General features: G+C 69.9%; 39 protein-coding genes and 2 pseudogenes. 22 read left to right on the plus strand and 19 right to left on the minus strand.

Translation table 11 applies throughout. The features are described from left to right. From treZ to glgX, 3 genes are all read right to left on the minus strand, one after another. Window positions 1-1,698: malto-oligosyltrehalose trehalohydrolase (treZ, locus tag ITP53_RS19795; protein ID WP_195896900.1), on the minus strand; the 1,698-nt coding region annotated here is incomplete at its 3' end. After that, entirely contained in the window at window positions 1,688-3,838 is a 2,151-nt protein-coding gene (gene treY / locus ITP53_RS19800) for a malto-oligosyltrehalose synthase (protein WP_195896901.1), read from the minus strand. The genes treY and treZ, both read right to left, overlap by 11 nt. Then, entirely contained in the window at window positions 3,831-5,924 is a 2,094-nt protein-coding gene (glgX, locus tag ITP53_RS19805; RefSeq protein WP_195896902.1) for a glycogen debranching protein GlgX, read from the minus strand. The genes treY and glgX overlap by 8 nt, the downstream gene beginning before the upstream one ends. 528 nt (window positions 5,925-6,452) lie before the next feature. On the opposite strand from glgX, the gene ITP53_RS19810 reads away from it, so the two are divergent. Beyond that, complete coding sequence (locus ITP53_RS19810) at window positions 6,453-7,031, plus strand: hypothetical protein (RefSeq protein ID WP_236050998.1); 579 nt, start codon at window positions 6,453-6,455, stop codon at window positions 7,029-7,031. Here the strand turns inward: ITP53_RS19810 and ITP53_RS19815 are convergent. After that, entirely contained in the window at window positions 7,020-7,589 is a 570-nt protein-coding gene (locus ITP53_RS19815) for a phosphatase PAP2 family protein (protein ID WP_195896903.1), read from the minus strand. The two genes, ITP53_RS19810 and ITP53_RS19815, sit on opposite strands and share 12 nt — an antisense overlap. A gap of 103 nt (window positions 7,590-7,692) precedes the next feature. Then, window positions 7,693-7,995, minus strand: coding sequence for a hypothetical protein (locus tag ITP53_RS19820; protein WP_195896904.1), 303 nt, complete (start codon window positions 7,993-7,995; stop codon window positions 7,693-7,695). A gap of 79 nt (window positions 7,996-8,074) precedes the next feature. Between ITP53_RS19820 and ITP53_RS19825 the strand changes: the two genes are divergently transcribed. Next, the gene (locus ITP53_RS19825; RefSeq protein ID WP_328815114.1) at window positions 8,075-8,869 is read left to right on the plus strand and encodes a universal stress protein; all 795 of its coding nucleotides are present in this window, start codon (window positions 8,075-8,077) and stop codon (window positions 8,867-8,869) included. On the opposite strand, the gene ITP53_RS19830 is transcribed toward ITP53_RS19825, so the two are convergent. After that, a complete protein-coding gene (locus ITP53_RS19830; RefSeq protein ID WP_195896905.1) occupies window positions 8,866-10,755 on the minus strand; it encodes an alpha/beta fold hydrolase in 1,890 nt (629 codons plus the stop codon). The genes ITP53_RS19825 and ITP53_RS19830 overlap by 4 nt on opposite strands. A 212-nt stretch (window positions 10,756-10,967) precedes the next feature. Next, entirely contained in the window at window positions 10,968-12,107 is a 1,140-nt protein-coding gene (locus ITP53_RS19835) for a glycosyltransferase (RefSeq protein ID WP_195896906.1), read from the minus strand. 113 nt (window positions 12,108-12,220) lie between these two features. Here ITP53_RS19835 and ITP53_RS19840 point away from each other — a divergent pair. Beyond that, window positions 12,221-13,012: pseudogene (locus ITP53_RS19840) on the plus strand (RNA-guided endonuclease InsQ/TnpB family protein); the annotation flags it as partial. Between the two features lie 35 nt (window positions 13,013-13,047). Here ITP53_RS19840 and ITP53_RS19845 read toward each other — a convergent pair. Next, entirely contained in the window at window positions 13,048-14,022 is a 975-nt protein-coding gene (locus ITP53_RS19845) for a glucosyl-3-phosphoglycerate synthase (RefSeq protein ID WP_195896907.1), read from the minus strand. A 109-nt stretch (window positions 14,023-14,131) separates the two neighbouring features. Between ITP53_RS19845 and ITP53_RS19850 the strand changes: the two genes are divergently transcribed. After that, a complete protein-coding gene (locus ITP53_RS19850; protein ID WP_195896908.1) occupies window positions 14,132-15,070 on the plus strand; it encodes a Gfo/Idh/MocA family protein in 939 nt (312 codons plus the stop codon). Next, window positions 15,067-16,170: a zinc-binding dehydrogenase gene (locus tag ITP53_RS19855; RefSeq protein ID WP_195896909.1), complete on the plus strand. Its 1,104-nt coding sequence runs from the start codon at window positions 15,067-15,069 to the stop codon at window positions 16,168-16,170. Before ITP53_RS19850 ends, ITP53_RS19855 begins: the two co-directional genes overlap by 4 nt. 9 nt (window positions 16,171-16,179) lie before the next feature. Here ITP53_RS19855 and ITP53_RS61125 read toward each other — a convergent pair. From ITP53_RS61125 to ITP53_RS19870, 3 genes and pseudogenes are all read right to left on the minus strand, one after another. Beyond that, window positions 16,180-17,358: pseudogene (locus tag ITP53_RS61125) on the minus strand (MGH1-like glycoside hydrolase domain-containing protein); the annotation flags it as partial. Further along, window positions 17,355-18,140 carry a sugar phosphate isomerase/epimerase family protein gene (locus ITP53_RS19865; RefSeq protein ID WP_195896910.1) on the minus strand — a complete coding sequence of 262 codons (786 nt, stop codon included), beginning with the start codon at window positions 18,138-18,140 and terminating at the stop codon, window positions 17,355-17,357. The pseudogene ITP53_RS61125 and the gene ITP53_RS19865, both read right to left, overlap by 4 nt. Before the next feature lie 2 nt (window positions 18,141-18,142). Continuing rightward, window positions 18,143-19,126, minus strand: coding sequence for a zinc-dependent alcohol dehydrogenase (locus ITP53_RS19870; protein WP_328815118.1), 984 nt, complete (start codon window positions 19,124-19,126; stop codon window positions 18,143-18,145). Window positions 19,127-19,572: 446 nt separating this feature from the next. Here ITP53_RS19870 and ITP53_RS19875 point away from each other — a divergent pair, with 446 nt between their 5' ends. The 4 genes from ITP53_RS19875 (at window position 19,573) to ITP53_RS19890 (ending at window position 23,957) form a co-directional block, all read left to right on the plus strand. Beyond that, window positions 19,573-20,943 (plus strand): ABC transporter substrate-binding protein, encoded by a 1,371-nt coding sequence (locus tag ITP53_RS19875; protein ID WP_195896912.1) that lies wholly within the window; start codon window positions 19,573-19,575, stop codon window positions 20,941-20,943. Between the two features lie 118 nt (window positions 20,944-21,061). Beyond that, the gene (locus ITP53_RS19880) at window positions 21,062-21,973 is read left to right on the plus strand and encodes a carbohydrate ABC transporter permease (RefSeq protein ID WP_195896913.1); all 912 of its coding nucleotides are present in this window, start codon (window positions 21,062-21,064) and stop codon (window positions 21,971-21,973) included. Then, a complete protein-coding gene (locus ITP53_RS19885; protein ID WP_328815121.1) occupies window positions 21,960-22,805 on the plus strand; it encodes a carbohydrate ABC transporter permease in 846 nt (281 codons plus the stop codon). Before ITP53_RS19880 ends, ITP53_RS19885 begins: the two co-directional genes overlap by 14 nt. A gap of 3 nt (window positions 22,806-22,808) precedes the next feature. Continuing rightward, complete coding sequence (locus tag ITP53_RS19890; protein ID WP_195896914.1) at window positions 22,809-23,957, plus strand: ROK family transcriptional regulator; 1,149 nt, start codon at window positions 22,809-22,811, stop codon at window positions 23,955-23,957. A 112-nt stretch (window positions 23,958-24,069) separates the two neighbouring features. Here the strand turns inward: ITP53_RS19890 and ITP53_RS19895 are convergent, their stop codons facing one another. Further along, on the minus strand, window positions 24,070-24,816 hold the full coding sequence (locus tag ITP53_RS19895; RefSeq protein ID WP_195896915.1) for a helical backbone metal receptor: 747 nt from the start codon (window positions 24,814-24,816) through the stop codon (window positions 24,070-24,072). A gap of 98 nt (window positions 24,817-24,914) precedes the next feature. On the opposite strand from ITP53_RS19895, the gene ITP53_RS19900 reads away from it, so the two are divergent. After that, the gene (locus ITP53_RS19900; protein ID WP_195896916.1) at window positions 24,915-25,718 is read left to right on the plus strand and encodes an SAM-dependent methyltransferase; all 804 of its coding nucleotides are present in this window, start codon (window positions 24,915-24,917) and stop codon (window positions 25,716-25,718) included. 3 nt (window positions 25,719-25,721) lie between these two features. Beyond that, window positions 25,722-26,618: a TIGR03619 family F420-dependent LLM class oxidoreductase gene (locus tag ITP53_RS19905; protein WP_195896917.1), complete on the plus strand. Its 897-nt coding sequence runs from the start codon at window positions 25,722-25,724 to the stop codon at window positions 26,616-26,618. A gap of 6 nt (window positions 26,619-26,624) precedes the next feature. Here ITP53_RS19905 and tpx read toward each other — a convergent pair whose 3' ends face one another. The 4 genes from tpx to icmF all read right to left on the minus strand — a co-directional run bounded on the left by tpx (window position 26,625) and on the right by icmF (window position 34,709). Beyond that, window positions 26,625-27,413, minus strand: a complete 789-nt coding sequence (gene tpx, locus ITP53_RS60340; protein ID WP_328815125.1) for a thiol peroxidase — start codon at window positions 27,411-27,413, stop codon at window positions 26,625-26,627. Then, the gene (locus ITP53_RS19915) at window positions 27,317-27,766 is read right to left on the minus strand and encodes a helix-turn-helix domain-containing protein (RefSeq protein ID WP_195896918.1); all 450 of its coding nucleotides are present in this window, start codon (window positions 27,764-27,766) and stop codon (window positions 27,317-27,319) included. Before ITP53_RS19915 ends, tpx begins: the two co-directional genes overlap by 97 nt. Before the next feature lie 64 nt (window positions 27,767-27,830). Next, window positions 27,831-31,400 (minus strand): S8 family peptidase, encoded by a 3,570-nt coding sequence (locus tag ITP53_RS19920; RefSeq protein WP_195896919.1) that lies wholly within the window; start codon window positions 31,398-31,400, stop codon window positions 27,831-27,833. 93 nt (window positions 31,401-31,493) lie between these two features. Further along, window positions 31,494-34,709, minus strand: coding sequence for a fused isobutyryl-CoA mutase/GTPase IcmF (gene icmF, locus ITP53_RS19925; RefSeq protein WP_195896920.1), 3,216 nt, complete (start codon window positions 34,707-34,709; stop codon window positions 31,494-31,496). 105 nt (window positions 34,710-34,814) lie between these two features. Between icmF and ITP53_RS19930 the strand changes: the two genes are divergently transcribed. Further along, the gene (locus ITP53_RS19930; RefSeq protein ID WP_195896921.1) at window positions 34,815-35,864 is read left to right on the plus strand and encodes a glucose 1-dehydrogenase; all 1,050 of its coding nucleotides are present in this window, start codon (window positions 34,815-34,817) and stop codon (window positions 35,862-35,864) included. A 32-nt stretch (window positions 35,865-35,896) separates the two neighbouring features. On the opposite strand, the gene ITP53_RS19935 is transcribed toward ITP53_RS19930, so the two are convergent. Continuing rightward, window positions 35,897-36,808: a CHAP domain-containing protein gene (locus ITP53_RS19935; protein ID WP_195896922.1), complete on the minus strand. Its 912-nt coding sequence runs from the start codon at window positions 36,806-36,808 to the stop codon at window positions 35,897-35,899. A 181-nt stretch (window positions 36,809-36,989) separates the two neighbouring features. Beyond that, window positions 36,990-37,760, minus strand: coding sequence for a PP2C family protein-serine/threonine phosphatase (locus ITP53_RS19940; RefSeq protein ID WP_195896923.1), 771 nt, complete (start codon window positions 37,758-37,760; stop codon window positions 36,990-36,992). 76 nt (window positions 37,761-37,836) lie between these two features. Between ITP53_RS19940 and ITP53_RS19950 the strand changes: the two genes are divergently transcribed. The 10 genes from ITP53_RS19950 to ITP53_RS19995 all read left to right on the plus strand — a co-directional run bounded on the left by ITP53_RS19950 (window position 37,837) and on the right by ITP53_RS19995 (window position 49,738). Next, a complete protein-coding gene (locus tag ITP53_RS19950) occupies window positions 37,837-39,954 on the plus strand; it encodes an N-6 DNA methylase (RefSeq protein WP_236051000.1) in 2,118 nt (705 codons plus the stop codon). Between the two features lie 57 nt (window positions 39,955-40,011). After that, on the plus strand, window positions 40,012-40,899 hold the full coding sequence (locus tag ITP53_RS19955) for a serine/threonine-protein kinase (protein ID WP_195896924.1): 888 nt from the start codon (window positions 40,012-40,014) through the stop codon (window positions 40,897-40,899). A 127-nt stretch (window positions 40,900-41,026) separates the two neighbouring features. Further along, on the plus strand, window positions 41,027-41,947 hold the full coding sequence (locus ITP53_RS19960) for a phosphotransferase (protein WP_195896925.1): 921 nt from the start codon (window positions 41,027-41,029) through the stop codon (window positions 41,945-41,947). A gap of 137 nt (window positions 41,948-42,084) precedes the next feature. Continuing rightward, window positions 42,085-43,380, plus strand: coding sequence for an ABC transporter substrate-binding protein (locus ITP53_RS19965; RefSeq protein WP_195896926.1), 1,296 nt, complete (start codon window positions 42,085-42,087; stop codon window positions 43,378-43,380). Continuing rightward, window positions 43,377-44,342 carry a carbohydrate ABC transporter permease gene (locus ITP53_RS19970; RefSeq protein ID WP_195896927.1) on the plus strand — a complete coding sequence of 322 codons (966 nt, stop codon included), beginning with the start codon at window positions 43,377-43,379 and terminating at the stop codon, window positions 44,340-44,342. The genes ITP53_RS19965 and ITP53_RS19970 overlap by 4 nt, the downstream gene beginning before the upstream one ends. Then, window positions 44,339-45,142 carry a carbohydrate ABC transporter permease gene (locus ITP53_RS19975; RefSeq protein ID WP_195896928.1) on the plus strand — a complete coding sequence of 268 codons (804 nt, stop codon included), beginning with the start codon at window positions 44,339-44,341 and terminating at the stop codon, window positions 45,140-45,142. Before ITP53_RS19970 ends, ITP53_RS19975 begins: the two co-directional genes overlap by 4 nt. Then, window positions 45,139-46,509: a GH1 family beta-glucosidase gene (locus ITP53_RS19980; protein WP_195896929.1), complete on the plus strand. Its 1,371-nt coding sequence runs from the start codon at window positions 45,139-45,141 to the stop codon at window positions 46,507-46,509. The genes ITP53_RS19975 and ITP53_RS19980 overlap by 4 nt, the downstream gene beginning before the upstream one ends. Window positions 46,510-46,541: 32 nt before the next feature. Continuing rightward, window positions 46,542-47,537 carry a LacI family DNA-binding transcriptional regulator gene (locus tag ITP53_RS19985; RefSeq protein WP_195896930.1) on the plus strand — a complete coding sequence of 332 codons (996 nt, stop codon included), beginning with the start codon at window positions 46,542-46,544 and terminating at the stop codon, window positions 47,535-47,537. Window positions 47,538-47,617: 80 nt separating this feature from the next. Continuing rightward, window positions 47,618-48,868, plus strand: coding sequence for a phospholipase D-like domain-containing protein (locus tag ITP53_RS19990; RefSeq protein WP_195896931.1), 1,251 nt, complete (start codon window positions 47,618-47,620; stop codon window positions 48,866-48,868). Window positions 48,869-48,877: 9 nt separating this feature from the next. Further along, window positions 48,878-49,738 (plus strand): phosphotransferase, encoded by an 861-nt coding sequence (locus ITP53_RS19995; RefSeq protein ID WP_195896932.1) that lies wholly within the window; start codon window positions 48,878-48,880, stop codon window positions 49,736-49,738. Window positions 49,739-49,790: 52 nt separating this feature from the next. On the opposite strand, the gene ITP53_RS20000 is transcribed toward ITP53_RS19995, so the two are convergent. Further along, window positions 49,791-50,315 (minus strand): carboxymuconolactone decarboxylase family protein, encoded by a 525-nt coding sequence (locus tag ITP53_RS20000; protein WP_195896933.1) that lies wholly within the window; start codon window positions 50,313-50,315, stop codon window positions 49,791-49,793. Window positions 50,316-50,505: the final 190 nt, after the last annotated feature.

Consider the following 50,505-nt stretch of genomic DNA (forward strand, 5'->3'; position numbering starts at 1 on the left):
GTGGATGGCTATGGCTTGGCCGGGGAGGTGGAGGCCCTGGTCGTCCGTCGTGACCGGCTCGTCGGAGGCGAGCAGCACCGTCCCGGCGGGAAGCGGCAACGTGACCGACTCCGCGGCGAAGTTCACCGCCACGGCCAGCGCCCCACGCCACATCACCAGCCACTTCCCGTCCGGATCCGACTCCACCCGCACCCGCTCCAGCCGCGGATCCGACAGCTCGGGCAACGCCTTGCGCAGCGCGATCAGGTCGCGATACCAGCACAGCAGCGACCAGTGCGCCTCCTCCTTCACCTCGCTCCAGTCCAGCTTCGACCGCAGGAACGTCTCCTCCTCCGACGGATCGGGCGCCTCCCACACGTACCCGAACCCGTTGAACTCGCGCTCCCTGCGCGCCGCCTCCGTGTCCCGCAGCGAGGGTTCCACGTGATCGGAGAAGAACAGGAACGGCGAACGCGACCCCCACTCCTCCCCCATGAACAGCATCGGCGTGAACGGCGAGGTCAGCAGCAGCCCGGCCCCCAGCTTGAGCGCCGGGACGGGGAGCCGGTCGCCGGCGGGGCGGTTGCCGATCTGGTCGTGGTTCTGCAGGCAGGCGACCAGCCGGTGCCCCGGCACCCCCGCGAACGAGCGCCCGTGCCGGCGGGCGCGGAAGCTCGAATAGGACCCGTCGTGCAGCACGCCGCCGGTCAGCACCTTGGTCAGGGCGGCGAGGGAGGCGAAGTCCTGGTAGTAGCCGTGGCTCTCGCCGCTCACCGCGCAGTGCAGGGCATGGTGTACGTCGTCGTCCCACTGCGCCGTCATGCCCAGCCCGCCGGCGTCGAGGGAACGCACCATCCGCGGATCGTTCAGATCGGACTCGGCGATCAGCGACAGCGGCCGGCCGACCGAGCACGCCAGCGCGTCCGCCTCCTCGGCCAGCTCCTCCAGCAGGTGCTCGGCGCGCCGGTCGTGCAGCGCGTGCACGGCGTCCAGCCGCAGCCCGTCGATGTGGTAGTCGCGCAGCCACTGCGCCGCGTTCCCGAGGAAGTAGCGCCGCACCTCGTCCGAGTACGGCCCATCCAGATTGACCGCTTCGCCCCAATAACTGCCCTCGAATCCGGAGAAGTAGGGGCCGAAGGGCCGCAGGAAGTTCCCCGACGGCCCGAGATGGTTGTAGACGACGTCCAGGATGACCCCGATCCCCGCCCGGTGACACGCGTCCACGAACGACTTGAGCCCGTCGGGCCCGCCGTACGTCTCGTTGACCGCGTACAGGTCGACGCCGTCGTAACCCCAGTTCCGCCCGCCGGGCACGGGAGCGACCGGCATGACCTCCACGAAGTCCACGGACAGCTCCGCGAGATGCGGCAGCCTCTCGATCGCCGCCGCGAACGTCCCCTCCGCCGTGAACGTCCCGATGTGCAGCTCGTAGATCACCGCGCCCCGCAGGTCACGCCCCCTCCAGTCGTGGTCGGACCAGGTGAAGCGGGCGTGCTCGTAGACGGCGCTCGGCCCGAAGACCCCGTCCGGCTGCCGCCGCGAGCGTGGATCGGGGTACGGCCCGTCACCGTCGACCACGAAGGCGTACCTGGTGCCGTGCTCCGCGCCGGCCACCTCGGCCGACCACCAGCCCCCCTCCCCGGGGGACATCGCGCGGCGGCCGCCCAGGATGAGCACCTCGACAGCCGTGGCCTTCGGCGCCCAGACCTCAAAGATCATGTCTCTCCAGGAGTGAGACCGGATACTGACCGAGCAAGTGCGCCAGCGGGATCCTGCCGGTGTGGAGGCCACCGGTGAGCAGATCGCGCCAGCTCCCCGGGGGCAGCGTCAGCGTCGTGGCGCCCCATCCCGACGCGGCGAGGCGTACCGGCAGCCGGGTGGCGACGGCGACGGCCCGCGGCCGGTCCCGGGGGTCCGCGGCGGCCCCCCGGGCGAAGGCGATCACGTGCTCCGCCGCCTCCCCCTCCGCCCACAGCGGCGCGTACGTCGCCACGCCCCCGAGCCGCCGCCGCAGCCGCAACGCCTGCGTCGTCACCAGCAGCTTGGCCGCGTCCCACGAGGTCTCCGGCTTGGCGGGGTATGACACAGGGCGTCTGTTGTCCGGATCGACCAGGGAGAAGTCGGTCGTCTCGTTCCCCTGGTACACATCCGGCACCCCCGGCATCATGAGCTGGACGAGCTTGGCCCCGAGCGAGTTCGACATCGCGAAGGGCTCGATGCGCTCGGTGAACTCCCCGACCGGCAGGCGGACAGCCGCCTCGGCGAAGTCCCGCAAGGCCCACTCATAGGCCGGATCCGGATTTATCCAGGAAATGGCGGTCTTGGCCTCCCGCGCTGCCTTGAGCAGGTAGTCCGCGAACCGCTCGGCCGAGATCGGCCAGGCGGCCATGAGGTTCTGCCAGGCCAGGTAGTCGAGGCAGGGATCGAACCGCACCGCCGACGACCACTCCCCCACGGCCGCCGCCCACTCCTCCGGCATCTCCGACAACACCGACAACCGCGCCCGTACGTCCTCCGACCGCTTCGTGTCATGAGTGGACAACGTGGTCATCGAGTACGGCCGCATCTCCGCGCAGAAGTCGTGGAACTCCTCCACCGAGACCCCGAACGCGTCCGGCTCCCCGCCCACCTCGTTCAGGCAGGCCAGCGGATACCACCGGTACAGCGCCGTGTCCTCCACGCCCTTGGCCATGACCGGGCCGCACGCCTGCTGGAACCGGACGATCGACTCTGCGGAGCCGTACAGCACCTCGCGGACGAGTGGCCGCACGGCGGGCGAGCAGGCGTCGGCGGCCAGCTCGACGATCTCGGCGGACTCGGGCGGCGGCGGCTCGCCCGGCACCACGTAGGCGCGGTAGACCGGCATCGCGGCGAGCAGCTCGCGCACCACCTCGGGGTCGCTGGAGGCGGCCCGCGCCAGCCGGTCGACCTCGGCACCGAAGAACAGCTCCAGCACCTCCCGCTTGGCCCGCGCCATCACCGGGCGGTACTCCCCCGGCTGTCCGGTCAGCTCGGTGAAGAGCCGGACCAGCGGCTCCTTGCCCGACGGGTCGACGAAGAGGCCGTTGACCCGGTTGAGCACCTCGTAGCCGGTGGTGCCGTCACACGGCCAGTCGTCCGGCAGGCGTTCCGGGCCGATGAGGATCTTCTCGACCACCGTCCAGGCCGAACCGGCCCGGTCACGCAGCCGTTCGAGATAGCCGCGCGGGTCGGCGAGCCCGTCCGGGTGATCGACGCGCAGCCCGTCCACCAGCCCCTCGTCGAGCAGCCAGAAGATCACCTCGTGCGTGGCGAACAACACGGCCGGGTCCTCGACCCGCAGCCCGATTAAGGTGGACACGTCGAAGAAGCGCCGGTATCCGGGCCCCTCGCGCCACCCGGTCAGCCGGTAGTGCCCGGGATGCGGGAAGACGTGCTCGTGGTAGCGCAGCACGTCGCCGTCGACGACGGGCTCCACGCCGTCGTCGCCCAGCACGGGCAGCGCCACCTTCCCGTCCACCCAGTCGATGTCGAACCAGCTCGCGTACGGCGACCCGGGCCCGTCCTTCAGCACCGACCAGAACTGCGCGTTGACCGTGTTCATGTGGTTCGGCACGATGTCGACCACGAGCCCCAGGTCGTGGGCGGCGAGCTGCTGAGCCATCTCCCTGAACCCCGTGGCCCCGCCGAACTCCTCCCTGATCCTGGAGTGGTCGACGACGTCGTAGCCGTGCCGCGACTCGGGCATGGACTGCAGGATCGGCGACAGGTAGACGTGGCTCACGCCGAGGTCGCGCAGGTAGCCCGCGATCTCGGCGAGCTGGGCGAAGCCGAAGTCCGGGGTCAGCTGCACCCGGTAGGTCGAGGTCGGCCTAGACACGGCGCAGCACTCGCACGCTGCGGCCCGGCACCGCGATGGCCTCGCCGCCGCGGCACATCCGCGCGTCGAGCCTGATCGGCATGGCCGTGTCGATCTCGGTGTGCCACATCTCGCCGTAGTCCTTGGGGATGGTGAACCTGATCGTGTCGTAGTGGGCGTTGAACAGCAACAGGAACGAGTCATCCCGGATCGGGCGGCCGCGCCGGTCCGGCTCGGGGATGGCGTCGCCGTTGAGGAACACGGCCAGCGACTTGGCGTATCCGACGGTCCAGTCGCCGTCGGTCATCTCCTCCCCTGAGGGGGTGAGCCAGGCGATGTCGCTCAGCCCGCGTACCGGCTTGCCGTAGAAGAACCTCCTGCGCCTGAACACCGGATGTCGCTTGCGCAGGGCGCTGAGGCTCTGGGTGAACTCGAGCAGCAGCCAGTTCTCCCTGACGTCCGACCAGTCCACCCAGGTCAGCTCGTTGTCCTGGCAGTAGCCGTTGTTGTTGCCCTGCTGGGTGCGGCCCAGCTCGTCTCCGTGGGAGAGCATCGGCACGCCCTGGGAGAGGAAGAGCGTGGTGAGGAAGTTGCGTTTCTGCTGCTCGCGCAGCGTCTCGACGGCGATGCCCGCCGGGCCCTCCTCGCCGCAGTTCCACGACCGGTTGTCGTCGGTGCCGTCGCGGTTGCCCTCCTTGTTCGCCTCGTTGTGCTTGGTGTTGTACGACACCAGGTCCTGCAGCGTGAACCCGTCGTGGCAGGTGACGAAGTTGATCGAGGCGGCGGGACGGCGGCTGTCGTCCTGGTAGAGGTCGCTCGACCCGGTGAACCTGGACCCGAACTCGGGCAGCGTGGCCGCCTGCCCCCGCCACAGGTCGCGGATCGTGTCGCGGTAACGCCCGTTCCACTCCGTCCAGCGGGACGGGAAGTTGCCCACCTGGTATCCCCCTGGTCCGACGTCCCACGGCTCGGCGATCAGCTTGACCTGCGACAACACCGGGTCCTGCTGCACCAGGTCGAAGAACGAGCTCAGCCGGTCCACCTCGTGCAGCTCCCTGGCCAGCGTCGAGGCGAGGTCGAAGCGGAACCCGTCCACGTGCATCTCGATGACCCAGTACCGCAGCGAGTCCATGATCATCTGAAGGACGTGCGGGGAGCGCATGAGCAGGCTGTTGCCGGTGCCCGTGGTGTCCACGTAGTAACGCTTGTCGTTCTCGACCAGCCGGTAGTAGTCGGGGTTGTCGATGCCCCTGAACCCCAGCGTCGGCCCCAGGTGGTTGCCCTCGGCGGTGTGGTTGTAGACGACGTCGAGGATCACCTCGATCCCCGCCTCGTGCAGGCCCCGGACCATGGCCTTGAACTCCAGCACCTGGCCGCCGCGCTGGCCCTGGCTGGAGTAGCGGTTGTGCGGCGCGAAGAACCCGATCGAGTTGTAGCCCCAGTAGTTGGACAGGCCGCGCTGCTCCAGGATGTGGTCGGTCACGAACTGGTGCACCGGCATCAACTCCAGCGCCGTCACGCCCAGCTTGGTCAGGTGGTCGAGGATCTCCGGGTGGCCGAGGGCGGCGTACGTGCCCCGCAGGTGCCTGGGGATCTTGGGGTGGCTGATCGTCAGCCCCCGCACGTGCGCCTCGTAGATCACGGTGTCGTGGTACGGCGTCGCGGGCGGCCGGTCGTGCCCCCAGCCGAAGAACGGGTTGATCACGACGGACCTCGGCACGTACGGGGCCGAGTCGAGGTCGTTACGCGTGTCGGGCTGGCCGAACCGGTATCCGTAGACCGCCTCGTGCCAGCGCACGCCGCCTTCGATGGCCATCGCGTACGGGTCGAGCAGCAGCTTCGCCGGATTGCAGCGCAGCCCCCTGTTCGGGTCGTACGGGCCGTGGACGCGGTAGCCGTACCGCTGGCCTGGACCGATCCCCGGCAGGTAGCCATGCCAGATGAACCCGTCCACCTCCGTGAGCGGCACCCGGGACTCGACGTTGTCCTCGTCGAACAGGCACAGCTCCACCGCCTGGGCCACCTCGGTGTAGAGCGAGAAGTTGGTGCCCGCGCCGTCGTACGTCGCCCCGAGCGGATAGGGGTCCCCCGGCCAGATCTCGATCATCGAGGCTCCTCTGCGGTCTCTCCCCATGTTGCGTTCCCCCGCTCCACCGGACAAGCCCGGACCTATTGACCACCCTGTTCCTTTCCACGCTGGGCTGGTCCTTATTCCGCCCGTGGTATTCGCCGAGGCATTTGCCCGAGGCATTCCGGCCGAGGTCAACAGGGGTGAGCCGCCCCCGACGGCGCGGTATCGGGGGCGGCCCACGCTGGGAGCCTCGCCGTCGCGGTCGTCGCGGCGGAGGTGGGCGCGAACGCCGGGCCGCGGCGGCCCGTACGAGCGGCGCGGGACGGCGAACCCGCGGCGGCCTCGTTCCGCTGTGCGCCCACACCGAGTGGCGTGCGCTTCGTGTGCCACGTCCAATGGCACAGTAACACCGCGCTTCCCCGGCGAGCGGTCACCTGACCGCCCGCCCCCTCGGCTCCGCGCGTGCGTTTAGGTAGTGATATGTCCGGCCATGTTCCGCGTGGGTTTTTCGGTACTTCGCGTCAGTGGCGCGCGGGCGCCGTCGCGGTTCGGCAAGATGAACCGATGAGCGTTGAGTTGATGGTCTGGGACGAGCCGGTGCCGATCAGCCGTGACCAGGCGCGGGCGACCTATCTGGCGGTCAAGCGCACCGGCCCGGTGAACGGCGACGAGCCCGACATCGCCAAGGAGTTGCCCGGGGAGGTCACGATCTACCCGGGGCACGTACTGATCACGATGGACCTCGACACGATGGACGAGCTGTCCGCGCAGGTGTTCACGATCGCGCGGGCGCACGGCCTGGTCTGCTACGACCCCCAACGCGACCTGGTGCACAACGTGGCGCCACTGGGGGTCTACGAGGGCATGCAGCTCCACACCGGCGACGGCATGATCGTCCACGATCCGGACCTCGGCCTGGTGCACGACGTGCTGGCCACGCTGTCGCCGCAGAACCCGTTCGTCGCCCTGGTCAACTTCGGCCACCACTTCCTGCAGGTCTCCCCCGGCCACGAGCTGGAGTACAAAGAGGGCACGCTCGTCCGCGCCATGGTGCCGGAGCTGGAGGAGGTGCGGCGCGCGTTCAACGAGTACGCCACCGGCGAGCGCGCCTTCCTGACCCGCCACGAATGGTCACCAGCCTGAGCGGCTCAGCGAGCGCGCCCCGGTGAGGCGTTGCCTGGCGAGACGTACGGCGGGGGTGACCGCCCCCACCGCCAGCAGCGCGAAGAGCGGCGCGAGGACCACCCCGAGCAGGAAGCCCGCGGCCACGTCGTGCGGGTAGTGGACGCCCACGAACACCCGCGAGAAGGCTGTGAGCGCCGCCAGCGGGAACACCACCCAGGCGAGGGAGCGCCAGACGAGCACGAGGGTGGCCGCCGCGCCGGCCGCGATCAGCGAGTGGTTGCTGGGAAAGGACCAGTCGTCCACGGGCGGGCACTGGGCGATCGTCGCGATCCCCCGGCACGGACGGTCCTCCCGGATGAGGATCTTGACGACCTCGCTGACGACGTACGCGAACACCACCCCGGCCGGCCCGGCGATCACGAGCGCCAGGTCGCGGGCGGGCGCCCGCCACGCGCGCAGGGCCGCCACCACGAACAACGCCGCGAACACGAACAACCCGGCGTCCGTGCCGACCTCGGCGAGCTGGTGCAGCCACTCCGGCGTGGTCAGGGCGAAGTCGACGATGTCGCGGTACACACGTGTCCAATCCGTGAACGGGCAATGGACACGACCTTACGGAAAAAGATCTTCAGTCGCCTCGACCATACGGCTGAATGTCCGGAAAATCCCTCGAAAGGGTTCAGGCCAGGAACCGCTTCACCAGAGCGGCCTGCCGCGTCTCCAGCTCACCCTTGGTGATCAGGCCCCGGTCGAACGCCTCGGTCGTGGCGTCGCGCTCGGCGATGTAGCACGCGGCCATGATCTCGCTGCGGAGCGGCGTGAACCCGCGCTCCACGCAGTCGGTGAAGACGGTGACCTTCCGCTCCAGGGCCTCGGCGGCCACCGTGCACGTCAGGTCGTGCTCCTTCAGCTGCTGAACCGCTTCACGAAGCGTAATCTGCCCCAGGGACCCGTTGAAGCGGGTGTCAAGAGTGATCTTCACTGTTTTTGCGCCTCCGGATGTTTGCAACGTTCCGATCAAGACCGCGTATTCCCTGCTCAGAGGGGGTAAGAGGGCATTCGTGATCGGAGAGCACGTGATCGTCGGTTACACCAGCGACCCGGGCGGGCGTGACGCTCTGGCCCTCGGTGCCGCGATCACGCGCGTCACCGGCGGCGAGCTCACCGTCGCGACCATCTACCCGCCGGGAAGCCCGGGGCTGGCGGTCGAGGCGCAGGCCAACCTGGCGCACGCGGCGCAGGAGCTGGACACGACGCCGGCCGAGTACATGGCGTTCGAGAGCCGGGGATCGGGGCGCGGGTTGTCGGTGCTGGCCAGCAGGATCAGGGCCGACCTGATCGTGGCCGGCTCGGCGGGCGGCGGACAGCACGGCCGCATCGCCATCGGCGCCACCTCCGACCACCTGCTCCACCTGTCGTCGGAGGCCGTCATGCTGGCCCCGGCCGGCCACGTCCCGCCCGGCGAACTCGACCGCCTCACGCTGGCCTACGTGCACCGGCCCCAGTGCGACGAGGCGGTCGAGCGGATGGCGCAGGCGGCCCTGCGGCTCGGGGTGCCGCTCCGGTTGATCACGTTCGACCTGCGTACCGAGGACCAGGGCAAGCTGAGGGACGATCTCGCCCTGGCCGTGCGCCTGGCCTGGGAGAGCACCGGCATCGAGGCCGAGTCCGAGGTGGCCGAGGGCCACGACGTCGCCGCCGCGATGGAGGACGTGACGTGGCTGCCTGGCGAGCTGCTGGTCTGCGCGGCCAGCGAGGACGCCCAGCCGCACCGGGTGTTCCTCGGAGAGCTGGCCATGAAGGTGCTGCGGGCCTCCTCCTGCCCCGTCGCCGTGCTCCCCAGGGGGTTCTCCTAGCCGATGGACGTTCGAGCGGTGAAGGACCGCCCGTCGACGGCACCGGTGAGGGAGATCGTCTCCGCCGCGCCGTACGCCTTCCAGCTCAGCCGGACCTGATGCCGCCGGCCGTCGCCGCCTGTCACCGTGACGGTGGCTCGCGCGAGGTCCGCGAAGGACGCGCGGCCGTCCACCGCCGTGTCGCTCACGTAGCGGACGCCGTCGAAGGTGATCTGCTCGGCCTGGTCGTCGAAGTGAACTGTGCCACCACGCAGACCCTGCTGACGTGGCTCGCGGAACGTGATGCGGTTCGTCGGGTCCCGCCGTGCGATCGCGTCGGCCGTGGTCGCGTAGGCGACGCCGATGATCCGGCGCTGCGCCGGGGTCAGCCCTTCCGCGTGCACCCGGTCACCGGCGGCGTCGGCGGTGCGCGGGAAACCGCCCAGAGCACGGTGGCTCTCCCCGTCGCACCGTGGGTGCCGCACGGGGTGGCGCGGGCGCTCGACGAACGTGCGCATGGCCTCGACCACGCAGTCGCTGTAGGGACCCAGGCCGCCCCATCCGTGTCCGTGGACTCCGTGGGGCACTGTCACGAACGTGGCGCGGGGGAATCGGCGAGCGGTCTCGGCCGCGCCGTGCGGTGGTGTGGTCGCGTCGTTGGCGCCGTTGACCACCAGCACCGGCACATCCGGGTACTGCGCGCCGGGCGGCACCGGCGGGCTCTCCCGCGGTGTCGGCCAGTCCGGGCACACCTCGTCCCCGTTGGCGCCGGTCAGCACCTCCTCCGGCCGGAACGGCTCGACGAGATGCCGTGCGTTGTAGGCACGGTACTGACGGCGTTTCTCCGCGACCGACGCGTGCCTGGCGAACGGGTACACGGCGTCGTTGCAGATGTAGGTCAGCCTGCCCGGATAGGCCGGGTCCTTCGCGTACTGCTCGACCTGGTCTTCGACCTTCGCGTACTGGGTGGCGAGCCGTCGCAACGGCGCCTTGTCTCCGGCCAGATGACCGGCGACCGCCGCGGACAGCTCTCGCCCTGTCACCGAGTCACCGGAGGCCGTCACGAGCTGCGACAACTGGGCCCACGACACCTGCGGATCGGGGTGGGCGCGGAGCGACCGGGTCAGGCGGCTCAGCTGTTCGCGCGCGTCACCCGGCAGCGCGCGGCAGGCCGAGGACGCGGCGCAGATCGAGTCCAGGACACGCAGGCTCTCGTCGTGCAGCGCCGACGTCAGCGATCCGGCGGCGTACCCGTCCCCGCGGAGACCTTTGGTGCCGTTCAGATAGAGCGCCGTCACACTCTCCGGGAACCTGGTGGCGTACGCGGTGGCGAAGACCGTGCCGTAGGAGTGCCCCCACCAGGTCACCTTGGGCACGCCGACCGCCCGCCGTACCGCGTCGAAGTCGGTGACCGCCTGATCGGCGGCGAAGTACCGCAACCCGTCACCCAGCCGCGCGGTACAGTCACGGACCTTCGCCGGCACCCGCGCGTCGAACCCCTCACACCGCAACGGCGACGACCTCCCCAGGCCGCGTGGATCGATCAGCAACAGGTTCTGGCGCCGCAGCACCGGCCCGAACACCAGACGCAACGACGGAAGCTGGCCGACGACCGGTCCTGGACCGCCCGGGTTGGCCATGACCGTGCCCGTGGCCGGCCGCGACCGGTCCTCGCGGGGCACGAACGTGAACCCGACCTCGATCTTCTCGCCAGAAGGATCGTCCCAGTCCAGCGGGACCCGCAGCGTGCCCTCACACGCGGTCGTCGCGTGAGCGCACTCGTGCCACCCATACCGCTGGTCACGATCGGTCCGATCGGCCGCGGCCACCATCGGCGCCGAGACCGCCCCAGCGACGAGACCAACGAGGACACCGGGCCAGCAACGAGTCACGCGTGTGTTCAGCATGCGTCGCAACGTAACCACGTCGGAAAGCGCCCGGCATCCGGGACATCACTGATCAATACCCTGAGGATCCCTGAGGGCCGGGCCTCCTCTGCCCCGTCGCCGACCAAGCTGCTGGCAGCTTGAGAGGGTTGGGCGTGCTTCTGGCGCTGTGCGCTGTCCTGGTCGCCGCGGTCACGGGCACCGCCATCGCCCTGGTGACTCTGTCGGCGCCCTCACCACCCACCCGGCGGACGCCGTCTCATCCGCGTGACCGTCTCGTACAGGGACAGGTAGCGGTCGGCCATGACGGAGGGGGCGAAGCGGCGGCGGGCTTCGCGGCGGCACTCGTCGCGGTCCAGTTCGTCCACTCGCAGCACCCACTCCGCCAGCTCCTCCTCGGTGTCGGCCAGGAAGCCGGTGCGGCCGTGGTCGATGATCTCGGGGAGGCAGCCGCGGCGCAGGCCCACGGGCGGGACGCCGAGTGCGAGGGCCTCGACGACGGCCGTGCCGCCTGGCTCGTCCCACTGGATGGGGAAGAGCGCTGCACGGGAGGAGGCGTAGAGGTGGTCCCTGGCCTGGCCCCCGACCGCGCCGACCCACCGGACCAGATCGCCGTCGAGGTAGGGGGACACCTGGTCGAGGTGGTAGCGGACGTCCGGGTGGCCGTACAGCGGGTGGTACGGGTTCTGGGCCACGACGTCCAGCTCGGCCGGGGTGTTCCGGCCGCTGACGGGGCCGGCCAGCACCAGGGGGAGGCCGAGCTTCTGGCAGATCCGGGCCGCCACGTGCTGGCCCTTGAGCCCGCAGATGCGGCCCATGACCACCAGGTGCTCGCCCCGCTCGGCGGGAAGGTCGCGGTCGGTGAGGGGGGTGGCCAGGTGGACGGCGCCGAGCGAGGCCAGGCGCAGGGCTTCTGGGGCGCGGGCGAGCTGCGACTCCGAGACGCCGTTGACCGCGATCGACGGCGGGAACGCCTCGTAGAAGGCCGCGTGCTTGCGCAGGTCCCAGTGGAGGGTGTGCAGGACGGGCGGCCCGCCGAGCGCGGAGAGCACCGCGGGCCCGACCACCTCCAGATGGTCGTGGACGAGGTCGATGTCGTCACGGGCGCGCAACTCGGCCGCCACCCGCGCCTGGTGCGCGTGCGCGATGCCCATGACCTGGTTGTACGGCTTCTGCAACTCGGTGAACTGGCCGTCCTCGTAGGTGCTGATCAGTTCGTCCACCTCGAGGGTGCTCGACGCGACCGAGGCCAGGACCACCCGCACGCCGCGGGCACGCAGCGACGGCACAAGGGTGGCGACGACGTTCTCGATCCCGCCGTAGCCGGGGGGCGGAACCGTGAGCCACGGCCCCGCGTTCACGAGGACTTTCATCGAATCTCCTTGAGCGTGGAGACCCCCGCCTTCAGGCGTGGGCAGGAAACGCGACACGCCGCAGCATGGGAACATGCATGCGATTCCTTGGTCGGACACGTAGAGTGCTCGACGTGGCACAGATCGTGAAGCGGGCGTACAAGTACCGCTTCTACCCCACCCCCGAGCAGGCGGCAGAACTGTCGCGCACGTTCGGCTGTGTCCGCCTCGTCTACAACCAAGCGCTGGAGGAACGCACCCGCGCCTACCGGACGGAAGGCCGCGGCGTCTCTTATGCGGAGTCGTCGGCGTGGCTGACGGCGTTGAAACGCAGCAGCGAGTACGCCTTCCTGACCGAGGTGTCGTGCGTGCCGTTGCAGCAGGCGCTGCGACACCTGCAGGCCGGGTTCGCTCACTTCTTCGCCAAACGGGCCCGGTATCCGGTCCTCAAGTCGCGCAAGAAGGCGCGGGCGTCGGCCGAGTACACCCGCTCCGGGTTCCGCTGGCGTGACGGCGCGCTGACGTTGGCCAAGATGGACACACCGCTGGCGATCGTGTGGTCGCGGCCCCTGCCGGACGGCGCGCAGCCGTCCACGGTCACGGTGTCGCAGGACGCGGCCGGGCGGTGGTTCGTCTCCCTCCTGGTGCAGGAGAAGATCCGCCCCCTCGACCCTGCCGAGAACACCGTCGGCGTCGACGCGGGCGTCACCGCCCTGGCGACCCTGTCCACCGGCGAGAAGGTCGCCAACCCCCGGCACGAGCGGCGCGACCGGCGCAAGCTGGCCCGGGCGCAGCGGGCACTGGCCCGCAAGCAGCCAGGGTCGGACAACCGGGCCAGGGCTCGGTTGAAGGTCGCGAAGGTGTATGCGCGCATCGTTGATCGCCGCCGGCGGCTGGCGGCGAAGCAGGAAACCCAACCCGCGAGGGCTGGAATCCCCTGGTCTCAGCCATGGGGAAGAAGTCAAGCCACATCCTCCTCCAGGACGAGGGAGGCGAGCGGTGGTCGCTCCGCCACGGCCACGTCCACCAGATCGGCCCGGCCCTCCAGCCCGAACTGCAGGAGCGTGCGCGCCGGTGACTGCGGCGCGACCACGCGGCCCTGGCGTTCCAGGCGGGCCCAGGCGGTCAGCATGATCTGCCCGGCCATCCGGCCGAGCGAGGCCATCGACTGGTGCGTGTGCGTACGGTGCCCCAGGTCGACCTGGGCCATCGCGTCCAGTCCCACGAGTTCGAGCAGGTCGACGAGTAGACCGAACTCCACGCCGTACTCGGTGACGAAGGGGACCTGTTCGAGCACCTTTCTGCGGGCGGCGTACTCGCCGCCGAGCGGCTGGGCGAATCCGGCCAGTTCCGGCCAGAACAGATTGATCAGCGGCCTGGCCACCAGCTCGGTCACGCGGCCGCCGGCGCCCCGCCGTACGACCCCGTCCTCACCCGTGTACGGCCGCTCATACGTCGCCTTGACGAAGTCGATGCCGTCGTCCATCAGCAGCGGCCCCAGCAGCCCCGACACGTAGTGCGCGCCGAAGCTGCGCAGGTCCGCGTCCACGAACACGACGAGGTCGCCGGCGGAGGCGGCCAGCCCCTTCCACAGGGCCTCCCCCTTGCCGGTCAGCGGCGGGAGGTGTGAGAGCACCTCGTCCTGAGCCACCACGCGGGCTCCGGCCGCGCGGGCCAGTTCGGCGGTCGCGTCGGTGGAGTTGGAATCGACGACGACGATCTCGTCGACGAGCGGGGTTCGCTCGACGAGGTCCCGGCGGATCACGGTGACGATGTCGCCCACGGTGCGTTCCTCGTCGCGGGCCGGGAGTACGACACTCACCGTGGTGGCGCCCTTGGCCGGCACTAATGCTTCGACCGGCCATTCCGCTGCCGTGCTCGAGTGCGGACCGTACCATTTCTGGACTTTGGCCAAGGCTCGCAGGTCTGTCTCCATGCAGTCAGCCCCGATCTCCATGAGGTCACGACTTCTGCCCGATCTATGCGACTCCGAACATGTTTGTTTGGCCGCGGCTAGATGTGGCATATGCCGGATTGTGTCCCCAATGACCCGTGTCGGCATCGTAGGTGCCGGAAATGTCGCCGCTCGCCACGCAGACGTCCTGTCCGGATTCCCCGATGTCACGATCGCCGGTGTCGCCGACACGGATCCCTGCAGAGCCGAGGCTTTGGCCTCGAAGCATGGCACCCTCGCCTATGGCGGCCACGCGGACCTGCTCGATGCCGGCGGTCTCGATGCCGTCTACGTCTGTGTCCCTCCTTTCGCGCACGGTAACCCGGAGCGCGATGTTCTGTCGTGCAATCTGCCTATATTTGTAGAAAAACCTCTTTCGCTAGACTTCCAAACGGCAGAATTGATCGCGGCCGAAATTGAGCGGAGATCTCTGCCGTCCGCCGTCGGCCATCATTGGCGTTACCTGGACATCGTTCAGCAGGCCAGGGACCTGCTGGACGACCGGCCTGTACACCTCGCGCTCGGCCACTGGCTGGACAAGGTGCCGCCGGTGGCCTGGTGGCTGAATCCGGAAATGTCGGGCGGTCAGATCGTCGAGCAGGCCGTCCACGTCCTCGACCTGGCGCGGCTGCTGGTGGGTGAGGTGGCGATGGTGCATGCCGTGGCCGCCGGGAACACAGTGGACGGAGAGGTGGACCGGGCCACGGCGGCGGTGATGCGGTTCGCCGGCGGCGCGACCGGGCTGCTGGCCACCTCCTGCCTGCTCACGAACAAGCACCGGGTGGGGCTGGAGGTGTGCGCCGAGGGCATCGCGCTGGAGCTGAGCGAGATGCGGCTGCTGGTCGACGGCGACCGGACGATCGAGGACGACGGCCTGGCCAAGACCCGGGTGGACCGCGAGTTCGTCAACGCCGTCCAGGGCAAGGACGCGGACGTACGCGTACCGTACCGCGAGGCCCTCCACACCCACCGCCTGGCGCTCGCCCTCGCCCGCTCCGCCGCCGAGCAGAGGCCGGTGATGCTGCCATGAGCAACCTTCTGAGCATCGAGGGGCCTGGGGAGGTTCGCCTGGTCGAGGAGAAGCTGCCGGAGGTGCCCAAGGGCGGGTTCATGGTGGCGACCACGCACAGCGGCGTCTCGGCCGGCACCGAGCTGACCTACGTCAAGGGCACCAACCCCTATCTGAGCGCGGCCTGGGACCCGGCGCTTGGGCTGTTCATGGAGGGCACGCCGTCGGTGACCTATCCGGTACGCGGCATCGGCTACATGCAGGCCGGCCTGGTCGTGGAGAGCCGTACGCCGGCCGTACGGGAAGGCGCGCGGGTCGCGATGTGCTACGGGCACCGCACGGCGTACGTGGCGGATCCGATGACCGACAGGTTCGTCGAGTTGCCCGGCGACCTCGACCCGCTGCTCGGCGTCTACGTGGCCCACATGGGCCCCATCTGCGCCAACGGCCTGCTGCACGCGGCACACGACCTGCACGGCCCGGCCGTGCGCCACCTCGGCGACGGCGTACGCGGCCGGCGCGTCGTGGTCGTGGGCGCGGGCGTGGTCGGGCTGCTGACGGCCTGCTTCGCCATGTCCGGCGACGCGGCCGAGGTCGTGGTCGTGGACGAGACCCCGGCCAGGCTCGCGGTCGCCGCAGCCCTGGGCGCGAACGTGCTGGCGGCGGACGACGACCCGGCGGTGACGCTGAAGCGCCGCTGGCGCCACGGCGTCCAGGACCGCGGCGCCGACGTGGTCTTCCAGTGCCGCGGCCAGCCGAGGGCGCTGGCGCTCGGGCTGCGGCTGCTACGCCCCCAGGGCACGCTGGTCGACCTGGCCTTCTACACGCGGGGCGCGGACGAGGTGCGGCTCGGCGAGGAGTTCCACCACAACGGGCTGACGGTGCGCTGCGCCCAGATCGGCCGGGTGCCGCGCGGCCTGGCGCACGCCTGGGACAGGGAGCGTCTGTCGTACGAGACCATCGCCCTGCTCAGGGAGCACGGCGGGCGGCTACGCCGGCACGTGATCACTGACGTCGTCGGGTTTTCCGAGGCTCCCGAACTTCTGACCGCCCTCGCGGCCGGACGCCGGCAGGCCGTCCAGGCCGTGCTCCGCGACGACGTCGAGGACGAGGGCCGCTGACCAGCTGAAGTCCCTGGCGCCGTGGCCGCGAAGCGTCATCGGGTCGAAGTACTCGCGGAACCCGGACTCCGCCGCCGCGTTGATCATCCCGTCGGCGAGCAGTCCAGCCAGGTCGGGGCGGCGGTCCTTGAGCCCCTGCCAGACGAGCCAGTCGAGGTTGATCCAGCTCGGCCCGCGCCAGTAGCGCGCCGGGTCGAACTCGGGGGCGATCGGCGAGAAGCCGGGCACCAGTCCGTCCTTCAGCGCGAACCTGTCCAGCGCGGTCCCGATCAGCTCGTCGGCGATGTCGTCAGGCAGGCCGGGCAGCAGCAGCGGCGTCAGCCCGGCGGCGCTGGCGGAGCTGAGGCGGTCGCCGGTGAGCACGTCGCGGGGCTGGAAGAGGGAGCCGTCGTAGAGGTGCTCCACCATGGCGGCGGTGACGGCGGCCGCCTCGCGCTCGTGGGGCCCTGGGTCGAGGCCGAGCACCTCGGCGATCTTGGCGAGCACCGACTCCGCCACCGCGTACGCGGTGTTGAACAGCGGATCCTCGACCTGGAACGCGCCCGCCTCGCGGTAGCCCGAGTCGCGGTAGGCGCCCGCGATCGACACGTAGCGCTCGTAGTCGCGGTCGGTGGGCCGCTCGTCGGCGCTGACGGTGGCCAGATCCTTGCGGATGAAAGCGGCATCGGCCGGTGGCACGGCCTTGAGCGGCACGTCCCAGGCCGGGCTGTTGTCCATGCCCGACTCCCACGGGTGCACGATCGAGATCAGGCCCTCGGGGGACCGCCGGGCCGCGCGCAGGAACTCTTGCTGCGCCACGAGCCGGGGGTAGATCCTGCGCAGGAACGCGGGGTCGGGCTCGGCGAGGTGCGTCTTCCACGCGGCCAGCGCGTGGACCGGCGGCTGGACGATGCCGGAGGTGGCGGACCCGGACGGGGCCCGCGCCGCCCAGAACTCGGGGCCGGGGAAGTAGGCGCCGTCGGACACCGCGGGATTGAACACGATGTGCGGCACCCTGCCGTCCCGCCACTGCGCGCCGAACAGGCTGAGCAGCTCGGACCTGGCCCTTCGCGGCGACCAGCGGGCGTTGCCGATCGCGATGAAGGCGGAGTCCCAGCTCCATTGATGCGGGTAGAGACGACGGGAGGGGACCGTGTAGCTGCCATCCCAGTTGGTGACCAGGACGCGCACGGCGTCGCGCAAAATCATAGATACTTCCTGATGAATGCTGCTGTTTGGGGGAGAACGAGCTCAGGCTCGCCACGGAGACGGCATTCGAGTGCGAGATAGCCGTCGAAGCCGACAGCGTCGAGCGTGGCCAGCTGGGCGCTCCAGTCGAGGTGACCGGTGCCGGGCTGGTTCCTGTTGGACTCGCTGATCTGCATGTGCGCGAGGTAGGGGGCGGCCTCGATCAGGGAGCGGCAGGGATCGTCCTCCTCGATGTTCATGTGGTACGTGTCGCCGACCACCCTGATGGAGTCCATGGCGCAGTAGGAAACGGCGTCGGCCAGGGTGTTGACCATGTGGTTCTCGTAGCGGTTGAGGGGCTCCAGCATGATCAGCACGCCGTTGCGCTGCGCGTGCTCGCCGAGGATGCCCAGCGCCTCCGCCAGCACCTCGCGGTCCTCCTCGGGGGTGCGCGGCGGCTCGAACGGCGGCAGCCTCCGGGAGAACTGCCCCCACGAGGCGGGAGTCATGACACCGATGCCGCCCAGCTCGGCGATCACCGAGAGCTGCGAGCGGAGCTGCTGGATCGCGTCCTTGCGCTTCGCCGGGTCGAAGTCGCCGATGAAGTGCGGCATGTCCACGCACACCGTCGGCATCACGACACCGTCGGCCAGGGCACGCTTGAGCTCGGTCAGGCGGCCCGCGAAGTGGAAGTCCCCCTTGCCGCGCAACTCGATGGCGTCGAATCCGGCGTCGACCGCGAACGCGAACTTCTCCTGCAGCGTGCGGCCAGGCAGAAGCTGCTCCTGTACGGCGAGCTTCACTGTTACTCCTCGAATTGGAAGACGAGCTGGAGAACCTCGGATGGGTGCTTGTCGAGCAGGTCGAAGGCCTCGGCGGCCCTCTCGATCGGTACGACGTGCGTGATGAGGTCGCCGACCTCGACCTCGCCGCGGTGCACGAGCTCCATGAACGTGCGCTGCAGCCGTTCGACGTCCCAGCGGTGCGCCAGCCAGGAGGCGACGCCACCGATCTGGGAGGAGACGAGCTGGACCTGGTTGTGGTGGAACTCCTCGCCGAGCCGCAGCCCGACGCCGTCGCCCTGGTAGAACCCGGCGGCGACGACCCGGCCGCCCTTGCGCACGGTCCTGATCGCCTCGTGCAGGCCCTGATGGGTGCCGCTGAGCTCGATGACCGTGTCGGCACCCTCGACGCGCTTGCGCATGAACTCGGCCACCGAGTCCGAGCGCACATCGAACGTCTCCGCCGCGCCGAACCTCCTGGCCAGCTCCAGCCGGTCGGGAATGGCGTCGGCGGCGACCACCTTGGCCCCGCTCAGCACGGCCAGGCGGGTGGCGAGCAACCCGATGACGCCCTGGCCGAAAATCGCGATCTGGTCGCCGAGATGCACGTCGGCGGCGTGGACCGCGTTGAGCGCGATGGCGCCCACCCGGGCGAAGACGCCCGCCAGCGGGTCGGCGCCTGTGGGGAGCACGTGACCGACCAGCTTGTCCGCCGGCACCACGGCCTCGGCGCGGTGACCCCAGATGCCCCACACGAGGCCGCCGACGGGGGGGTCCGCGACATCCGCTGCCGCCTCCACCACCTCGCCGACCTCCTGGTAGCCCCAGCCCGAGAGCGGGTACGCGTGCGTCTGACCGTCGACGAAGAGCCGGCGCTCGGTGTCCCATTTGCGGTTGAGATATGGATTGGTGCCGCGATAGGCGGTGAGCTCGGTGCCGGCGGAGACCCCGGAGTAGATCGTACGGACGCGTACGGAACCCGGGAGCAGATCGGCAGGCGACTCCACGCTTACGTGGACTTTGCCTGGCTCTTCAAAGGTGATGACGCGCATGCCCCACACTTACGCTTATTGATCATACAAAAGACAAAGCTTTAGTACTTGTTTGCATACGATAGTTGCGCTCGTAACAGTTGTAAGTCTACGTCTTCCACCAGGGGCTGCTGGTGATATTGGGGTTTCCGCCAGCGTGTCTTCAGGAAAGCGAACTTATCGCCAATGCATATCCGCCCGCACACCAGGGGTTTCCGGCCCGTGAGACCGACCCGGACATGACCGAAATCACAGGTAGATCTTCTTGGCCTGGGGGTTGCCGAAGGGGCGGATCGATGCTTCTGGAGAGGCGTTGGGACAGGCACGGAGAGGGTACAGGCCGGTCTCGGTATCGCCACCTGTACGTTCCGTGGACGATCGCCGGGGTAAGTGCGGCATATCCCCGATAAGAGGAGCGTGCCATGCCGAAGAAGGTAACCGCCGTCCTCTCCGTCGCACTGCTGGCGGCCGCCTCACTGGTGGCGTGCGGCGACGGCGGCGGCGAACAGCCGGCCGCGAACCAGATCACCGTCTGGACCGAGGAGAACCTCGAGGACCGGATGGCCGTCCAGAACCAGATCATCACCGAGTTCACGCGCAGGACCGGCGTCCAGGTGAAGCTCGTCGGCGTGGCCGAGGACCAGTTCAGCCAGACCCTCACGGCCGCCGCGGCGGCGGACGACCTGCCCGACGTGATCGGCGCGCTGCCGCTGTCGTCCGTACGCGAGATGGAGGCCAACGAGCTGATCGACACCGAGACGCCGGGCAAGGTGGCCGACCAGCTCGGCCGGGACACGTTCTCGCCGCGCGCCCTGGAGCTCAGCACCTCGGGAGGGCAGCTGCTCGCCGTGCCCAGCGACGGATGGGCGCAACTGCTCCTCTACCGCAAGGACCTGTTCGAGAAGGCCGGGCTGCGGCCGCCCGACACGTACGAGGCCATGGAGGCGGCGGCCGCGAAGCTCAACACGGGCGGGGTCGCGGGCATCACGCTGGCGATCGCGCCGAAGGACTCGTTCACCGCGCAGAGCTTCGAGCACGTCGCGCAGGCGAACGGGTGCCAGCTCGTCGACAACGCCGGGAATGTCACGCTTGATTCGCCGCAGTGCGTCCGGGCGTTCGGCTTCTACTCGAACCTGGCGAAGAACTACTCCGTCAAGGGCAAGCAGGACGTCGACTCGACCAGGGCCACGTACTTCTCGGGGAAGGCGGCCATGACGATCTGGTCGTCGTTCATCCTCGACGAGATGGCGGGGCTGCGTAAGGACGCGGTGCCGAGTTGCCAGGAGTGCCGCGCGGATCCGGCGTGGCTGGCCGAGAACACCGGGGTGGTCACGGCGCTGAAGGGGCCCGACGGGAGCGCCCCCGCGCAGTACGGCGAGATCGTCTCGTGGGTGGTCACCCGCGACGCGGCCAAGGACTCGGCGGCCAAGTTCGTCTCGTACATGATGAACGAGGGCTACGAGCGCTGGATCGGGATGGCTCCGGAGGGCAAGTTCCCGACCCGAAGGGGCCTCGGGGAGAAGTGGGACCAGTTGCCCGCCGGGGTCGACACCAAGAAGCCGCTGGCCGACGTCTACCCGCCCGACGTGCTCGACGCGCTGCGCAAGAGTCCCGACACGTTCGCCCGCTGGGGCATCCCGCAGGGCCAGGGCAAGCTGGTCGGCGCCACCATGGGCGAACTGCCCGTCCCCAAGGCGCTCAGCGCGATCGTCGACGGCTCCCTGACCCCCCAAGCCGCCGCCACCCAGGCCAAAACGGACGTGGAAACCATCAAACGCGGAATCCGCCAATGACCCCTCCACCCCACACGCGAGGGAGTGCCGTCGCCTGGAGGAGCGGCGGGAGCGTAGCGACCAGAGCGGGGGAAGGCGGCGGCGTGAGGCGACCGAGCCCGCCTCACGGAGTGAGGCCATGAGCACGAGAACGCTGAGGGAGCAGGAAGGGCGGGCGGGGCTGGCGCTCATCTCGCCGACGCTGGTCATCACGCTGGTCGTGGTGGTGGTGCCGTTGCTGTGGGCGGTCATGCTGGCGTTCCAGGACGTGCGGCTGATCAACATCCGCCGGGTGGGCGTACTCGGGCACTACACGCTGGAGAACTTCGCGTACGTCGTCTCCGAGCCGGGGTTCTGGACGTCGCTGGTCAACACGCTCGTCTACACGGTCGCGGGGACGGCGTTGTCGATCGCGATCGGGCTGGTGGCCGCGCTGGCGCTGCGGGACAGGTTCATGGGGCGGACGCTGGTCAGGGCCTCGATCCTGATCCCGTACGTGGCGCCGGTCGTGGCGGTGGCGTTCCTGTGGGAGACGATGCTCAACCCCCAGTACGGCATCGTGAACACCTGGCTCAGCGAGCCGATCGCGTTCCTCACCCAGGCCAGTGGCGAGTTCCTGGGCCTGCGGGTGCCGGTCGCGCTGCTGACGGTGATCGCGTTCGAGGCGTGGCGGTATTTCCCGTTCGCGTTCCTGTTCATCATGGCCAGGCTGCAGGCGCTGCCCGCGGACCTGGAGGAGGCCGCGGTCGTGGACGGGGCCACGCCGACCCAGCGGTTCCGATACGTGATCATGCCGCAGCTCTGGCGGATCGTCGCGTTGCTGTCGGTGCTGCGGTTCGTGTTCACGTTCACCAAGTTCGACGACGTCTACCTGCTGACCGGCGGCGGAGCCGGCACCGAGGTGGTCAGCGTACGGGTCTACAACTTCCTGACCGCACGCGACGACATCGGCGCCTCTGCCGCGCAGGCCATCGTCCTGGCCGTCTTCCTGGTCGTCTTCCTGGCCATCTACCTGCGCTTCTTCGCCGGAGGTGAACGTGAGCAGGGATAGGTTCGAACGCGGGCTCCTCCGGGTGCTGAGGCCGCTGGTGATCCTGGTGCTCTTCCTGGTCACCGCGTTCCCGTTCGTCTACATGGTGATGTTGTCCGTACGCGACATCCAGGAGCTCATACTCAACCCAGGCTCCTTGTGGCCGAGCGCCTTCACCCTGGACACCTACGTGAACGTCCTGACCAGACAGGGCTTCCTGACGTTCATCAAGAACAGCGCGATCATCGCGGTCGCCTCGGTGGCGGCCACCCTGCTGATCTCCATCCCTGGCGCGTACGCGGTCGCGCGGCTGCGCTTCTTCGGCCGGCGGCAGGTGCACTTCCTGTTCCTCGCGGTGTACCTGTTCCCGGCGATCGTGCTGGCCATCCCGCTGTTCGTGCTCTTCACCATGATCGGCCTGCGCGGATCTCTGGTCGGCTTGATTCTCGTCTATATCGCGCAGACAGTGCCGGTCACGGTATACATGCTGCGCAACTACTTCGAGACCGTGCCGCAGAGCGTTGAGGAGGCGGCCGCGATCGACGGGTGTACGAGGCTGTCGACCATCTGGCGGGTGGTGCTGCCGCTCTCCAAGCCCGCGCTGATGGCGACCGGCCTCTACGCGTTCATGATCGCGTGGAACGAGTTCCTCTTCGCCCTGCTCTTCCTCGTGGAACGGCGGGAGAGCTGGACGGTCTCCCTGGGGCTCTCACAGTTGGCGGGCAGCATCGAGATCCCCACAACCGTCCTGATGGCAGGGTCGGTGGTGTTGACGCTGCCCATTGTGATCGTGTTCTTCGCCAGCGAGCGCCTGCTGACGGAGGGCCTCACGGCCGGAGCCGAGAAGGGATAGACCATGCTGACGGCAGGGCAGATCCTCCAGCTGATTCGCCATGGCACCTGCCGAACGCGTAAGCAACTCATCGAGTACACCGGCCTGTCGCGGTCCACGATCACCGACCGGGTCGACCGGCTGATCGACGCCCGCTACATCCACGAGTCCGGCGTCGCCACGTCCGGGGGCGGGCGACCGCCCTCGGTGCTCGACATCGACGCGACCAAGCGCCTGATGCTGGTCGCCGACCTGGGCGCGGCCCACGCCAGGGTGGCGCTGACCGACCTGGCGGCCCGGCCGATGGCCGAGGAACGTGCCGAGATGCGCATCGACCGTGGGCCCGAGGCGGTCCTGTCGTGGGTTCGGGACGCGTTCCAGCGGCTGCTCGACCGGTGCGGACGGCCCCAGAGCGACGTGTGCGGGATCGGCCTGGACCTGCCCGGCTCGGTGGACCACACCGCCGGCCGGGTGATCAGGTCCTTCCTGATGCCGGGCTGGGACGACCATCCGGTACGGGCGGCGATCGGGGAGACGTACGACGTGCCCATCCTGATCGAGAACGACGCCAACGCGATGGCCCTGGGAGAGTGGTGGTCGTCATGGCGGGCGACGGACTCGCTGGTCCTCATCAAGGTGTCGACCGGGATCGGCACCGGCATCATCCTCGACGGGCAGATCTACCGCGGGGTCGAGGAGGCGGCGGGGAACATCGGGCACGTGCGGATTCGTGAGACCGACGACCGCGTGTGCACGTGCGGGTCGCGCGGCTGCGTGGCCTCGCTGGCCAGCGGCCTCTCCCTGGCCACCGACCTGGGCAAGGAGTCCAGCCGCGACGTGGTCAGGCTCGTCCAGGCGGGCGATCCGGAGGCCATCGCCCGCACCCAGGAGGCCGGGCGGACGCTGGGCGTCGTGCTCGCCACGGCGGTCAGCCTGCTCAACCCGGGCGTCCTGGTGCTGGCCGGGGACATGGCGGACACCGGGGAGCACTACCTGACGGGGATCAGGGAGACGGTCTACCGGCGCAGCCTGCCGTACACGACCCGGAATCTGGAGATCGTCACCACCTCGCTGGGCGATCGGGCGGGGGTCGTGGGGATGGCGGTGATCGTCATGGAACACGTGCTCTCCCCGGCCTCCGTGGACGCCGCCCTGGGCACCGCCGTGAGCTGAGCCACCGCCGTGAGCTGAGCCACCGCCGTGAGCTGAGCCACCGCCGTGAGCTGAGCCACCGCCGTGAGCTGAGCCGCCGCCGTGAGCCGAGCCGCCGCCGTGAGCCGGCCGGTCAGCCGAGTGCGCGGCGCAGGAGGGTGGGGGCGGCGACGAGTGAGGGGCCGTACCACGTGAGAAGGCGCCCGCTGACCAGGGCGCAGGCGAGTCCGGGGAAGCACTCGGGGCCGTCCGTCGCGGAGAAGGCGTAGGGCTCGTCGGGCAGCACCACGAGGTCCGGCCGCCGCTCGACCAGCTCGGCCAGCGGGATCCTGGGGTAACGCTCCAGGTGGCCCGCGTAGAGGTTGTCGACGCCGAGGTGCCTGAGCACGTCCCCGGTGAAGGTGTCCCGCCCGGCGACCATCCACGGGCGGCGCCAGATCGGGACGATCGCCGACCTCCTCGGGCCCGCGGCGGGCGCGCGCCACGCCTCCTCCGCCGCGTCCAGCCACCCCGGCCGGCCGGTACGGCATGCGCCGGCGAACATCCGCCCCAGCGAGGCGAACGCCTCCTCCAGCGTCTCGATCCTCGTCACCCAGACCGCGATGCCCGCCTGGCGCATGGCCTCGATGTCGGGCGCGCGGTTCTCCTCGGCGTTGGCCAGGACGACGTCGGGCTTGAGCCTCCTGACGGCCTCCAGGTCGGGGTTCTTGGTGCCGCCGACCCTGGCCACGTCCAGGTCTGCCGGGTGGGAGCACCAGTCGGTCGCGCCGACCAGCGCGTCAGGCACGGTCGCCGCCACGGACTCGGTCAGCGACGGCACCAGGGACACGATCCGCCGCACGGTGTCCGGGATCATCACGGGCGCACCGATGTCGTCCATACTGACAGCCTAAAACCGGGATAACCGTAACCGGATGTCGGTATAGATCCCTAGAATCACCTCAAAGATCGTTAACTCGTGAATCGGGGGATTGACGGTTGGAGCGTAAGTCACCGGGTTTCGATCCGAACACGCCGAGTGTGGCGCGGCTCTACGACTACTACCTGGGCGGCAAGGACAACTTCCCGGCCGACCGGGCGGCGGCGGAGAAGATCCTGAAGGTGGCTCCCGAGTTGCGCGCCGCGGCGCGGGCGAACCGGGCGTTCCTGGGCCGGGCGGTGCGGTTCCTGGCTGACGCCGGCATCAGGCAGTTCCTCGACATCGGCACCGGGTTGCCGACCCAGGGAAACGTACACGAGGTCGCCGCGACGGCCGCCCCCGGCTCCCAGGTCGTCTACGTCGATCGGGACCCCGTGGTGCTGGTGCACGCGCGGGCGCTGCTGGCGGGACAGGGCGGCACGACGGTGATCGAGGGCGATCTCCGCAAGCCCCGCGAGATCCTGAAAAATCCGGATGTGACGCAGGCGATCGACTTCAGCCGCCCTGTCGGCGTGCTGCTCGTGGCGGTCATGCACTTCATCAGGGAGTCCGACCGCCCCGACGAGATCATGGCGACCCTGCGGGACGCCCTGGTCCCGGGTAGTTACCTGGTCATGTCCCACGGCACCAGCGACGCCCGCGCCGCCGCCGTCCACAAGGGCACCGAGGTCTACAGGAGCGCCACCGCCCCGCTCACGCTGCGCGGCCGGGAGCGGATCACGGAGCTCTTCGAGGGACTCGAAATGGTGGACCCCGGGCTGGTCTGGCTGCCGGAGTGGCGGCCCGAGCAGGCCGACACGATCGACTTCGCCGACAATCCCGAGTCGTCGCTCATCCTGTGCGGCGTGGGCAGGAAGAGCTGAGACATGGACATCGGGCTGGCCGTACCGCAATATGGCAGGTTCGCCGCGCTGTCCAGCGTGCTGCGCGTGGCGCGGGCGGCCGAGGAGGCGGGGTTCGCGAGTCTGTGGGCCGGTGACCGGCTGCTGACGCCCCTGCGGCCCAAGGACCGCTATCCGGGCGGCGACGGCGCCATCCCGCAGGCGCACCGGGTGTTCCTGGACCCGTTCTCGGTGTTGTCGGTCGCCGCCTCGGTGACGTCCACCGTACGGCTGGGCACCAGCGCGCTGAACGCCTGCTGGTATCCCCCACCGGTCCTCGCCCGCTCGCTCACCACGATCGACCACCTCAGCGGCGGCCGGCTCTGCGCCGGTCTCGGCCTCGGCTGGTCCTCCGACGAGTACGCCGCCGCAGGCGTGCCGTGGAAGGACCGCGCGAAACGGTACGACGCCACCCTGGACGCGCTGGACGCGATCTGGGGCCCGGACCCGGTGGCCGTGGAGCACGAGCTGTGGACGATCGCGCCCAGCCACATCGAGCCCAAGCCGGCCCGCCGCCCGCCGCTCTACCTGGCCGGTTTCGCCGAGCCCGCGCTGCGCCGCATCGGCCGCAGAGGCGACGGCTGGCTGACCGCCACGCTGCCGATCCCCATGCTGACCTCGATGTGGCGGACCGTCCGCGAGAGCGCGGAGAAGGCCGGGCGCGACCCCGGCGCGCTCCGCATGATCCTGCGGGCCAACCCGATCGTGACCGACCACGGCGAACCGCCGCGGAGCGGCACGGTCGCCGAGCTGTCGGCGTATCTGGTCACCGCGGCGGAGGCCGGGGTCCACGAGCTGATCCTGGACCTCCAGCACACCGCCACGGACGACCAGCACCTCCTGGAGCTGGCCGGAGCCTTCAAGGCCCGGCTGACCTCGTAGGGGGCGTTACTTCAGCGCGTTGAGGGCGCCGTCGTAGTCGGGCTCCTGGGAGATCTCCGGCACCAGCTCGGAGTAGACCACCTTGTTGTCGCCGTCGAGCACGATCACCGCCCGCGCTGCCAGCCCGGCCAGCGGCCCGCTCTGCTGGTCGACGCCGTAGTCGCCGAGGAACTCGCGACCCCGCATGAGCGACAGCATGGTCACGTTGTCCAGCCCCTCCGCGCCGCAGAACCGCTTCTGCGCGAACGGCAGGTCGGCGGAGACGCAGAGCACCTGGACCTCGGGGTGCTCGGTGGCCAGCTGGTTGAACCTGCGCACCGAGGCCGCGCAGGTGCCGGTGTCGACGCTCGGGAAGATGTTGAGCACCTTGACGGCCTGGCCGAAGTCGCCGAGCGAGCGCTCGGCCAGGTCGGTGCCCACCAGGTGGAACCCGGGCGCGCTGTCGCCGGGCTTCGGGAACGACCCACCCACGGTGATGGGGTTGCCCATGAAGGTGACGTCGGACATGAAAACCTCCTGATAGCGATGTTGGCCCCGCGTCGAGATCCTATCGGCGGCGGTCCAGGCCCAGCCGTTGCGGGCGGCGTGCCAGCCGAGCTGGACGCGGGTGCGTACGCCCGCCAGGTCCATCAGCGCCCGCAGCCGCCGCTGGAGCGTACGCAGGGACAGGTCGAGCTGGCCGGCCGCGGCCTCGTCGGTCAGCCCCGCCATCTCCAGTTCGGTGATGGCGCCCTCCGGCTCCTCCAGAGTGCCGGCCACGTCCACCCGCAGCGGGTAGGACCGCTGCCACACCACGTGTTGTCATCGGGCGGCACCGCCAACGGCACCCTGAGCTCCTCCCTGCGCGCGGTGAGCAGGCTGCCGAGGGCGACCGCGGGCGGGGCGGCGGCGTAGCGTACGGGTGGGCCAGGCAGGCGCGAGACCAGACCGCGGGCCTGCAGCGCGGCCAGGTCGTCGGCGATCGGGGCCACGGGCCTGCCGAGGGCTTCCGTGAGGGCTTCGGCGGTGCGGGGGGCGTCGACCAGGACGCGGTAGACGTCCTCCTCACGGTCGGTGAGGCCCAGCGCCTCCAGCACGGTGCCCGGTCCCTTCTGCTCGGCGGAAACGCCGACCAGCATGGGGAGCGAACTCGGGGCCGAAGACGCCATAGCCGCCTTCGGCCCCGAATCGTGACTGCACGGTTATTCAGCTAACAATCCGCCGGCTTGCGGCTCAGCCGGCGATGGCCCTGATGATCTCCTGGGACACCGTGTTGCCCTTGGTGTCGGACGCGGTGGCCTTCAGCGAGAGTGAGCCGCTGCGGACGGCCGTGGTCCACTTGCCCTTGCCCGTGGGGAGCAACGGCGCGGGCTTCCAGGTCCTGCCGTCGTCATAGGAGACGGACAACGTGGCCCGCACGGCCTTGCTCGGCGACTTCAGCCACTCCTGGGTCGTCCCCGACAGGCCAATCGTGGCGATCGGGCCGTGCACCTTGACGTCGTAGTCGAGCTGCATGATCGGGATGACGGTCTGGTACGGGCTGCCCTCCGGCGGCTTGGCCGAGACGAAGCCCCATTCGGTGTGGGTACGCGTGGACGTGCTCCACCGCTGCGGGTCCCTGTTCACGTCGAGCGTGACCCGGTATGGGACGGCCTCGTCGGGCAGGCCGCTGAAGACGGTCGTCGAGTGGCTCGGGGCCCGCTTGATCAGCGTGTCCCCCTGGTACAGCGCGATGGACATCGTCTCGAAGGAGTCACCGCCGCTGCCGGAGTGACTTGGGGTGCCGTCGCTCAGCGGCGGGAAGTTGAGCTGGATCCCGCCGCTGTTCGTGCGGAACGAGTTCCAGTAGTCGGGGCTCAGCCGCGGCCGGACCACCGGCGCGAACCACTCGTGCGTGATCCGCTGACCGGGTCGGTAGGTCCGCTTCGTCTGCCGCATGCTCCAGTCGTCGTCACCGCCGATGGTGTGGGTCTCGTACCAGTTGTAGCCGCTGCCGGTGGTGACCCACTCGGTGCGCTCGGCAGGGAAGTACTCGCGTTCCTGGAATCCGATCGCGGGGCCCCAGCCGTCCTGGAGGTTGTAGCGGAACCCGCCGCCGTCCTGGCCGCCGGAGGCGGGGCCGCGGTAGACGCCGCGCACCTGGGCCAGGTCCCGCGGGCGGTAGGACAGGTCGCGGTCGGGGACGCCGCCCTCGCGCAGGTCCACCACGTCGTACAGGTAGGAGGGGTGGTTCTTCTGCGTGACCTCGATCTGCTTGCCCACCAGGGCCGCCCCGCTGTCGCGGGGAACCAGCGCCACCGGGATGGGCAGCTCCGTGCCGTAACTCTCGTTCCCGCGTCCTGGCCGGTCGTTGACGACCACGAGGAGCTTCGCGCCTGCCGCGACCGCCTGGGCGGCCCGTTCCCTGGCGGGCACCTCCGCGCTGCGGGTCACGATCACAGCCTTACCCTTGACGTCGACGCCTGCGTAGTCCTGGGCGGCGCCCTTGCCCACGGCCACCGTCGCCAGCTTCGTACGGCCGTCGGTGAGCGTGCCGCCGCTCTGCGGGGTCGCCGTCAGCTCGGGGCTGCCCGGCGCGTCCAGGGTCAGCATGGGCTCGCCGATCCGCCAGCGGGTCAGGTAGTCGAACGAGCCCTCGGTCACCTTCTCGGTCGGGGTGACGTACACGTCGTCGTACGCGACGGGTGCGACGTAGGCGAGCCTGATCAGGTCGCCGTCCGGCACGGTCCTCGAGAAGTCGAGGTGGACCTGGCGCCGCTCGCCGCCCTTGGGCGTGGTGACGCTCAGTTTCCTGGCCCGGCTCGCGTCGAGCACGATCTCGGTGTCCTGGTCGAGCTCGGTCTCCGGGTCGACGAGCAGCGCGACGCCGAGCGCGTCGGGCCGTTCGCCCTCGACGTCCAGCAGCGCGTAGGCGACGTAGGTCGAGGGCCGCAGTCGCAGCGTCCGCTCGCCGTCCAGGTCGTAGGGCACCATGCTGCCGTCGAAGCCGGCGAGCACCACCCTGCCCGACGCGGGCTCGCCGTTCCTGTCGCGCAGCTTCAGCGTCAGGTTGTACAGCTCCTGCTCCTTGACGGCGCCGTAAGCCGTACGCACCGCACCGCCCGCGTGGGTCGCGGTCACCAGGCCCGAGACCGTCGTGTTCGGAGCCAGCGCGGCGGGGTCGATGGTGAGCGTGACCTCGGCCGTGCCGTTCGCCGGGACGGTGAGCTCCGGCGTGGACAGCGTGGCCGCGTCGGAGCCGGCCACTGCGAGGTCGAGCGCGACCTCGGCGTCGCCGTGGTTGCGGTAGGTGATCGTCCGCGTCGTCTTGGCGTCGTCGGCGGCGTGCGGCCAGTCGTAGAACGCCGTGGGCACCGAGCCCGTCGCGGTGACCGTGGCCGTGACGGCCGCCGCCACGTCGAGCCGCCCCGTCCCGTGCTGGAACGGCGCGTACGGCAGCGCCTTGGCGGAGCTCATCAGCGCGTCCTTCAGCGCCGGCCCGCTCCAGTCCGGGTGCCGCTGCGCCAGGACGGCCGCCGCGCCCGCCACGTGCGGCGTGGCCATGGAGGTGCCGTTCATCGACCGGTACGGCCCGCTCTGGCCGCTGTAGGACGAGTTCGCGGCGTTGATCGAGACTCCGGGCGCGGAGATGTCAGGCTTGAGGCCATTGGTCAGATACAGCGGACCCATGCTGGAGAAACCGGCCCGCTGGTCCGACTTGTTCACCGCGCCCACGGTCAGGGCCGAGGCCGCCGAGCCGGGCGCGCCGATCGTCCCGGCGTTGTAGCTGTTCCCCGCCGCGATCACGAACAGCGTGTCGTGCTGCTCTGTCAGGTTGTTCACCGCCAGGGCCATCGGGTCCTCGCCGCCGTCGGGGAGGTTGCTGCCCAGGCTCATGCTGACGACCTCGGCCTTGGCCGCGGCCCACTCCATGCCCGCGATGACCCACGAGTCCTGCCCGAAGCCGTCGTCTCCGAGCACCTTGCCGACGAGCAGGTCGGCGCCGGGCGCCACGCCCTTGTTCGCGCCGCCGGACGCGGCGCCGGTGCCGGCGATGGTGGAGGCCACGTGGGTGCCGTGGCCGTTGCCGTCCCTGACCTCCTGGCCGGGGACGAAGCTGACCGACTCGGTGATCTGGTCCTTGAGGTCGGGGTGGGTGTCGTCGACGCCGGTGTCGAGCACGGCCACCTCGACGCCGGAGCCGTCGTACCCGGCGGCCCACGCCTGGGGCGCGCCGACCTGGGGCACGCTCTCCTTCAGGGAGGCCTTGACCTTGCCGTCCAGCCAGACCTTGGCCACACCGCCCGATCTCGCGGCCGTCTGGGCTGCGATCGAGTCCCAGAACGGGCGCGGGTCCGCCTCGATCTTGAGCGCCGCGCCGTTGACGCTCGCCAGCGGCCGCACCACCTGGGACCCCCGCAGGGCGGCGCGCGGAGCCGCGCCCTCGTAGGTGACGATCACAGGCGGGGCGCCCTCATAGCCCATCTCGGTCAGGACGGTGAGGTCGAACAGCCGCTTGTCGAGGCGTTCCGCCGCGATCAGCGGCATCGCCTCGTCGGGCAGCACGTAGAGGTCGCCGCCCGACTGCTGGATCCGGACGCCGCCCTGGGCGTCCGCCGGGCGGTCCACCGTGACGGTGTCCTGGTCGCCGGGGCCGTCCACGTAGTGCACCCGGTCACCGGTGATGAGAGTGATCTCCGTTTCACGGGACGGCGCGGGATCCCGCGCCTCCGCGTGCGCCGCCGCTGGGACGGTGAGTACGGTCGCGGCGAGCGCCAGGGCCAGAGCACCGGCTAACCGGCCGGCGTGTGGGTTGAGAGGCATGAAATCGATTTCACCGTCTCAGCCCACCACCAGCAAGATCGATCCTTGGCGAGTATGCGCTATGTCGCAACTCCGCCATGTCGGACGTCGCGGTCAGACGTTGCGCCGATACTGCCCGCCGGCCTCGAACAGCGCGTCGGTGATCTGGCCGAGCGAGCAGTGCCGCGCCGCCTCCATCAGCACCTCGAACGCGTTCTCCTCCGACATCGCCGCCTCCCGCAGCCGGTCGAGCTGGGCGGCCGCCTCGGACCGGTTGCGCTCCTGGAAGCCGTGCAGCCGGTCGAGCTGGGAGCGCTTCTCCTCCTCCGTCCCCCTGGCCAGCTCCAGCTTGTGGGCGTCGGACTCGTCGTGCCCGCGCGCGCTCGTGAACGTGTTGACCCCGACGATGGGCAGCGAGCCGTCGTGCTTGCGCATCTCGTACAGCATGGACTCGTCCTGGATCTTGCCGCGCTGGTAGCCGGTCTCCATCGCGCCCAGCACGCCGCCCCGGTCCGACAGCCGCTCGAACTCGCCGAGCACGGCCTCCTCCACCAGGTCCGTCAGCTCCTCGATGATGAACGCGCCCTGCAGCGGGTTCTCGTTCCTTGCCAGGCCCCACTCGCGGTTGATGACGAGCTGGATCGCCATGGCCCGGCGCACCGAGTCGGGAGACGGGGTGGTCACGGCCTCGTCGAAGGCGTTGGTGTGCAGGCTGTTGCAGTTGTCGTAGACCGCGATGAGGGCCTGCAGGGTGGTGCGGATGTCGTTGAAGTTCATCTCCTGGGCGTGCAGGGACCTGCCCGAGGTCTGGATGTGGTACTTGAGCTTCTGCGAGCGCTCGGCGGCGCCGTACCGCTCCCTCATGGCGACCGCCCAGATGCGGCGGGCCACGCGCCCGAGCACGCTGTACTCGGGGTCCATGCCGTTGGAGAAGAAGAACGACAGGTTCGGCGCGAAGTCGTCGATCTTCATATCCCTGGCCAGGTACGCCTCCACGTACGTGAACCCGTTGGCCAGCGTGAACGCGAGCTGGCTGATCGGGTTGGCCCCGGCCTCGGCGATGTGGTATCCGGAGATCGAGACGGAGTAGAAGTTGCGCACGCCGTTCCTGATGAACCACTCCTGGATGTCGGCCATCATCCTGAGTGAGAACTCGGTGGAGAAGATGCAGGTGTTCTGGCCCTGGTCCTCCTTCAGGATGTCGGCCTGCACCGTGCCCCGGACGGTGGCGAGCGTGCGGGCGCGCAGGTCGCGGTCCTCCTGCTCGCCGGGCTCACGACCGTGCTCGGCGCGGAAGCGGTCCCTGGCCTGGTCGATGGCGGCGTTGAGGAAGAAGGCCAGGATCGTGGGGGCGGGGCCGTTGATCGTCATGGACACCGACGTGTTCGGCGCGGCCAGGTCGAACCCGTCGTAGAGCACCTTCATGTCGTCGAGCGTCGCGATGGAGACGCCCGACGTGCCGACCTTCCCGTAGACGTCGGGGCGCAGGTCGGGGTCGTGACCGTACAGCGTCACCGAGTCGAACGCCGTTGACAGCCGGGTCGCGGGCTGCCCCTCGGACAGCAGCTTGAAGCGCCTGTTGGTGCGGAACGGGTCGCCCTCGCCGGCGAACATCCTGGTCGGGTCCTCGTCGTCCCGCTTGAACGCGAAGACGCCGGCGGTGAAGGGGAACGTTCCCGGGAGGTTCTCGCCGCGCAGGAAGCGCAGGAGGTCGCCCTGGTCGGTGTAGCGGGGCAGGGCCACCCTGGGGATGCGGTTGCCGGAGAGCGTCTCGCGCCAGAGCGGGGTGTGGATCTCGCGGTCGCGTACCCTCACGACCAGCTCGTCTGCGGTGTAGCGGTCGCGGACGGCGGGCCACGTGTCGAGCAGCGTGCGGCTCTCGTCGGTCAGCTCCCGCTCTGCCCGCTCTGCCAGCTCCGCCAGCCTGGCGTCGTCCTCCCCCAGCATCTCCCGGACGGCGGCGAGTTGCTGGCGGCGGCGGGCCGCCTCGGCCTGGGCGAGCGTCTCCGCGTGGTACGCGCGGACGGTCTCGGCGATCTCGGCCAGGTAGCGGGACCTGGCGGGCGGGACGATGGCGGCCGACGCCTCCGAGGTGCGCGAGGTCACCTGCGGGAGCAGCCCGGGGCCCGCGTCCGCGTCGGCCCGCAGGAGCGGCTTGAGGTGCTGGTAGAGGGCCGTGACCCCGGTGTCGTTGTAGCGGGCCGCGATGGTGCCGAAGACCGGCATGTCCTCGGGTGACGCCCCGAAGGCCTCGCGGTTGCGTACGAGCTGGCGGCGTACGTCGCGCAGGGCGTCCTCCGCGCCGCGGCGCTCGTACTTGTTGATCACGACCGCCTCGGCGAAGTCGAGCATGTCGATCTTCTCGAGCTGGGAGGCCGCCCCGAACTCGGGCGTCATCACGTACACGGGCACGTCCACGTGCGGGACGATCCCGGCGTCACCCTGGCCGATGCCCGGCGTCTCCACGATCACCAGGTCGTATCCGGCGGCCCGGCAGGCGGTGATCACGTCGTCGAGGCGGTCCGGCACCTCGCTGGCTGCGCCCCTGGTGGCCAGGGAGCGGAAGTAGGTCTGGGGGCCCAGGCTGTTCATCCTGATGCGGTCGCCGAGCAGCGCGCCACCGCCGCGCCTGCGGGTGGGGTCGATGGCGATGACCGCGATGCGCAGCTTGTCGTCGTTGTCGACCCGGAACCTGTGGACCAGCTCGTCGGTGAGCGAGGACTTGCCCGAGCCGCCCGTGCCCGTGACGCCCAGCACCGGCGCCGCCCCGCGGCCGCCTTCCTGCGCCGCGCGCAGGCCGTCCGCCAGGTCGGCGGGGGCGCGCCCTGACTCGATGAACGTGATCGCGCGGGCCAGCGCCGCCTGGTCGCCGGAGACCACCGCCTCCACCGAGGGCACGTCGCCCAGCTCGACGTCACAGTCCTCGATCAGCTTGTTGATCATCCCGGGCAGGCCGTACCGCTGGCCGTCCTCCGGCGAGAAGACGCGGGTGACGCCGCGCGAGTGCAGCAGCTCGATCTCCTCGGGAACGATCACTCCGCCGCCCCCGCCGTACACCTTGACGTGCCCGGCCCCGCGCTCGCGCAGCAGGTCCACCAGGTAGGAGAAGAACTCCACGTGCCCGCCCTGGTACGAGCTGATCGCCACGCCCTGCGCGTCCTCCTGGATGGCGGCCGTGACGATCTCGTCGACAGAACGGTTGTGCCCGAGATGGATGACCTCGGCGCCCTGCGACTGAAGAATCCGCCGCATGATGTTGATCGCCGCGTCATGCCCGTCGAACAGGGCCGCGGCGGTCACGAAACGGACTGGGTGTACCGGAACGTGCACGCCTGATCACTCCTTTACGCCGGGCCTCTCCTTCCGAAGATACTAGGACGTCCAACTATTTCCCAACGGTCAACTGGGTAGGGGACGGTCAGGGGGTGACGGCCTATGCGTGCGCTGACGTTCGAGCCGGGCAGGAGAGGGACGCTCGCGGTCGAGGAGGTGCCCGACCCTGAGCCCGCGCAGGGTGACCTGCTCGTCCAGGGACTGGCCCTGGGTATCTGCGGGACCGACAGGGAGCTGGCGGCGGCCGAGTACGGCTGGGCGCCTCCGGGCAGGCGGCGGATGGTCATCGGGCACGAGTCGCTCGGCCGGGTGCTGGAGTCACCGGAAGGCTCGGCGTTCTCGCCCGGCGACCTGGTGGTCGGCGTGGTGCGCCGGCCCGATCCGGTGCCGTGCGGGGCGTGCGCGCGCGGCGAGTTCGACATGTGCCGCAACGGCCGCTACACCGAGCGCGGCATCAAGGAGATCGACGGGTACGGCAGCGGGCGCTGGACGATCGAGGCCGCGTACGCCGTACGGCTGGATCCGTCGCTTGAGCGGGTGGGCATGCTGGTCGAGCCCACTTCCGTGGTGGCCAAGGCGTGGGAGCAGATCGACCGGATCGGTTCGCGGGCCTGGTACGAGCCGCACTCGCTGCTGGTGACGGGAGCCGGGCCGATCGGGCTGCTGGCGGCGCTGATCGGGCGGCAGCGGGGGCTCGAGGTGCACGTGCTCGACCGGACCGCGACGGGGCTCAAGCCGGACCTGGTGGGCGAGCTGGGCGCAACGTACCACGCTGCGAGCTCGCTGGAGTCCCTCGCCCGGTTCAAGCCGGACATCATCATCGAGTGCACGGGGGTCGGCGAACTGGTCATCGAGGCCATGACGAGCACGTCCGCCGTCGGGATGGTGTGCCTGTGCGGCCTCTCGCGTGGGGGGCGTACGCACCGGGTGGACGCGGGCGTGATCAACCGGGACCTCGTGCTGGAGAACGACGTGGTGTTCGGCACGGTCAACGCCAACCTGCGGCACTTCAGGGACGCCGCGGCCGCCCTGGCGAAGGCCGATCCCGGGTGGCTGGAGCGGCTGGTCACGCGGCGGGTGCCGCTGGATCGCGCCATGGAGGCGTTCGAGCAGGGTGACGACGTCAAGGTCGTCATCGAGCTCGACACATAGGCTTCTCCGGCCTGCCGGGCTCCTGTTGGGGCTCAGCTCGGCTCGTACGGCTTGCGTCTCGTCGGGGTGGAGTGCTTGGTCACCGTACGGCCCGAGCCTGCCGGAACCCTGGTCCTGGCGGGCTGCTCCGGCTGAGCCGCACTCGGCTTGGCCGCACTCGGCTTCGCGGCACGGGCCGGCACCTTCTCGCGGGCCTTCTCTTCGGCTGGGGATTTCTGGGCGGCCGGCGCTCTGCCCCGCGTGGGGGTCTTCTCGCGGACCGGGGTCTTCTCGCCGGTGGAGGGCTTGTCCGGGCGCGGGGAGGTTGGTGCGTTCCACGGCCAGGGCAGGCGGCGGTGGGTGCCGCGGCGGCGGCCGGAGACGCGTAAGGAGAGCACGATGGTCAGCAGCACCATGGCGGCCAGCAGCGCGGGCGGCGTGCCCAGGATGTCCATCGGCGAGCCGTGGCCCGCCTCGGGACGCGGCGGCGACATGAACGGCCGTTCCGTCGAGCGGATCTCGTCGGGCTTCGTGGCGCCGGCCTTGACCAGGCGCGGCAGGCCGTACCCGACGACCTTGTCGGTCTCACGGGTCTTGCGCTTGAGCCAGACGCGGTCGACGTTCGCCTCGATGGTGTGGATCTTCTTGCCTTCGACGCGCTCCACGACCCCGACGTGGTCCACGCCCTTGTAGCTCTTGCCGCCGCTCCAGTCGAAGAAGACCAGGGCTCCCGGCTCGGGCTGCTGGGCCCAGGCGTCCTGCTTGATGAACCAGGCCGCGTGCGAGGGCGTCCAGGCGAACTCGCCGACGTATTCGGTGATGCCCGCCTTGTTCGCCGCCCAGGCGATGAACATGTCACACCACGCGGCGTCGCGGTACTGGGAGTCTTGGACGTGATCCGCGTACCACTGACCGAACTTGGTGAACTGGCCGCTCTTCTCCTTGTAACCGAGTTCCTGCCGCACCGTCTTCAGCAGCTCATCCGCGATCGGGTCCAGGGTGACTCCTCCCAGAAAACCGACAAATCACGATGGACTGTAGTAGCACCATGGCGGATTTGTGCGAAACATCCGGAAAGTGTCTTGCTATGAGCCGAAATTTCGGTTATGTGACTGCTGAGGCGCTTGGGACTGACTACTACGGAAGTTAGGAGCCGGCGCCGACGCGATAGACTCCCGCGTCGCCCGCGCCCGGCGCGACCACGTCGGCGACGATCACGGTCACGTTGTCCGGCGAGCCGCCCTCGTTGGCCAGATCGATGAGCCGCTGGACGGCCGCACCGGGGTCTGCCACCGTGGTCAGCACCTCGTGCAGGACCTCGGGCCCGAGCACGGTCGTCAGCCCGTCGGAGCAGAGGAGGTAGCGATCATCAGGCTCGGCTTCGCGCAGCGCCAGGTCCGGCTCCGCCCTGCCCTCGCTGCCCAGCACGCGCAGCACCATCGACCGCCGGGGATGCACGGCGGCTTGATCCTCCGTTATCCGCCCTTCGTCCACCATCGACTGCACAAGTGTGTGATCCTTGGTCATCTGGTAGAGAGCACCATCGCGAAGCAGATATCCGCGGGAGTCACCGAGATGAGCCAGGGCGAACTGGTAGCCGTCCCACAGCATGGCGGTCACCGTCGTCCCCATCCCCCTGCGGGCGGGGTCGATGTCGGCCAGCTCGACCAGCCTGCGCGCCGCCTCGCGCACGGCGCCTTCGAGCGCCGCCTCCAGGTCGGGGCCCGTCTCGGGAAGCGTGGCATCCAACTCGCGCATGACGGCGATCGCCGCCGAACTCGCCAACTCCCCGGCCGCGTGTCCGCCCATCCCGTCAGCCACCACGAGCAAGCGGCCACTCGCATAGCCCGAATCCTCGTTCTGCTCCCTGCGACGGCCCACGTCTGATCCGGCGGCATAGCGGATGTTGTACTTCATACCCAGCAGTAAATCATTGGTTGAAAGACTTCACAAGCAGATGCGCTGAAGACTCTTGTGAACTACTGTGGGCTCCATGAGCCACGACCCGACCGTCAACGCCGGGGACATCGCCCGGCTCGCCGGTGTCGGGCGGGCCGCGGTGAGCAACTGGCGCCGCCGCCACGACGACTTCCCCCAGCCCATCGGCGGCACGGCCAACCAGCCCCTGTTCTCGCTGCGTCAGGTCGAGTCCTGGCTGCGGCGCTATGGGAAGTCCTACCAGGTCTCCCTGGGAGATCGGGTCTGGCAACGCCTGAAGGCCGCGGGCGATTTGCGGCTGGGCGAGTTGGTGGCCCAGGCCGGCGCCCTGCTCACCCACTACGAGGAGGCCCGCAGGACGGGTCCCGAGACCACGTCGGGCGTCCGGCCGACCACCCAGGACAACACGCCCACACCGGAACCCGGCCACGCCGCCGAAGCCGCCTCGGAGACCCGGGCGGCCGCGCGCACAGGCGAAGCCGCCGCGGAAGCCAGGCCGACCGGACGCACGGGCGAAGCCGCCCCAGAAGCCAGCTCAACCCGGCGTACAGGTGAAGCCGCTTCAGAAGCCAGGTCAACCGGACGCGCAGGCGCCGGGGCGGCCGGGCGTACAGGCGAGGCCGCCTCTGAGGCGGGGTCGGCCGGTGGGTGGGTGGCGCGGCGTGGGGGCTCGGCCGGCGGGCTGGAGCCGGAGCTGGCGGAGTTGATCCTGGAGCTGGCCGAGCAGCACGACCCGCTGACCGCGTACGAGTTCCTTTGCGAGCGTTATCTCGAAGCGCACTCCAGGCAGCTCTCCGTCACCCGCGACGACGTGGCCGAGCTGATGGTCCGGCTGGTGCGCGCCGACGGCGCGACCATCCTCGACCCGGCCTGCGGCGTGGGCACCCTGCTCCTCGCCCCGGCGCGGGCGGTGCCCGGACCGGCCGGAGCGCCGCGGATCGCGGCGCGGATGCTGGGCCAGGAGCTCAGCGAGACCTCGGCCGCCATCACCGCCTCCAGGCTGCGGCTACGCGGCATAGATGCCGAGATCGTGGCGGGCGACTCGGTGCGCCACGACGGGTTCGCGGGCGAGAAGGCGGACGCGGTGGTGTGCGATCCGCCGTTCAACGAGCGAGCCTGGGGCTACGAGGAGCTGACCGGCGACCCGCGCTGGGAGTACGGCCTGCCGCCACGCGGCGAGCCGGAGCTGGCCTGGGTGCAGCACTGCCTCACCCACGTCAGGCCCCGCGGCCTGATCGCCATCCTCATGCCACCCGCCGCCGCCAGCCGCCGGGCGGGCCGCCGGATCCGCGCCAACCTGCTGCGCGCGGGCGCGCTGCGGGCGGTCGTGGCGCTGCCAGGCTCCGACCTGTGGCTGCTGCGCCGCCCCGCGGCGGGCGAGCGGCCGCCGTCCGACGTGCTGATCCTGGACGCCACGGCCAACCTGCCGGCGGTCGAGCCTGCCTGGGACGCCTACCTGGAGGACCGCTCGGACCAGACGGTACGCATCATCGACCTGCTGGCCGACGAGGTCGACATGACCCCGGCCCGTCACCAGCGCCGTGACGACGTCGGCCGGGCGTTCGCCGAGGCCCGGGACCGGTTCCTGGCGGCCGCCGCAGTGCCGCCCGACCTGAAGGTGCTGGAGCAGCCGCTCGACCAGCCCGCCACCACGCTGGGCGACCTGATCAAGGAGGGCCTGGTGACGGCGTCGCAGGCCCCGCCCAAGATGGCCGCGGACGGCGGCGACGTACCGGTGCTGACCTCCGACGACGTGCTCAACGGCAGCCCGCCGTCCGGCTCCACCACCATGCAGCAGGGCCTCATCGCGATCCGCCCCGGCGACGTGGTGGCCTCCTACTCCGCCGTGCGCGTGCTGGCCGACAGCGGAGAGGCGGTGCTGGGGCCGCACCTGACGCTCTACCGCGTGGACGCCCGCCGGCTCGACCCCGACTTCCTGGCCGGCTTCCTGCGAGCCGCGGGCGGCCGGGTGACGACCGGCTCCAGCCGGTTCGACGTCCGGCGCACCCGCCTGCCACGGCTGTCGCTGAAGGAGCAGAAGGCGTACGGCGAGGCGTTCAGGCAGCTCGCGGTGCTCGAAGACGCCCTCCGCGAGACCTCGACCCTGGGGCAGACGCTGATCAGGCTGGGCCTCGACGGCCTGGCCGAAGGCCACCTGCACCCGCAGTCCTGACGGTGTAGCTTTTGCCGAATGTAGTAATTTGCCGAGAAAGGCTGCGCGGAGGGGCGAATGGTCATCGGCGACCGCTATGAGCTCGACGACCTCCCCCTAGGTCAGGGTGGCATGGGAGCCGTCTACGGAGGCCACGACCGCCACCTCGATCGCCGGGTCGCGGTGAAGCTGCTGAGGTTGCCCGGCGGGCCCGACCAGGAGCTGGAGAGCCGCTTCCTGCGCGAGGCCCGCATCCTGGCCAGGCTGGAGCACCCGGGGGCCCCGGTCCTGTACGACTTCGGCACCTACGAGCACCGGCTCTACCAGGTGATGCAGTTCATCGAGGGCGTCACGGTGGCCGACGTGGTGCACGAGCACGGGCCGCTGCCGGTGGCGTGGGCGGCGGCCATCGCGGCCCAGGCTTGCGCTGTTCTGTCGGCTGCGCACGCGTTGTCCATCTGCCATCGGGATCTGAAGCCGACGAATCTGATGCTGTGCCCCGATGGCAGTGTCAAGGTTCTCGACTTCGGGCTGGCCATGCTGCGGGACGCGGACCTGACGACGTTCACCAGGATCGGGCAGATCTTGGGGACGCCCGCGTACATGGCGCCCGAGCAGATCCAGCACGGGGTCGCCGAGCCCCGCAGCGACCTGTACGCGCTGGGCTGCGTCCTGCACGAGATGCTGACCGGGAGACAGCTCTTCACCGGTCCCACGGACTATGTGGTGTTCGAAAAGCAGGTGAAGGAACGCCCACCCGCCATCCCCGGGGTCCCGGCCGAGCTGGGGGCCTTGCTTCGGCAGCTGCTGGAGAAGAATCCCGGGGACCGCCCTTCGGACGCCGACGAGCTGTACGCGCGACTGGAGCCGTTCGCGGTGTCACTGCCGATGCTGCCGGGTTTTCTGGCACAGGCCCCTAGCCCTGGGCGGATGTACGCACGCATGGTGGGCCGAGTCCTCAGCTAAGCAGCTTTCCAAAGTCTTGCCCGCAACCCTCGGGCAGCCAACTTCCGTCCCCCTCGGTCGTCGAGTGCCGGGCCGGCACGTCCAGGTCGCTTCGGCTGTGTTCGGCGCACATGGCATAGTCCTCACCGTGCCGTTGGATGATCTGCCGGACTGGCTGCCGGCCTGGTGTGCGGACCAGTTGGAGGACGAGCCGGTCCGCGTGCTGTTCGAGCTGCGGCGGATGTCGGCGGTGTTCGGGCTGCGGTTGGCCGGTGGGCGGGATGTCGTGGTGAAAGCGCGGGAGGACGACGGCCGGGCGGCGTCGTGTGTCGCCGCGCAGGCCCGGTTGGCGGAGCGGGGGTTTCCGTGTGCCCGGCCGCTCACGCCCGCGGTCGGCGTCGGTGCCCTGGCCGTGCACGCTGAGGAGTCCCGGCCCGGCGGTGAACTGCTGCGCGGCGACTCGCCGGACGTCGCCATGCGTTACGCGGCGGTGTTCGCCCGGCTGATGGCCGAACTGGCCGACGTGACCGTCGCGCCGCCGCTGCCGAATCCGCGCTGGGCGCGCTGGGACCACACCGATTCCGGGGTGTGGCCGGCGGTCGCGGAGCTGGACGACCGGGACCAGGGCGCCGTGCCGGCGTATGTCGTCGAGACGGCCGAGCGGGCCCGCAAGCGGATGCTGGCGGCCGGCCTGCCGTGCGTGCTGGGCCACGCCGACTTCGAAGCGCAGAACCTCCGCTGGCACGACGGGGACGTGTGGGCCGTGCACGACTGGGACAGCCTGGCGTGGCAGCCGGAGGCGGCGCTGGCGGGTGCGGCGTGCGGGGCGTTCGCCAGCGCCTCGCCGCCGACCCTGGCCCCGATCGAGAGCTCCGCCGCGTTCCTGGCGGCTTATCAGGATCAGCGGGGGCGCCGGTTCACCGCGGAGGAGCAGGAGATCGCGTGGGCGGCCAGCCTGTGGCCGGCGGCGCACAACGCCCGCTGGGAGGCCGTGCACGGCGACCCCCCGGTGTCCTGTGACGCCGTCCACGCCCAGGCAGCCGAACGCCTCCGCCGAGCGAACGCCTAGTCCGGTGAGCCTCAGAGCGCGCTCTCTCCGCAGCCCGGATTGTTACATAACCTCCGTTGACAGAGGCATGTGAGCGCCACGAATCTCGTGAGAGAGCGCTCTCTCACACCCCCTGAGCCCAACACTGGAGGGTTTCCATGACCCCTCGCGTCCGGCGATTCGGCCTGCCCTTGCTCACCGTCTCCGTGCTCGTCCTGGCGACGGCGTGCGGTGGCGGCGGCGGGAGCAGCGCGTCCGAGTCGAGCGCCAAGCCTGGAGAGAAGATCAAGCTGACCGTCGGCCTCTTCGGCGACTTCGGCTTCAAGCCACTCTACGAGGAATACAAGAAGACCCACCCCGACATCGAGATCGTCGAGAGCGTCACCCAGTTCAACGACCACCTCAGCAACCTGGTCAAGCGACTGGCCACGAACGCGGGCGCCGGGGACGTCGAAGCGGTCGAGGTCGGCTACATCAGCACGTTCACCGCCCAGCCCGCCAAGTTCACCGACCTCAAGCAGTACGGGCTCGACCAGCGGCAGGCCGACTACCTCGACTGGAAGTGGCAGCAGGGCCTGAGCAAGGACGGCACACAGGTGCTCGGGCTCGGCACCGACGTGGGCGGCCTGGCCATGTGCTACCGCAAGGACCTGTTCGAGAAGGCCGGGCTGCCTTCGGACCGGACGGAGGTGGCGGCGCTCTGGCCGACGTGGGAGGAGTACATCGCGACCGGCAAGAAGTTCGCCGCGGCGAACGTGGCCGGCGCCAAGTTCACGGACTCCCCCGGCGAGATCTTCCGCGCCATGGTCAACCAGGCCCCCATCGGCCTGTACGACACCCAGGACAACGTCATCGCGGACTCGAACCCCGATGTGAAGAAGGCGTGGGACCTGTCCAACCAGCTCACCCAGGAGGGCCTGACCGCCAAGCTCGCGGCCTTCTCCCCGCCGTGGAACACCGGCTTCGCCAAGGGCTCGTTCGCCACGATCATCTGTCCGGCCTGGATGACGGGCTTCATCCAGGAACAGGCCAAGGACGCCTCCGGCAAGTGGGACATCGCGACCGTGCCCGGCGGTTCCGGCAACAGCGGCGGCTCGCACCTGATGGTCCCCAAGCAGAGCAAGCACCCGAAGGAGGCCGCCGAGCTGATCAACTTCCTCACCTCGAAGGACAACCAGGCCAGGGTGTTCAAGGAGGAAGGCACGTTCCCGTCGATCCCGGCGCTCTACGAGGACCCGTCGATCCAGAACTTCACCAAGCCCTTCTTCGGCGACGCCCCGATCGGCAAGATCTACTCCGACGCCGCCAAGGCGCTCAAGGCACAGCACCTCGGCCCCAAGGAGGGCGACGTCCGGGTCGCCATCGGCAACGGGCTCGGCCGGGTCGAGCAGGGCAAGCAGACGCCTGACGAGGCGTGGGCGCAGGTGCTCGAGGACGTGGCAAAGATCAAATGAGCACTGTTCCGCTCGCGGTCACGCGACGGCGGCGTGGGCGCGGTGTGCGGCACACCCTCGACGTGAGGGTGTCGCCGTACGCCTACGTGGCGCCGTTCTTCCTGCTGTTCTGCGCGTTCGGGTTGTTCCCGCTGGTCTACACGGCCTGGGTGAGCCTGCACGAGTGGACGCTGCTGTCGGAGACGCAGGAGTTCGTCGGCCTGGCCAACTTCTCGACGCTGCTCGCCGACGGCTACTTCTGGAACGCCACGTTCAACACCCTGTCCATCGGCGTGCTCTCGACCGTGCCGCAACTCGCGCTGGCCATCTGGCTGGCGCACCTGCTCAACCGGCGGCTGCGGTTCCAGACGTTGTTCCGGGTCGCGCTGCTGCTGCCGAACGTCACGAGCGTGGTGGCGGTAGTAGTGATCTTCAGCCAGCTCTTCGGCCGGGACTTCGGGATGATCAACTGGATCCTGTCGTGGTTCGGCGCCGGGCACGTCGACTGGGCGGCGGGCACCGCGACCTCGCACATCGCCCTGTCCGTGATGATCATGTGGCGCTGGACCGGCTACAACGCGCTGATCTTCCTGGCCGCCATGCAGGCCGTGCCGCGCGAGCTGTACGAGGCCGCCACCCTCGACGGGGCGGGCACCTTCACCCAGCTCCGCACGATCACGATCCCGATGATCCGGCCCACGATCATCTTCGTGGTCATCGTCTCGACCATCGGCGCCATGCAGATCATCGCCGAACCCATGCTGTTCGGGCAGAGCAGCGGCGGCGGGGGCGGCGTCGCGACCGGCGGGCCCGACCGGCAGTTCCAGACCCTCGCGCTGTTCGTCTACGAGCAGGGCTTCGCGACCTCGGCGTTCGACTTCGGCTACGCCTCGGCCGCGTCCTGGCTGATGTTCGTGGCCGTGGTGATCGTCGCCGGGATCAACTTCCTGATCAGCCGCAGGATGAAGGGCGGGCTGGTGTGAGGCTGCGCTATCTGACCCTGACCGCGGTGGCGTTCTTCTCCGCGTTCCCGCTCTACTACAGCGTCGTGGTGGCCTCCAGGCACAACTCGGCTCTGGCCGAGGTGCCGCCGCCGCTGCTGCCCGGCGGGAACTTCCTCGCCAACGTCTCCAGGGTCTTCGACACCGTCCCCTTCGGGCTGGCGCTGGTCAACTCGGTCATCGTGGCCGGGTCGATCTCGATCGCGGTGATGTTCTTCTCGACGCTGGCCGGGTTCGCCTTCGCCAAGCTGAGGTTCAGGGGCAGGAACATCATGCTGGTGATCACCGTCGCGACCATGATGGTCCCGGCGCAGCTCGGCATCATCCCGCTCTACATGCTCATGGTGAAGCTGGAGTGGACCGGCACCAACTACGCGCTGATCGTGCCGGCGCTGGTCAGCGCGTTCGGCGTGTTCTTCATGACGCAGTACCTCTCGCGCGCCCTGCCCACCGAACTGCTGGAGGCGGGACGGGTGGACGGGTGCACGACGTGGGGGCTGTTCTGGCACGTCGTGCTGCCCGCGGCCCGGCCGGCGGCGGCCGTGCTCGGCATGCTGACGTTCATGTCGGCCTGGAACGACTACTTCTGGCCGCTGGTGGTGCTGAACCCGGACAATCCGACCGTCCAGGTGGCGCTGTCCACGCTCGCCAGCGGGTACGTCAACGACTACGTGCTGGGCCTGGCCGGAACGGCGATCGGCACGCTGCCGCTCGTGGCCGTCTTCGCCCTGTTCGGCAAGCACATCATCGGCGGAATCATGCAAGGAGCTGTTAAGGGATGATCTTTCCCGAGGACTTCGTCTGGGGTGCCGCGACGGCCTCGTACCAGATCGAGGGGGCGGTCAAGGAGGACGGGCGGGGCCAGTCGATCTGGGACACCTTCTCCCACACCCCTGGGAACGTGGCGGGCGGCGACACCGGCGACGTGGCCTGCGACCACTATCACCGCTACCGGGACGACGTCGGGCTGATGCGCGAGCTGCGGCTCGCGGCCTACCGGTTCTCCATCGCGTGGCCGCGCATCCAGCCCGACGGCGCGGGCTCGATCAACCCACGCGGCCTGGCGTTCTACGACAAGCTTGTCGACGAACTACTAGCCGCCGAAATTTCGCCTTATGCCACGCTTTATCACTGGGATCTTCCGCAAGGGCTCGAAGACCTCGGTGGCTGGACCAATCGCGATACGGCCTACCGGTTCGCCGACTACGCGCAGGCCGTACACGACAAGCTCGGGGACCGGGTCGGCGACTGGGCGACGCTGAACGAGCCGTGGGTGGCGGCGTTCCTCGGCTACGGCAACGGCGTGCACGCGCCGGGGCGGCGCGACCCGGCCGCCGCCCTGCGCTCCGCGCACCACCTGCTGCTCGGCCACGGGCTGGCGGCGCGGCGGCTGCGCTCGGGCGGCGCGCGCAGCATCATGCTCGTCGTCAACTCCTCGCCCGTCCTCACCCCCGCCCAGGTCAACGACCCCGCCGCAGTGCCCGGCGAGGCCGACGCGGCCGTCGCCCACCGCATCCACACGTTGCTGACCAGGCAGTTCCTGGATCCGGCGGTGCATGGGACGTACCCGGCGGAGGTCCTCGACGCGGCGGCGCGCAACGGCGGGACCGGGCACATCCTGGACGGCGATCTCGGGCTGATCAACGCGCCGATCGACCTGGTAGGCGTCAACTACTACAACCCGTGCGTGGTCGAGTCCGGTCCCGGCCTGCCCGCCGACGCGGCCTGGCCGGGCTCGGAGGACGTACGGTTCGCCACGGCGGACGCGCCCACGACCGCGATGGGCTGGCCGATCGTGCCCGACGGCCTGTCCAGGCTGCTCGTACGGCTCTCCCAGGACTATCCACGGGTCGGCCTCATGGTCACGGAGAACGGCGCGGCCTTCGAGGACGTCGTGGAGGACGGCCAGGTGCACGACGACCAGCGGGTGGCGTACCTGGACGGGCATCTGCGCGAGGTGCACCAGGCCATCGAGGCGGGCGCCGACCTGCGCGGATACCTGGTGTGGTCGCTGCTCGACAACTTCGAGTGGGGGGAGGGTTACCGGCGGCGGTTCGGGATCGTCCACGTGGACTACGCGACCCAGACCCGGGTGCCCAAGGACAGCGCGCTGTGGTACCGGGACGTGATCAGCAGAAACGGCCTGTAGATTTTTTCCGTGCTCTTCCTTTTGGTGCAGTCATGAGACGCCCGACGCTCGAGGCGGTCGCCGCCCGGGCGGGTGTCTCGCGTGCCACCGCCTCCCGGGTCGTCAACGGGCAGACGACGGTGGCGCCCCACATCCGCGACGCCGTGCAGCGCGCGATCGACGAGTTGGGCTACGTGCCCAACTCGGCCGCGCGCAGCCTGGTCACCCAGCGCACCGACTCGGTCGCCCTGGTCGTCAGCGAGCCGGGCACCCGGGTGTTCTCCGAGGATCCGCTGTTCTCCACCGCCATCAGGTCGGCCTCGATGGAGCTGGAAGCGGTCAACAAGCAGGTCGTGCTGATGCTGGCGTCCTCCGCGAAGAGCCACGCCCGGGTGGAGCGTTACATCTCGGGCGGGCACGTGGACGGCGTCATGCTGATCTCCATGCACGGCGCCGACCCGCTGCCGGTCGCGCTGTCGCGCCTGCGCGTCCCCGTGGTCTCCTACGGGCGGCCGGCCGTGCCGGTGGACATCCCGTTCGTGGACAACGACAACGTGGGCGGGGCCGAGGCCGGAGTCGGGCACCTGGTGGAGTCCGGGCGGCGCAGGATCGCCACGATCGCGGGCCCGCAGGACATGATCGCGGGCCAGGACCGGCTGACCGGCTACCGCAACGTGCTGCGCGACTCCGACCGCCGCTCGATCGTCGCGGTCGGCGACTTCACCCGCGAGTCCGGGGCCGTGGCGATGCGTCAGCTCCTCGGCGACGATCCCGGCCTGGACGCGGTCTTCGTGGCCAACGACCTGATGGCGGTCGGCGCCCTGCAGGCGTTGCGCCAGGCCGGGCGCCGGGTGCCGGACGACGTGGCCGTGGTGGGCTTCGACGACATCGAGGCGGCGAAATACACCGAGCCGCCGCTGACCACGCTGCGCCAGCCCGTGGTGGAGCAGGCGGCGGCCATGGTCCAGTTGCTGCTCGGCCTGTTCGAGGGCGGGCCGGCCGATCCGGTGATCATGCCGACGGAGTTGGTGATCAGAGACTCGGCCTGACTCATTGACAAGTAATCATATTAAACAAGACAGTCGAGGTCGGCATCGTCGCGCCCACCCCTCCGAAGGGACGCACCCTCATGACGTACCGACGTCGCATCCTCATGGCGTTATGCCTGCTCACCGCCCTCCTCGTGAGTGCAAGCCCGGCTCAGGCGGCCGTCACGGGGCCGCCCGTGCTCAACGCGCCCGTGTTCAACGACCCCACCGCGGACTCCGGCGTGGCCGGCAGCCCGAGCGCCCAGCAGTCGGCCATCATGGACCAGCTGATCAGGCTGATCCAGGCGGCGCCCCAGGGCAGCGAGATCCGCTTCGTCATGTTCGAGTTCGCGCCCGGCGACCGGTCGAGCGAGGTGGCGACGCAGTTGGTCGCCGCCCACAACCGGGGCGTGCAGGTGAAGGTGATCCTCGACAGCCCGGAGGACAACGGCAACAACGCCACCACCGACACGCTCAAGGCGACACTGGGCACGTCGGAGTCGGCCGGGTCCTGGGTGATCCGCTGTGAGTATCCGAGCGAGTCGGTCAACCGCGGCTGCATCGCCAGGAACTACCTGCACAGCAAGTTCGCCCTGTTCTCCAGCGTCGTGGTCGGCGGCACCAGCCACGCCAACGTGGTGTTCGTGACCTCGTCGAACCTGAACAACTGGTATCTGTACAACTCCTTCAACGACGCGTACACGTTCACGGACGCCGGCGTCTACGGGGCGTACCGCACCTACTTCGCTGACCTGCAGGCGGGCCGCCGCAAGGCGGTCAATCCCGGCTACTACTGGACCTCCCCCACCGGCACCGCGCACCGCGCCACCTTCTTCCCCAAGCGCGCCACCGACTCCGACCCGATCGTGACGATCCTGCGGCTCATCGAGTGCAGTTACCAGGACGAGGCCGGCGTCACCCGGCAGACCGACATCCGCTTGGCGCTGACGGCGTTCAACAAGAACCGGGTGGCGATCGCCGACGAGCTGGTACGGCTGCGCGGCGAGAACTGCTGGGTGGACATCGTCTACTACGAGAACGCCCCGGGCGACGCCAAGAACGTCGACGACACCGTCCGCCAGACGCTGGCCAAGACGGTGAACGGCCGCCGCATCCAGGTCACGCCCTGCCGGTTCAGGGTCGGCAGCCGGGACGTGGTGACGCACAACAAGCTCATGATGATCGACGGCTTCTACGACGACGACATCACTCCCCGGGTCTACACGGGCAGCGCCAATTTCTCGCACATGGAGAACGCGGACGACTCCTTCGTCAGGATCGCCGGCCGCGACATCCACTCGCAGTACTTGTCCTTCTTCTACCAGGTCCGGACCGCCTGCCAGGGTGGTTAGCGTACAAGGGTGATCTCAACCGGCGCGGCGCTGAAGGTCGCCGTATCCGTCGCCGAGGAGTACGGCGTGCGGGTGCGGGAGCCGGTGGTTCTCAAGGACTCCTACAACCTGCGGATCCACCTGCGGCCCGCGCCCGTCGTGGCGCGGGTCCCCACCGTGACGGCGCTCGCCAGGACGCACCCGGGCGAGGCGCTGCGGCGGGAGCTGGCGGTCGTGTCCTTCCTGCACGAGCTGGGCGCGCCGGTCGCGCCGCCGAGCGACCTGCTGCCCGCCGGGCCGCACCTGCGGGACGGCGTCGCGGTCTCCTTCTGGACCCATGTCGAGCACGACCCCGATCACCGGGTGACGGCGGACGTGGCCGGGCGCATGCTGGCCGAGCTGCACGACGCGCTACGCGGGTTTCCCGGCACGCTGCCGTATCTCTGGACGCTGGTGGACGAGCCGGTGCGGCTGATGGAGTCGCTGGCCGGCGAGGTCGAGCCTGGCGTGCTGGCGCGCCTGCGGGACGCGCACGCCGGGCTGGTCACGCGGCTGAACGGCGGGGCCGCGCAGTGTCTGCACGGTGACGCGCATCCGGGCAACCTGCTCGCAACCCCCGCCGGGCTGTTGTGGAACGACTTCGAGGAGAGCACCGCCGGGCCCGTGGGGTGGGATCTGGCGTGCCTGCTGCGTACGACGCGGCTCGACGGCCGGGCGGCCGTGCGGGCCTACGGGGCGAATCCTGATGATCCGGGGTTGCGGGTGTTCCTGACGGCTCGGGGGTTGCAGGCGGCGTTGTGGATGATGGTCAGGGCGCTGCGGTTTCCGGCCTCGGCGCGGGAGGCACGGGCGGCGCTGGATCAGTGGCTGGGTGATAATCCTCCACCCTGAGGCAAAGTTTTTCCCTCCGAAGAGGATGTCCTTCCACCCAAGGTGGACGTTTCTACACCCGGAAGACGCGGAGTTGGAGCGCGAGCGTCGTGTAGTAGCCGACCAGCGTGGTCAGCTCGAAGAGCTCCCGCTCCCCCATCGTCGCGTACTCCTCGTCGGTCAGGTCGCCCCTCGTCACGAGGGCGCGGGTGACGTTGAGGATCCTGATCTCGGCCGCGGGCAGGTCGGGTGTGGCGCCGTCCCTGAGGACTTGGAGCTGGGCCTCGGTGAAGCCCAGGTCGCGGGCGATGGACTCGTGGGCCGCCCGCTCGAAGGCGCTGTCGTGGTGGCCCGCCACGACCAGGATCGCCAGCTCACGCGCGCGGTCGGTCAGCGAGGACCGGTAGCGGACGGCCGCCCCCAGTTCCTGCAGCGGATCACCGAGGGGCGGGCTGAGCAGCATCGCGTTGAACGGGCCGGTGAGCCCGCCCTCCGAGTCGACCATGAACCGGCCACGCGGGCCTGACGTGATCTTCTCGTAGAGGACTCGGGCCTCGGGACCCAGCTCATGGGGCGGGGTTCTGCGCAGCCGTACCATCCCGTGATCGTAACCGCCCGCGGTGCCACGAGCTCGCTCGCCGCAAAACAAAGGCCTCTCCCACGCCTTTATGGGGGTTCGCGGGGGCGTGCCCCCCGCGGGGGGACCTCTGTGGGGCTATGAGCTTGCTCATCGCCCCACAGAGCGGCGAGCGCCAGCTCGCCGCAAAGACTAAAGCCTCTTCCACGCC

The sequence above is a fragment of the Nonomuraea cypriaca genome, from assembly GCF_015645445.1.
In the GTDB taxonomy this organism is placed as follows: domain Bacteria; phylum Actinomycetota; class Actinomycetes; order Streptosporangiales; family Streptosporangiaceae; genus Nonomuraea; species Nonomuraea cypriaca.

Excerpts from the sequence above, each read along its gene's own strand:
- ITP53_RS19955 (WP_195896924.1), top strand. The coding sequence starts at position 40,012 with ATGGTCATCGGCGACCGCTATGAGCTCGACGACCTCCCCCTAGGTCAG.
- ITP53_RS19835 (WP_195896906.1), bottom strand. The coding sequence starts at position 12,107 with ATGAAAGTCCTCGTGAACGCGGGGCCGTGGCTCACGGTTCCGCCCCCC.
- ITP53_RS19905 (WP_195896917.1), top strand. The coding sequence starts at position 25,722 with ATGGACATCGGGCTGGCCGTACCGCAATATGGCAGGTTCGCCGCGCTG.
- ITP53_RS19895 (WP_195896915.1), bottom strand. The coding sequence starts at position 24,816 with ATGGACGACATCGGTGCGCCCGTGATGATCCCGGACACCGTGCGGCGG.
- ITP53_RS19850 (WP_195896908.1), top strand. The coding sequence starts at position 14,132 with ATGACCCGTGTCGGCATCGTAGGTGCCGGAAATGTCGCCGCTCGCCAC.
- ITP53_RS19930 (WP_195896921.1), top strand. The coding sequence starts at position 34,815 with ATGCGTGCGCTGACGTTCGAGCCGGGCAGGAGAGGGACGCTCGCGGTC.
- ITP53_RS19810 (WP_236050998.1), top strand. The coding sequence starts at position 6,453 with ATGAGCGTTGAGTTGATGGTCTGGGACGAGCCGGTGCCGATCAGCCGT.
- ITP53_RS19990 (WP_195896931.1), top strand. The coding sequence starts at position 47,618 with ATGACGTACCGACGTCGCATCCTCATGGCGTTATGCCTGCTCACCGCC.
- ITP53_RS19985 (WP_195896930.1), top strand. The coding sequence starts at position 46,542 with ATGAGACGCCCGACGCTCGAGGCGGTCGCCGCCCGGGCGGGTGTCTCG.
- ITP53_RS19965 (WP_195896926.1), top strand. The coding sequence starts at position 42,085 with ATGACCCCTCGCGTCCGGCGATTCGGCCTGCCCTTGCTCACCGTCTCC.
- ITP53_RS19940 (WP_195896923.1), bottom strand. The coding sequence starts at position 37,760 with ATGAAGTACAACATCCGCTATGCCGCCGGATCAGACGTGGGCCGTCGC.
- ITP53_RS19890 (WP_195896914.1), top strand. The coding sequence starts at position 22,809 with ATGCTGACGGCAGGGCAGATCCTCCAGCTGATTCGCCATGGCACCTGC.
- ITP53_RS19875 (WP_195896912.1), top strand. The coding sequence starts at position 19,573 with ATGCCGAAGAAGGTAACCGCCGTCCTCTCCGTCGCACTGCTGGCGGCC.
- ITP53_RS19915 (WP_195896918.1), bottom strand. The coding sequence starts at position 27,766 with ATGGCGTCTTCGGCCCCGAGTTCGCTCCCCATGCTGGTCGGCGTTTCC.
- ITP53_RS19950 (WP_236051000.1), top strand. The coding sequence starts at position 37,837 with ATGAGCCACGACCCGACCGTCAACGCCGGGGACATCGCCCGGCTCGCC.
- ITP53_RS20000 (WP_195896933.1), bottom strand. The coding sequence starts at position 50,315 with ATGGTACGGCTGCGCAGAACCCCGCCCCATGAGCTGGGTCCCGAGGCC.
- ITP53_RS19830 (WP_195896905.1), bottom strand. The coding sequence starts at position 10,755 with ATGCTGAACACACGCGTGACTCGTTGCTGGCCCGGTGTCCTCGTTGGT.
- glgX (WP_195896902.1), bottom strand. The coding sequence starts at position 5,924 with ATGATCGAGATCTGGCCGGGGGACCCCTATCCGCTCGGGGCGACGTAC.
- ITP53_RS19855 (WP_195896909.1), top strand. The coding sequence starts at position 15,067 with ATGAGCAACCTTCTGAGCATCGAGGGGCCTGGGGAGGTTCGCCTGGTC.
- ITP53_RS19880 (WP_195896913.1), top strand. The coding sequence starts at position 21,062 with ATGAGCACGAGAACGCTGAGGGAGCAGGAAGGGCGGGCGGGGCTGGCG.
- ITP53_RS19920 (WP_195896919.1), bottom strand. The coding sequence starts at position 31,400 with ATGCCTCTCAACCCACACGCCGGCCGGTTAGCCGGTGCTCTGGCCCTG.
- ITP53_RS19845 (WP_195896907.1), bottom strand. The coding sequence starts at position 14,022 with ATGGAGACAGACCTGCGAGCCTTGGCCAAAGTCCAGAAATGGTACGGT.
- ITP53_RS19980 (WP_195896929.1), top strand. The coding sequence starts at position 45,139 with ATGATCTTTCCCGAGGACTTCGTCTGGGGTGCCGCGACGGCCTCGTAC.
- ITP53_RS19970 (WP_195896927.1), top strand. The coding sequence starts at position 43,377 with ATGAGCACTGTTCCGCTCGCGGTCACGCGACGGCGGCGTGGGCGCGGT.